This is a genomic window from Flavobacterium sp. (genome assembly GCF_036405015.1).
In the GTDB taxonomy this organism is placed as follows: domain Bacteria; phylum Bacteroidota; class Bacteroidia; order Flavobacteriales; family Flavobacteriaceae; genus Flavobacterium.
Genome location: NZ_DASWYK010000118.1, coordinates 1 through 57,671, shown reverse-complemented (window position 1 = coordinate 57,671; position 57,671 = coordinate 1). Strand labels below are relative to the sequence as shown.

Sequence of the window (57,671 nt, the reverse complement as noted above, 5' to 3'; positions counted from 1 at the left end):
TGAGGCAAAGCAGACTCAGATACTACCTGTGACAGTTAATGGTGTAAGTGCTGATAAAACAGGAAACATTGAAATTTCCGCAGAAGGAGGATCTCAGGATTTACAAAGTGTTGTCGATAATGGAAGTAAAGCAAGTAAAGAAGGAGGCTTTAACAACTTCATAGACATATTGGGAGGCTCCGAAGATGATAGGTACATTTGGGGAATGATTGGGACATCGGACAATACTAAAAATAGTTCTTTAGGTGTTTGGAAAGATCAAGCTTACTTAGCAAATTCACTGAATACGTTAAGCGGTAGTGTTGCTGTCAGAGGAGGAAAAGCACAACTAGAAAAAACAAGAAATAGTGGTGGCGGCTCTAGTACTGTATTATTGGAGTTTGCTGATAATTTGCCGTACGTAAGCTCAAATATTAAAATTCCCGTTCCAACAGTAGCTGGAGACTACACATTAGCAACCACCAATGATATTGAAGTTTCTGCAACCGCTCAAACTTTACAGAAAACACTGGAAAACGGTTCTGAAGCAGAAGTGACCAATAAGAATATAATTATAAAATCTAATAATACTGATCTCGGAATAGGTAGCGCTATATATATAGCGCCTAATACACTTACTGATTCTAGAATGGTTGGATTATACATTCATACAGATGCGGTATTAAGTATGCGAGGAATGAATGGTTTTTCATTGTCATCAGAGGGTTTGGGTGGTAATATAAGTGCTTCACCAAATCATGATTTTATACTAAACTCCCAAAGTAAAAAACTCATACTACAAGGAGGACATGGCAGTTCAGGGGGAGGAGAAGGTGTTATTATAAAAGGAATGAGTGGAACTATAGAATTAGTAGGTACTGCTTATTATAATGAGGAAGAGATTGCAACTAAAAATGATATTAATCTGCAACAATCATTACTTTCAAACAACAGAACCAATCAATCTATTAAAGTTCAGGATGAAGCCCCAGACACAGAGGCTTATATCAACTATGTTTCTTATACTTCTGAAGGAATAAATGGTCGAACTGAAACTGGTCATGCCTACTATTATAGTAGTGATGGAATGAGAGTTTCAGCAGTAGGTGGAGGAGAACTTACTTATACATCTGGAGACAGAAGTTTGAAGTGGAATGCAGATACTGAAAATCCAAAATCAAATAGATTATCTTTAGATAAAACGACTGACGGTGAAGCAGTGTTTAATCTTCCTGAAAAAGCAACAGGCAATTATACATTGGCTACAACTGATGACATATCACGTCAAGGCTTAGAGGATGCAACCATATTATACCATAAACTTCCATTCTTACAAGAAGGAACAATCTCAAATACAGGAACTTCTGTTACTGGAGTTGGAACCGATTTTGATGTTTGGGACATTGGAAGCAAGATTGTAAAAGCAAATGGAGAAACAGCCATTATTGCAACAGTTACCAATGGAATTAGTATTACTACAGTAGAACCTTTTGCAACAGATAGTTCATCAAGTACTTATAAAGTATATCACAAAGCTTATGAATTAATGGAAGATGGAGCAACCAACTTCTATCCTTATAACAGAGGCGTTTCTCCAACTATTAAAATAACAGCCGATAATACAGTTAGATTACATGACCAGGAGTTTAGACCTAATGGAAACGTTCAGGGTATAAACGAATGGAAATTTGGAAATACTGCTCTATACGAAGATGACATCAAATTATTCAAATGGGGTAGCTTACTTTCTTCTTCTGGTCCAAACGAACCCACTGATATCGGATTTAAAAGACATGAAGCAGGAATTTGGGAAATCAATAACGGTACCCCAGAAAACTATGCCGATTTAATGCTTAGAAAAGTAGTAATGACAGCAACAGACTATTCCAATGACACAGATGCAGATGCAGATACAACATTACCTTCTGGAGGGTTATACACCGTTAATGGAGACAGAACTGTCAGACGTAAACCTTAATTCAACAACTTATTAAACCTTAAAACAATGGCAATACAAACATTAAACACTATCAAAAACTGGTTCAGAACCACTTTAAAACCAACACAACAACAATTCTGGGACACTTGGGATTCGTTTAGACATAAACATGAAAAAATTCCGGTCAGAGACATTGAAGATATTGATCAACTAATTAGCGGGCAAAAAATTATTCCCTCCGGACAATTTCTAATTTTTAAAGTTTCTCCAAATAGAACTAATGAATTAGAAATTGGCGATAGCGTAATTGGTTATTGTGAAGGAAATTTCCTTGCAGAAGCAACATACTATGGTGGAGACACTAATTTGATGAGCAGTTTTACTAGACCGAATAATGTGGTGGGGAAAATCTTGTCATTTAATTCTGACAGAAATGGCGACACTATTACTTATGAACTTGATAATGAAATATTACTGAGAGCATATACCTGCGGAGCATATAATGGAATTTTTATTAAGTATAAAAAACCTGGGGAATTTGAATTTTCAAATGCATGGCCAATTGGAGAATATCCAAAATTACGAGTAACTTGGTTAGAATTTACTCCAGGTACAATTATAAAATTAGCAGATGACCTTGGAGATTTCGATGACTCAGAAGAATTTATAATCCCATAGAAAAAACATTTTTAAAGTTATTGCAAAAATTTCTAATGACTTAGAATTATTCATCAATAATGTTAACCAAAAATCTAAAGAAAAATGAAAAATAAAGTTCCTAAAGAACCTCAACAATATATCAACAAACCGCTAAAACTAAATTCTGTACCAAAAAGTGAGAATCCTTCAGACAATATTCTTGTTCAAGGAACTGACAAAACTGTAAAATTTATCACTAAAGACGAACTTAATAATGTCTTGCACGTTAATACAGACTGGAATAGTCAATCTGGCTTTAGTCAATTACTTAATAAACCTGACTTTAAAACAATTAACGGAGAATCTCTTCTTGGAAATGGTGATATAATCATTGAAAAAGGATTGCAGAATTTAGATCAGATTCTTACTCAAGGTAATTCAAGTTTTGACAATTCTATAAACATGCAAGGTACAGGATCCTCATATTTTACGGCTATTTCTAATTCAGGATTTCTTGCACGGAATAATAATGGATTAAACACAGGGGCTTATCAAGCAGATTTTTTAAACATTAACAGTCCGGCTCAAGATACTAGTATTGAATTAACTTCAGAAAGAACTACTTACGGAGATTTATCAACTGTCAGAAGAGGTATATTGGATACTTCTGAATTACGTGATGCTCCACCGTTTACTTACGTTACACTTAAATATCCATTTAATAAAGCATCTGGTACTTACACTCTAGCAACTTTAGATGATATATCGGGAGGAGAAAATCAAGATTTAAAGTCTGTGCTTGAGAATGGTAGTGTAGCAGAATTTGCGGATGGTAAAAGGGGAATATATTCTTTTGATGAAGATAGTGACACATTTGAAACCTATACCGAAAACAATTTTGGAATGTGGACTGACCTTGAAGTATCATCTAACTATTTAAGACTAAGTTCAGGTAATACTAATTTTGCAGATAAACAATCAAGCATATCTGTCGCTCCTGCATCAGAAGATCTTGACACTGCAAAGATCAATTTTAATCTTATGAATGGTGGTTTTCAAACCACAGTGGATTTTGATACAAATCTAACAGCTAATACAACATTAAAGTTCCCAGCACCTACAGTAGAAGGAAACTATACAATAGCAACTACAAAAAATATCGAGGATGCTGTATCAGGTCCAATTGCTAGAATAATACCATACGGTGAAGTGCTGGTATTTAAAACTAGTCCGGAAGGAAATCCCAAAATAAAAGAATCCGGTGATTTTTGCCTGGGCTATATTGATGGAGTTTTTATAAACGGTACTTATGCGGGCAATAATAGCTACGACATTAAATCAGGACTTGAATTATAAACTTAAAATATGTCCAAAAAACATATCCGAATTACAAATTTTGCAAGTGAAAACGAATCAATCACTTTATCATTTATTGATGCTGTGGTACAAATGAAAAAAATAATCAAATCTGAACAAAACTACATCTGAGGAAGCTTCAGAGATAACTTTTAATTAAAAAATATGGCTAAACAAACATTTAAAACACCTTTAAACTTTCAACAGGTTAATGTCGGTTCTTTAGAAGATAAAGTTCTTATGCGAACAGCTGGCGGAGATATTAAAGAGTTGCCGTCTGATTCTTTTGGCAGTGCAGGTGGCGAATTCACGTTAACGGGTCAGGGCGTAACGTCTACAGGAGCAAACAGTGCAAATATGCAAGTACATAATGTTTTTGGTTCTGGTGCTTACTTGAAATCAAGTGGAAATAATACAACACCAGCTACTGCGGGTTACTTGTCTGAAGATACAAACGTAGTTTACTCTGCCAGACCTGTCACAATAGACAGTCAAAAAGCTGGTATCATGGGCTTAAAATTCAATAAGAGTGATTTTTCTCCCAATATAGAAAAATCGTTTATGGGTAACGCTGACACTATAGCAAGTTCCGTAAAACCTGCAGTTTTAACCACAGTATCAGCAGTTTGGATGCTCTCCTTTTTTAAATGGAGTGAATCAGAATGTCGGGTCGGAATTTATGAAAAGCAAGAAATATCTCGAGGCGGTATGATTTGGACAGTACCAACAGGAGGAATGCAAGGCATACCAGTCCTGTACAACACCTCTATAGGTTTAATTTTTTATAAAGACTCTTCTGTAATAAATAAAATTGCATCTTTTAGAAATAGCTTTGGTTCAGGATTAACACCATACCCAGATTTAGCCATTCCAGACGGTTTATTTGCTACACATGCTTTTTTAGGTGCTGACAATAACGTCTATTTTGGGGCTACAAACTCCGATTATTCTATCAATAGAATTTACAAATTATTAGCCACAAACGATACTATAAGTTTAGTGATCGACTTAGGGGCAAGTCCAGTACTAGGACAACCACTTATAGGTAATCTTTTTACTTCAGCATTTAGATTATATATGTTTAGCGATCATGAAGGACATACCAAAAGAATTACTTATGCTGGAGTAGGAACTCCGTTTAATTCTCCTGTCCCATTAGGAAGAGAATTTGTTAATTATGGAACGGTTTACGCTTTAGCAAAAGATGAAGTAAACAATCCAGGAATTTACGTTTTGGCGATAACTTCTGGAGACGCTACTGCGATAAATTTAACTGGAGTTCCTAGCGCAAACTCAAACTGGAGAAGCTTAGGAATATCAGCTATAGGATTTGATGGAAACAGCTTATTAATATGCCCGAAGACAACAGGAACGACACCGCAATACGGAATACATAAATTTACAAACGCTTATGCATTTGAAGGAGAAATAAAGCAGGAATACGGAAATACTTTAATGTTTTGGAATGACAATTATCACGGTTGCGTTGGCTCAGTAGGAGCCAATAGTTATATAAGATATTACCCAAAATTTGGAGGCAATTTGTTAGCTTTTGATAAAGACGGAAATGTTATAAAAAACACTGAAGACGTTTCTCAATATTGGGTACAAAGAAATGATATAATGTACCTTAAGCCTGCACAATATGCTTACGATTTTTTCCTAACAATGGATACAAATAGCAGAATTTATAAAGTTCCTGCAATAGAATACAACAGAGCCGTAATTGTTCAAACAAATAGCTACACCGTTCCTACAACACAAAACAGTATGAGTTTTGTTTTTAATACAGCAGCAAACTGTAGTGTAACTTTCGACAACACACCGTTTTTTTTTAGAGGGCGAAGAATGACGTTTATTAACCGAATGACTGGAAACGTAACAATTTCAAGGACTAACGCAATAGACGTTAACGGAACAGTGGGAAATTCTGCAATTATTCCGCCAAACAGAACAGGAGTTTTAGAGTGCATCGGTAATATCTTTTACTTCTCACTTTTGGCAACTTCTTAAATTAACGTTTCAATATTTATAAGTTTACTAGTTACAAATGAAAATGAATTCATTATTAATTTCTGGTGCATACATACAGATTATACCTTTGGCAAAACATCAGGATTAGCAGCAGATTCAGAGAGTATTATTTTAGCTAATGGAACAGGAACTGTTGCCTTAAGAAAAAACACCAATAACGATTTATTAGCGCCCTCTCTGACTAATGCACTTATTACTTCAGAAGGAAATAAATCACTAATTACAAAAGAGTATATAGATTCTAAAATAGGAGTTTCTGCTCCTACTTCTTCGACTGATGCAGGAACTCTGGGGATATTAGATTTTCAGGCAGTTACATCTATTGGTACGTTTCAGGTACAGGATGGCTTCGTGCTGTAGGTGCAACTTTTTAAAATATGTAATCTTAAATAAACTATGAATAAATCAAAAATCACAGTAATCATTAGTGTATTAATTGTTTTAACAGGTCTAATTGATACAAAATTCGATCTTTTGCAAGATGCAGGATTTTCATTAGTAACAATCAACAGGATCAAATTGGTCGGCTTATTTTTAACAGCTGCATTATCTAGTGTAAGTTCATTCTTTTCTAAAGAAGAAATGTAAAAGAATCCTACATCGATAAAAAACAATTGAAGAAAGTATCCCAGGATCATTCGAGAAATAAAAAAACCTCGAATATTCCTGGGTATTTTTATGAAATTTTATATCCAAAAAACTGAAATATTCGAGTTATCACTTTCTACTGAAACTACTGAAAACCAAGGATTAATTATTCTTTTTTCTAGCTTCTGAGCCTTACTTTTACATTCTCTAATTCCTCTATTAGAAATCCTAAAACAAGCATAAATATTACATTTTCACTTTCAGATTATACCTGAAGGTCAGCACATCAATTGCATAAATCATTCAAATCATTATAGCAACAATTAAACAATTATTAATCATGGATTATACACCAAAAGATTTAGGTGAAGTACCTAAAGTGCCCGACATGACCAGTTTTAAAAATCCTTTGGAACAACAATCAAGCGGAAACATTTTTATAGAAAGCTTCAATATTACGACGCTAACAACAGCTGATAAAAGCGAGAGTCTGACTGAAATCATAAAAAAAGAAAGCAAAGACAGCTGCATTTAATCTTAAAAAACAAAAAAAATGACCGACGAAAAATCCATTTTAAACCTTAAAGAAAAACACGGCCAAATTCTAAAACTTACTTCTGAAGATCAGTTAATCACGGCTTATTGCAAAAAACCAACTTTTGAAATCTATCAGAAATATCAACACTTATACAAAGATAATCCACATGAAGCGATTCTATTTTTATTTAAAGAATGTTTACTTGAGAAAGAAAATTATAATGACGAGTTCATGCTTTCTTCAGGAAACTCAATCATCGAAGTAATCAAAAAAGATAGTGAATTCACAATTAATCCGACTCCACAAAAAGACGAATTCAAAAAATCGGCTGCCCTTATTCGATATGCTTTTCAGGTAGATCCTTATAAACTTCCGATGGATGAATTTTATAAACTTCTTGAAGAAGCGCTCTGGCTGCAAAAACATAATGACAACAGAACGGAAAACATTATGATGACAGCCTTTGCCAAAACATTTTCAAACTAAAAATAAAAAACAAAATCATTATGAAATTCAATTTTAATGTAAACGAAATTTTAGAAACCAAAGACATCGAATACAGTGGCATCAATTACAACGAATCAGAGTCAAAAGATTTTATTATTGATAAAACTGGAGGCGAATTTAACCTGCGAGTTTTCGCTCCATTGGTTTTTGAACCACTTTCCAAAAATGATCTTAACCTGCCAAGTTTAAGAGTCGATGCCGTTACCGTAAATCTAAGCCGTTCTAAGATTATCAGAAAAGAAGGAGTTGAAGGAAGAGATTCAACCATCAAAGAACATATCACAAATGGCGATTTTAGTATTTCTATTGAAGGATTGATTGCCAATGAAACTGGAGACGAATATCCGAAAGAAAAACTTTTCCTTTTAAAACAGTTCCTTAATGCTCCCTATTCTTTACGAGTTACACACGCTATTTTAAACCGATTCGGAATCTATGAAATTGTGATTGACTCCTACTCTATTCCATCTATTTCTGGAACAAAAAATATTCAAAAATTTACGGCTAGTGCCACATCAGATGAAACTGTCGAACTAATAATCAGAGACAATGTTTAAACTCAATGCCAAAATTAAAGTTTACGAAACAGTAAAACTGATTCCGACTCCTAAGTTTTATGAATTTAATTATGTTAAAAATGTAAACATAAACAGTTCATACAAATCGCTTACGGATACAGCAACTATCGTAATGCCACAAAAAGTATATACCAATACAAAAGGATTTGACCAAAACCTGTTTGAAAACGCCACTGGAGAAGAAAAAACTATTCATGACTTTTTTAAACTTGAAAGTTACATTGAAATCTTTTTAGGATATGATGACGATTACAAACCTGCTTTTAGAGGTTACATTACAGGAGTTCAATCTGATATAAATGCAGTAATAACCTGTGAAGATGCCATGTACGTTTTCAAAAAAATAAAAGCCGTAAAAGACAATGATATCCAGGATAAAAAAGATACTCTAAATATTGTTGCTGTCAATCCGGCCACAAATGTTGACAATTTTAATCCGAAGACTTTTTTTGAGAAGAGAATCAAAGAATTGCAACTTCCGTTTAAAGTAAATGCTCTCGATGAAAATTTAGGAAACATTGTCGTGAATCGAAATCATAGTTTAGCCCAGGTTTTTGAAATGCTAAAAGACAAAGGAATTTATACGTATTTTAAAACTGAAATAACTGGGCCTGTTCTTACCATTACCAATAATCCGCAGCAACATACAACCAACGAATTATCTGGTTTTATTGATCGTAATTTTATCAAAAGTCCATTAGCTGGAATCCTTGTAAAAAAACTGATTAACGAAGGACTAAATCTTTTAAGTTCCCAATTAAACAAGGTAGTTCAGTCTGTTGCCGGAGGATTTACCGGAAGAGTCAATTTCAGATTTCGTCATAATATTATCGAAGATAAATTGGTTGTTGTCAACGAATCAAGTAAAAATACACGAACACGAGTCGAAAAATACTTTAAGAATTCGAACAGTCCGATTTATATCGAGTTAGGAGATCCAAATGGCCAGCTATTAAAAACACACATTTTACATAGTGATACCGAAAATCTGCCAAATGATCCCGCTTTATTTGAAAAAACAACAACAGAAGTCGCTTCAGAATTGTATCAATACGGAGCTTTTAGAGCCATGCAATCCAAACCAAACGGATTTGAAGGTTACATCCTGACTTTTGGAGAACCATTTGTTCGTCCGACAGATAAGGTAATTCTAGAAAACGCAAAAGACAAAGAAAAAAACGGAACCTTTCAGGTAGAAAAAGTAGAACGTAGTTATGGCGAAAGCGGCTATAGACAAAAAATTTATTTAGGAAGAAGAGTCGAATCAGTATAGAAAAGAAAATGGGAAATATAAAAGATCTAATAAAAAATGTAGCCGCCAATAATCAGAATATTGAAACTTTTGCGGCAAAAGTCATAGAAATAAACAAAGAAGAAGAATCTCTCCATAATCCTGAAGATGCTTACTCTGTAAACATCATGCGAGCTGACGGTGCCATTATTAAAAATGTGCGCCTAAAAGCTTCTATTCAAGATGTAGAACAAGGAATTATTACTATTCCTAAAAAAGACAGCTGGGTTTTGGCTTCGATTATTGATGGAATTGAAACTAGAGCATTTATTTCGCAGTTTTCTGAAGTTGAAAGGCTTATGGGAAGAATACAAGGAATAACCGAACCTAAATTACTTTTTGATTATAGCAGTGATGGTGAGATCTTACAGATTCGTTATATAAAAACTGATTTAATAACAGAAAACGATGAAACTAAAATCATTGATGTTGCCAAAATTGAATTCAATAAAGATAGAAACTTTAAAATAAGCTATTTTGATGATGAAGAAAAATCATTAGCAACTACTCATTTTACACCTGATAGTTTATTAACTACTTTTAATTCTATTGATAACAAAGAAGTAAAAGAACGAATGACATTAGCTTTAAAAAAAGGAGACGTTTCTTTAAAATTAAATAGTCAGAAAGGTAAAAAACAAACTTTAATTGCAATTGACGAAAGTAAAATATCTTGTTCTACGTTTGATGAGCAAGAAGCTGAAAAATTAGTTTTTAAACTAGATAATGAAAGTGAAAATATTCAATTAAAGAGAAATGATAAAAATTTAATTGAATTGAAAGGAAAAGAAATCATCAATATTAAAACTGAAGGTGAGATTAATATTGAGGCAAAAAACATAAACATTAAATCTAATGAGAAAATAAATATTAATGCATTAGGAGATACCGTTATTAGTGGAAACAATGTAAAAATCAATTAATTATGGCAACAAAATATGTTTGCAATGGTGCCTTATGCGCCTGCAACCAAGGTTCTAAACCTGGCACTTTAATTGTCAACTCTCAAAACACAATTTTTATTCAGAAAAAATTAATGGCAACCGAAGATGATATAACTTTTGAAGGCCCTTTTTTTGGAAGTTGTGCAGCAAACCAAAACAAACCTTGTGCTCCAGCAATACCTACAAAATGGGAAGATCCTACAAATAATGTATATAATGTAAACAAAAAGGCTCTATTAAAAACCTCAATGTTAAAATGCACTATTGGAGGAAAGATTAATATTACAGATCCGCTTCAAACAGAACCTAAAATAGTTATATTTGATAATTATTCTCCTGCTGAAAATACTAAAACAAAACAAATTGTAAGTGCAGTCTGGATGACTGGTGATTTAAAAGATAGCATACAAAATGCATCTTACAATGAGAAAATCAGTCTATTAGTAAAAACTATAAATTATGAAACAGGAGAAAAAATAACAGTAGTTGTAGATGAGAAAGAGGGAAAAGATTTTAATAACTCTAAGGAAATTACTTTAACTGGAATTGTAGATGAAGATGGCTTTGCAGAATTGAAAGAAATTTTAGAAATCGAAACTACAAACCAAAATTAAATATGGACTTAACACTTAGAATCAAAGAAATTAATGGTGCAACAGATTTTCAAAATATTACATTAAAAATTAGTAAGCCTGTTGAAGGAGATTTTTTTGACATGTCGGGAAATTATTTGGGTTCAACTAAACAAAGTAAAAAAGAAATTTATATTTTAGGTAGGGATTTTTTACGAAATCCCTACTCCAGAACTAATCTCCCCAGAGGATTTTACGACAAACAAATTTCCTTTGATGGCAGAGGCAATATAATAAACAGCAAGATTGGCGGTCAATATGGAACTATAGTCACTAATCTAACAATTGATACTCGTTTAAGATTAGCTGAAAAAGTTTTTAATCATTATTACATTGAAGCTGGATATAATTTGGATGAATTAAAATATAAAACAATAACTGATGCGACAAATGATCCTTCAGGTACTGGCTATGCAGTAACAAAATTAGGAGGTATTACATCTAATTCAGAATATTTAAAAAATGGTGAAGCCGATATAAAAATAGTTTATGGTCATATTGGCTTAAACCTTGACACTGGATATGACATTATGAGTCTTTGTGCCCATGAACATAATCACTTGGAAGACCTTTTCAAATATGGAAAAAAATATCTCAATGATATGTTTCCCGAAACAAAAGCTTATACTTATCAAACTCTAGTTGATAAGAATTGGAAATTTGTTTCTTTTCGATTTAGAGCAAACTTACATTCAATTGGTTTAGCTGCCAGAACCATGTACAAAGAAGATTATAAAAAGGCATTTGGAGATTTGGAGCAATATAAAGGATTCGATCCTAACGAAAATATTAGTAAACAAACAATAACATTATGAAAAATCTAATCCTTTCGATATCTTTCGCTTTGGTTCTTTTTTCCTGCAACAAGGACAACAAAAAAGATTTAAAAATAGAACTATTAACCAATGAAATAATCTGCGTAGATAGTTTAAAAAGTCTTGATTATATCGAAACTCGTTACCAACCAAATAAAGAGTACGATAGTTTATCAAAAAATATCCTTCGATATAAGATAACTAACAATTCTGATAAAAAATATTTCATCATGTTTAATGAAAATTCTATTGGAACATTAGAACAAGATCTTTATCGTAGAGCTTTAGGAAGAAAAGATTTTTCTCCCTTAAATTCATTAGATTTTAGTTTGTATAAAAATGATTCTGTTTTAGATGGTCGTTCTACAAGAGCAGAAATGGGAAACTGTGTTTCTCCTGGTTTTGAAATCCAACAAAGAGAAGCCCTTATTGACAACTTTCTTAAACAGAATAAACTTGACAGAAATTACACTCTTAAAGAAATTGGTTTCCGAGATGAATCATTGCAAGGTTTCGTTCTCTATCCTCGACAAACTAAATATTTTACTTCAACAATTAATCTGCCTTATAGAGACGATCAAAGATGGTTTTCGAATATAGACAAGTTAAAACCAAATCAAGCATCAATTTCTTTAAGGAATGACTCCATCTTCACCAAATCTAAAATAACTGAAGATCAGAAAAAAGAAATCAAAGAAAATGGATATGTCTTATTTGATGGGAAAATATATTCCAATAGAGTTCCTGTAAAACTCGTTTATTTAAAAGAAAAAACGAGATAGAAAACATGTCAAAAATTTAGTAAACAAAAAAGAGAAAGCCTTTTACTTAAGACTTTCTCTTTTTTGTTTATAAAGGATATTAACTTTTACAATTTTAATTCAACTTCTTTTTCAAAGCTTCTTCCAATTCAAAATATTTACTTTCAAGAGCATGTAATTTTTCATAAATATTGATTGGATCGGGCATTTGTCTAGATGCGTACATACTGGCGTACCAAACTTCTAGAATATCTTCGGCATAAATAGAATACATCGGGTAATTTCCATCTCGGTTATCCGATTTTAGGATCAATTTTCCGCTTTCTCTAATTCTGTTTAAAACCCTTTTTACCACTACTCCATCATTCTTGCTGACAATTACATAAATTCTTCCGTCGAGTATATCATCAAAATTATCTACGTATTTTCCGAAAAGGTAATCGCCGTCATGTATTGTGGTTGACATCGAATTTCCTTTAATTTCAAAACATCTGTAAGTTCCGTTTTTAAGCATCGGCATACTGAAAGAAGGAAGACTTTCCATATATTCAGGATCAGCGTAACCGTCTAAATATCCTGCTCGGGCTTTTACTCCTACATAGTTGATGTTCTCATCTCCGTCTTCATTTACGGTTATAATTTTGGGTATATGCAAACTAACTGCATTACTTGATTTATTAGAAAAGATATCTTCACTGTCTCCAAAAAAATAATCGGGGTTTACATGACAATGGCTAATAATACTTTGGAGCAAATCGAAACCTGGTTTGGTTCTTTTTCTTTCTCCATCGGCTTGTAATCTTCCAATCGTAATACTATCTATAGTTGTACTTGTAACTCCAATTAGCTTTGCAAATGAGTTATTGTTCAACTTCATTTCGTCTATAATACGTTTTATTTTATCATGTACTTCCATGTTGCAACTCGTTTATTGTTTTATGTAATATGTTTTACTTAAAGCTAAACTTCAAGTATATGTTGCAAAGCTACACAATATATGAGTAATAATCACAATTTTAAATAAAATATTTTATAACTAACTGATTATCAGTGATTAAATTTTAACAAAAATAAGAACTATCATACACGTTAATAGTCAAATAGTTAAATCATATTACTGAAATTACTGCATATTTATATGTAATATGTTTGCAAAAACAAAACATATGTTTTATATTTGCTTCAAAATAATCCAACATATGATTTTAAAAGAATTTTATAACGAAAAGAAAAACGCAATCGAAACAGAATTTAATTCTGATGCGTTAACAGTTCATTTATATAGTGATGCTGTTTTTAAAACTCCTGTAGAAAAACCTACAATAATGTTTAAGTATGACAATATATTTTGGGAGACATCTTCTGAAAAAAATTACAAAGCAGATGTCTCTTTCTGTCTTTATGTTGTAATGCCAATTGGAACTGTTTCTTCAGCAAATTACGAAGAGGTTTTTGAAATTGCTCAACGTATTGATAAGTCTATATTATTAGTCAATAACAGTAATGCACTTATCGATACCAATTCGACTTTTAAAGTGAAGGAAAAACAATGTAATAATGAATATGATTACTGGAATAAAAACGATTATTTTATTTGGGAGATCACATACAAAACTACTTTGGTCGAAAACACTTTAAAAAAGAAATACATCCTTTTTAACAACGGATTAAGCAATGAAGAATTGGAAGAACTTGGATACAATCTGACTTCTGGAGTAATCGGAATAAATCCTAATCAGGTGGAAGGAAATGTAGATTTAAACATCAACACTTAGTCTGAAAGAACTGCAGCACAACAATACAAAGCCATTCGAAACAAAAAAACAAACATACATTCTAAACCGAAAAATCATGAAAAGAAGCAGAACATTATTAGACAAAAGGAGAGATTATGTTATGAACTATATTAACACTAATCAAGCCAAACAAATGAAAGTTGTAGTTGCAGAACTTTCAGACACTTTGTTCCTTACAGAACGCACTATTTACACCATTATTAATGAAGGACTTGCTACAGAAGCCCGAGCTTAAAACACTGAAACTACTGGCTTTGCCTCATTCAAAAATTGGAAAAACAAGCATTGAGCCTTAAATTTGTTCTCACAAACAAAAGATAAATTTACCGCATGGCCTAAGGTAAAATTGAACTAAAGAACCACTTATTAAAAATAGGTTCAAAACTAATAATCCAAAAAATTCGGATTAAGAATACTATCACATTTTCAAGTCATAAATATTCATATTAACAAGTTTAACTACTTGTTACAGCCACTCTTTTGCCCTTTTTGTGCAAAACCAAAATACATTTTAAACATTTAAAACAATTTATATTATGAGTACATTAAACGATGTAGTAATTAACAAATTATCAGGCGGATTAGGAAGAAGAAACCCTGAGCAGGATATGGTTTCAGGCTTGCTTTTTAGTGGTGAAGAAACTTCAAGTTTAAAATTTGACGAAATCAAACGCATTGCTTCAGTGGAAGACGCAGAAGCTCTTGGCATCACAGAAAACTACGACATTAACGGACAATCTGCTTATTACCAAATTCAGCAGTTTTTTAGAATGAATCCTTCTGGTGATTTATATGTTATGGTTGTAGATGCAGCATCTTACGCCGATACTGTAAAAAAAGCTATGGACATGCAGGAAAAAGCAAATGGAAACATTCGTCAAATGGCAATTATCTGTTCAACAGAAGCAACAACATTTGCACAAACTAAAGCTGCTGTAGATATTGCACAAGAACAAGCTGACCTGGCCTATACAGATTACATGCCATTTGAAATCATCTTAGAAGGTAAAGGTTTCAATACTGCAACAGAAGCTACTTCACCATCATTAGTTGGAGCAAATGAGAATGTCTCTGTTGTAGTTGCAATGGACGTTGAGAAAGCATCTGAACAAAAATTAATTCAAAAAGACACTAACAAAGCTTATACTTTAGCTTCGGGCGAGGAATTAGTTCCGGCGCAAAATGCTGCTGAAAACTATAATGTAAAAGATGCTGAAGGTTTAAAGAAAGAAGGTTCGGTTGTTCTTGAATTTGTTTTTAAAAAATCATACACCAACACTGCTGCCGTTGGATTAGCTTTAGGCGCTTTATCTAAAGCAAAAGTATCTGAAAACATCGCTTGGATCGAAAAATTTAATCTAACAGGAAATGGTTTTGCAAAACCAGGTTTTGTTGGTGGTAACGAAATTAAATCATTAGGAGAATTAAGAACTCTAAATGAAAAAAGATACATTTTTACACAAACTCACACTGGTCTAGCTGGAGTTTATTTTAACGACAGCCACACTTGTACAACAGGAACTTCAGACTTCGCTTATATCGAAAACAACCGTACTGTTAATAAAGCAACACGTTTATTACGTACCGCTTTGTTACCAAAATTAGCTTCTCCGGTTTTAGTAGATATTGATGGTAAATTACCTCAATCGGTCTCTAAAAGTTTCGAAGATTTATGCAGAAACGCATTAGAAGGAATGGTGGCTAATCAAGAAGTTTCTGCTTTTGATGTTTACGTAGATCCTAAACAAAACATTTTGGCAACTTCTGAATTAAAAGTAAAAGCTGAAATCACTCCAATCGGAACTGCCCGTAAAATTATGGTAGATTTAGGATTTAAAAATCCATTTGGAATCGATAAAGCCTAATTTTTCATCAATTACAATTCCTAAAACAAAAATTCAAAAACGATAGCGATATATGATAGTCATAAAACGTTATCAAAAACACTAAAACAAACATACGCTACATTATGAATAAATTGCCATTAATTAACGGACAACAACACAGTTGGTCATCAATCGAAGTAAGTATTGCAGGTAATATTGTTACTGGTATTACGGCTGTAAACTACAGCGACTCAGTTTCTAAAGAAAATCATTACGGAGCTGGCGATATGCCTGTACACAGAGGTAGAGGGAAATACGAAGCAAAAGCTTCGATTACTTTATACAATTACGAAGTTGAAGCTATTTTAGCCGCTTTACCAAAAGGACAAAGATTACAGGATATCAATCCTTTCAGCATCATTGTAAGTTATTTAGATGACAGCAACGAAGTAATTACACATACAGTAAGAAACTGCGAATTCAATTCAAACAGCAGAGGAATCAGCCAGGGAGATACTAAAATTGCTGTTTCTTTTGACTTGATCTGTTCTCACATTGAGTGGAACTAATCTGCTAAAAAAACACTTCCTTAAACCATAAAACGGTTTAAAAACCGACTCAAAAGAGAAAACCAATCTCAAGCGTTACGCAAAAAAGAAGTTCAGAGCAACATGATTTTTGCAAGCAATCTATTTTATCTGCTCTTTTAGCAGTCCGTTTTTAAACCGTTTACCTACTTCAGAAGGCTGCCTTGAGCATTTCGCCCTGAAATACAGTTTAGGCAGCCTTATTCTTTAAAAAAAATCATTTTCAACATGAAAAAAACAGCAACAGAGAAAACCGAAATTCTGGACGGCAATATTACTCAGGCACAATTTAATCAGTGGAAATACAAACACAACAAAGTGGTCAAACTTACTATTCAGGATGATGATGACACTACCCTTTTTGCTTATTTCAAAAAACCGGACATGAGTATTCGTGCCGCAGTTTTACAAGCATCAAAAATGGATGAATTTAAAGCACTTGAAGTTCTTTTTAAAAATTGTTATCTCGGTGGCGATGGCAAAATCGAACAAGAAGACGATTTACGACTTAACATTACCACAGCATTTTCAGACCACATCCAACCAAAACCTGTAAAAGTAGAAATTCTTTAAAAAAGCATTTTTTATCCCTTTCTGTAAAACCCAAAATCATGATTATTAAAAACCATAACATCGAACTAAATGACACCAGCGCTTCTGAAATGGCACGGTTTAGACAAATTATGCTCAACATTTGGCGACAGCAGATTGAGGATGATAGAAATGCTAAAGAAATGCATAATGCTTTAAAAAACTCATTAATTAATACTAACGCATATTCTATTTTTATAACAGATGTTATAGAATGCATTAAAAAAAATTTAGGGCAAGTCTATACAAAAATGCTTTTCAGTGATTTTATAGGACTTCCAAATAGCACTCCTGAAAAAACTGGAATTATGAATTATAATGACAGTCAGGGAGCACAAAAAACAGGGGCAATAGATTTAGAATGGAATTATTTTTTAGGACTAAATCTAATTGCAAAAACTTTTAAACCCAACATAAAAATTGGAAAATATCATACTGAATTTACTTTAGCAATTTTTGATCATAATCTTGAAAAAATTGCTTTCAAATTTACAGTTTTCGATTTTGACCTCTTCCTTACCTTATTAAATTCATTAGGGGTTGAAATTACAAGTAATGATCAAATCATTATTAATTTGTATCGTAAAAAGATAAAAGAGGCCAAAAACAATCCAAATAAATTAGATGTAATTTATGAATCGCTGCCAAAGATTTTATTTGGACAAATGGATAGTGATGATGAGTTATACAATCATCTTAATCTTATTTTAAAAAGCAATTCTCTAATTGAAGGAATTGTAACACCTACAGACTTTGATACAAATGAAGACAAAGCTATTTTACAAATTCTGTATGCAATAAAAGATAGACAGCGTTTATATATAAAACTTCGAGATACTAATTTATTATATGAAATTTATTCTACGCTTCATGGCGAAGAAGTACAGGATTTACTGCGTTTCTTAACGCGTTTAGTTGAAGAATTTGACAGTACAAAACCAACAGATACTGTATATTTTGACAACAGCTATTATTTATTCAGAGATACTCATCTAAAAACATTCTGGTCGGGAGAGAACATTCTAATTGATAATTGCAGAAAGACAGATAAGACTGAAAAAATTGGAAAAGCAAGACCCTCAATAAGCTCAAAAGAACTTGATAGAATAACCCCTCCCGGAGTCTACGAAGTACCGATTTTTGATCATTATATTGACTGGAAACCTTTTAATCCATTAGCAAAACTAAATTTCGGAACAAAGATGGGTGAATTAGGCGCACAAACAGGAGATGAAAACACTTTTGTTCTTGCTTTAAAACTGCACGATATGGCAACTAAACAATCAAATTGGGATCTGTTTAATATTGCTACAGATTTATTGAGTTTTATATCTGCGGTTGGAGCTTTACGCGTTGTATTGGCAAAAGGAGCCCCAATAGCTTTTAGAGGTTTAGCTGGACTTACTTTAGCAAAAGATGCAGCACATTACGCCATATTAAGTAACGGAACTTTAGAAAAATGGCATAAAAACGGGTATGGATGGCTAGCTAATCTTTGGATTGTTTTCAGTGTAACAGTAGATCTTGCTTCTTTAGGTTTACCTAATTTATCTAAAATAGCAAAAGAAGGAAACACCGCCGCTGAATTTGCTGAAACCCCAAAAGATGCAAAAGAAATAAGAAAAATTGCCGATGAAGCGAATGAAATTGTAAAAGCAGAAACAGGGAAAGATGTTTCTAAAATGAGTGACGCTGAATTTGATGAATTTGTTAAAAATAATCCTGTTCTACTAGAAACACAGCAAAAAGTAGAAAGAATTGCAGCACATAAAAAATATAACGATAAATTTGAAGATAAATTTCATGATCATTTTGATGGAGAGCTAAAGTTAGAACGAGCGAGTAGACGAGATGGCACACAAGTTCTAGCTGGCACAGGAGGACATAACCATTCTGTAATAGGTGAAAATGTAATAATAAGAAGATATTTAACACAACCAGTGGATGACATGCCTTTTGATGCTTTAATAAGTGTTCGCTATGGTAATGGGCAATGGATCGAAAAAACCGCAAAATCAACAATGTTCCCGAAAAACTGGAACATTGCCAGAGTAAAAGAAGAAATTTCTTTAATTTATGAGAAAATGATAAAAAGTGGAAAAGAATTAAGATATGAAAATGATTTTTTTATTGAAAACAATTCTTCAGGAACATTTAAAATAAAAATTGAATTTGATAAATTTGGAAATATAACCAATTCTTACCCACTTTAAAATTTAGACAAATGAAATATAAATTTAAAAAAAACGAATACCTTCTTGAAAGTGGAGAAATATTTTATGAAATTGGAGTTGACAGAGAATCTCTAGATAAAAATATTTTCTCTCTTTCATATATAAATTGGCATGGATGGACAGTTGGAGAAGCTCAAATGATAATTGATGAGTCACTAAAGCTAACAGATAAGGAGATATATGATTATGTGGTTCCCGGGACCGAACTAACAATTTCAGTAGACAAAGATTACGTGTATTTTTTTGATTGGAGAACACCTCAAGAAGAGGAAGATTTTAGCTGGACTTTTAACGAATTTATTGACTTTATGGAAGCATTCAAAGTTTTTATTTCTAAAAACACTTCAACAAACTAATTAATATTAAAGATCAAATAATTTAAAAATTTGAAATCTACATACAGAATATTATAGAAGTCGATAGTTCTTATTAATTAAGCATAATATCTCTTAATCATAAACCCGTTTTTCAAAACTAGAAAAGCGGGTTCTTTTTTACATTACTTTTTGATTTCAAATCACAAAAAAACTTTCTACGAAGTCATTTTCCATCTACTGAAACTACTGTTTTACAAAGCCATAATATTTTAAAAACATTGCATTTAGGCGTATTTTTACAGTCTAAATAAAACCAGATTAAATCTCGAAAAAGAGATTCTAAAAAAGAGTTTTTCCATTCTTAAAAAACTCAAAACCACGCAAAAATCTTATTGTCAATCTACTGCCGTGATTGTTTTTTAAACAATCGGGAAAGGCTTTTTATTCTTAAATCATTAATACACATAATATGGATCAAACGACAAAAAAACACATTGATTTGCTTCATCCTTCTGTCAGGGAAGAAGTTACAAAAATTATCGAAGAATGCGATTTGGCATTGACTGGAAGAGCCAAAGTACGCATTACACAAGGGCTCAGAACTTTTCAGGAACAGGAAGATCTCTATGCTTTTGGCAGAACCAAACCAGGAAAAAAAGTAACCAATGCCAAAGGTGGACAATCGATTCACAATTACGGTTTTGCGGTAGATATCTGCTTAATTATCGACGGAAAAACTGCTTCTTGGGATACTGCAAAAGACTGGGACGGCGATCAAATTTCGGACTGGCAGGAATGTGTCGATATTTTCAAAAAGAATGGTTGGAACTGGGGCGGAGATTGGAAAACCTTTAAAGATCTTCCGCACTTTGACAAAAAAGGATACGACGATTGGAAACTGCTCAGCAGATTAAAACGTGACAAGAAAAACTATGTAATCTTATACAAATAACCATATGAAACATTTTAAACTAATTGCTTTTTTACTTGCTTTTTCTTTTATCACAACTTCTTGTGATTCAACCAGAACTGCTTTATTCGATCCTTATTCTTATCAAAAAACAACAGAGATAAAAGTGCAGGCAATCAAAATCATGGATAAAGCACTTACTCCTTATCAGAATCAGAAACCAGAAGTGGAAGCACTTCTTTTAGAAATTGAAAAACTGGTAGAATACGAAAAAAACAAACCCAATAACGAAATCACTTTTGCCATGTGGAAGGTGCTTAGCGATAAAGAAAAAAATCTTTTAACCGGTTTCTTTAAACGTTGGGAGAGTAAAGAAATTTTGTCGCCCTCTTTTGTTGATGAATCTAAAAAACAAATTCTAAATGCTTTCGATTTGCTTATTCAATATGAAATCAATAAAGACAAAGAATCGAAAGCACAGCTTTTGGAACTCATTAATCTTAATTCTTAAAAAATGAACAATAATAATCTCATAGAAGAAATAAAAGAAAAAGTAAAAAATCTAATTGCCGAAAATTATAAAGATTTAAAACCTCAATTAGAAAAAGACTTAAAAACTTTTCTGGAAACCTCTTCAGAAAAACTCGAGCGATGGGCTATTCTTTATGCCAATGAAGGAATTAACGAAGAAGAATTACAATGGCTGTTAAAAAGTCAATTGGACCTGGTTTCACTTCAGGTGTTACAAGCTGCCGGAATATCAAAAATTAAATTAAACAATCTTAAAAACAACATCATAAAGTTAATTTTTGAAATCATAATTGGTCTGATCTCAAAACGCTCTTAACACACTGAAATTCAACAAAAACAACTTACTGAAACTACAGAATCACAAGCCTTAAAATCTTGATTAAAGCGAAAGCATGATGTATTTTTACAGTATCAAAATCTGATGGATATGGCGCGCAGATCCTGAGGAAAAACCCACATTTTTTTAATAAATCATCCCTTAAACAGTAACAATATATGAAAGATTTTATCATAGATGAAGATCTACTAATACAAGGCGGAGACTTCGCTATTAAAGATTCAGATCAGCAAAACATAGAACATTTACTGCTAAGTCAAAAAGGAAGTTACAAAGAATTTCCAATTCTTGGTGTAGGAATCAAAAAATACATCAACAGCCCAGATGCGACTTCAAGGCTACGACTAGAAAACGAAATAGACAAACAATTATCGTATGACAACTTTCATGTAAAAACGCTAGATGTCAACGATTTGCAAAACATTAAAATCGATGGAAACTATTAAACCACAAGAAAATCAAAACATTTTTGATTTATCACTACAAGAATACGGAAGTATTGAAAAAGTATTCGACATTTTAGAAGACAATGACAAATTTGACCTTACAGAAGATCTTTCTGTTTATAAAGAATTAAAAACGGGTAGAGATGCTTTTAAAAAAGATATTGTCGAATATTACAATTCTAGAAATCTAAAGCCTGCAACTGATCTTACTGACGAAGAACAATTTTTGATGGACAATTTCTCCGGAATTGACTATATGATTATCGAGGATGATTTTATCATTTACTAAAAATCTCCAAATGTAAATTCTGAATTTAAATTCATTCACCTTTACATTACTTACAATTCCGATTTATAGGAATCTCTAAAGAAAGCTACGCTTCTGTAGTATTACCAAAATTCATAAACAATTATCTATAAGCATATTAAACATGTCTTACAGGCTAAACTATATCTAAAATTAAAATATGGCACGTACAATTGCTGAAATTCAGAACGAAATTCTGATTGAAAAAGGGAAACAAAGTTCCCTCAATGGCCTAGACAACAACTCCAAAGCAAGTATTTGGAAATTATGGGTCAACATCATGGCTACCGCTATTTGGGTTCATGAAAAAATAGTAGAAAAAAACGCCTTAATCTCAAGGCCACATACCTTAAACTGGTATCGTGAACAATCTTTAAATTTTCTTTACGGAGCGCCATTGACATCTGACGCAAGCAAGGATGTTGTTCCTATTATCTGGAAAGACGGTTCTTATCAATTTGACACTACTGGTCTTGATGATGATCTTGAAAAATACAAAATCATAAAATACTGTGCTGTAAGTGAAATTGATTTGGAAACCGTTATAAATCCAAGCAAAGATGTAGAAGAAATATTTTCTGATTACTTCCACAATAAAGTGGGTGTTGTTTTTATAAAAGTGGCAACTCAAAAAGGAGATTCTATTGCAAGAATTGATGTTCCAAATGAACTTTTTGCTTTCAAGGAATATATTGCAAAAATTAAAGATGCAGGAAATCAGGTTTATATCACTTCTGATGATGGAGATATTTTAAAATTAAATTTAAATATCTATGTAGATCCTTTGAGTATTTACGTTGACCCACAGGATATCGAATACTATCAACTAAAAAGCTTAAGTAGAGAACTAACTGCTACAGAAGTTGACAAAATAAACAATCACGGATCGGTTTCAGATTTGAATGGTTCATTAATCACAAAACCAGATACATTCCCAGTTTTGGACGCGATAAAAAATCATTTAAAAAACATTGAATTCAATGGTGCTTTTGTCAAAACTTATCTTGTTGATGACATTCAAAAGGCCGAAGGTGTCAAAATTCCAGTATTGAAAAATGTAAAAACTTCAATAGCTAAAAATCCTAGCGACTTGGAAAATCCTCTAATAAATGATGTGAGTAATATCGAATATTTTATTCCAAGAGCAGGTTACTTTGATCTTGATGCTCTTGAAGTTGAGGTCAATTATATTCCGTATACATTTTATAGAGATAAACAATAAATAGTCTAATATATTTACAATGAATCAATACACCATTTTAAAATGGGAAAAGCTTTTGTTATGGCTCATCCCTCCTATTCTCAGGAAAAAAACTCATTTTGACTGGCTTGATGTGCTGCTGACGCCACTTCATACCATTTACGAAGAGACACTTTACAAAATGCAGCATACCGGTCAGGTTATTTATCTTGAAAAAGTGCTCAACGAAGCTTTTAATGTTGATAAAAACTACAATCCGAATTTCAGCATTGACCAAAAACAAAAACAAGGATTAATTTATATTGACGAATCTGTAAAACCATCATTACAATATCTCTATCTCCATAAAGAATATTACGAACCGGATAAAACCGACGAAGATGGAAAAAAAGTCCAAGGAGATATCAGAATTCCGTTAATGAAAATTTTCACTAATGATGAATATAAGAAAAACAAGGACAACAAACCTGTCTATCTGGCTCATCGCAAAGATTACACTAAGGTAAATTATGCCAACTTCAGAGTATTTATACCTCAAAATCTAATAACAAACGGAACTTTTCGAATAGAATCTAAAGAAGGTAGTTACAAAACAACAGAAGCTATAAATGTGGCGACTAGAGAATACCATAATCTTCTCAATTTCTACAAGTTAGCAGGAAAGAGCTACGAAACCTATTGCTACTCTGTACAAAATTATTTGGAATAAAAATAACACTTACAACAAATTAATAAAAATGAAACAAGTAAATTTTAGTCATCCTGGAGGTTTTCCTCTTGAACAGGAAACTTTAGAGAGACTTCAGACCGCTTACAGGTCTGAATTATATGAGGCATTTAAAAGTCATTTGGGTCTTAAAACAGATACCAATTATCTAATAGCTCACGCAACTGACAAATCAAAAGGCTGGGCCGTAATTCATCAAGATGAAGAAGATGCAACAGGAGTAACAAAACTTCAGGGAATTTTGTATCCAATTAATAATTCCTCAGTAGATGATTATTTAAGAACTACCAGAACCAGAACCAATTTAATCTTTGGAGCAGGTACATCGCAAACGGCTTATTATGATTATGATGCAGTATATATTAATCAGTCCGATTACAATAACAAAACAATCGAAAATTCAGAAGACGAAAAGGTAAAAATATATAATTTTTATAATTTAAGAGATTTTTCGATAGTACCAGATATCGATACTCTAAGCAAAACTTATCTTCCTTTGGATGGTTCAAAGGCTATGGAGGGTGATTTGGATCTAGGAGAATATCATCTATCAAAATTAGACACACTTGAAAATTTTTACGCAAATATAAGAGCTGCTGACTTGAAATTTGGATCTGAAGAAAGACGAGGAATATTACATCCAGATGACCATTTAGGAAGGGCACTGGTAGATAGTAGTGATGAGACAAAAACAAATCTTACTTTAAATCATGCTTCAGATTGGCAGAACACCACTATTGGAGGAAAATTATATCTAGACAACTTAAATACAAACACTACAGATTTTACAACCTCTGCTAGTTCTGCAAATTCTTTATTACTAATAGATGATGCAAAACAAGTTACTAAAAGCACTAATTTATTAAACTCATTACTTAGTCGAATTACCAAATTAGAAACAGAAAAATCGTCAGCAATACCTATTGGAATGATTGCTATTTGGGGCAAACCAGCACCTTTCCCTGAAGGTTGGGAAGAGTATGTTCCTTTGAAAGGAAGAATGCCAGTAGGGTTTGATACGGGAGAAGATGAATTTAATGTTTTAGGCAAAGCAAGTGGGACAAAATCTTCTGCTGGCTCTGTTCCCGTTCCTGCAACTGGATACACTTCTTCTCAAAACACATCAAAAGGAACTTCTGGAAAATTAGTAATTTCAACTGGTAAGGAAGAATTAGGAGAAAATTTAGAATCTGTAGCTATAGTTTCAAGTACACCAAACATTTATTTTTCTTTAAACACTCTTAACCCATATAGAGTTGTCAATTTTATTGAATACACAGGTAAGCCAAGCGATAAAACAGCTCCAACAACTCCAACTAATTTAACCTTGTTAAACGTTACAACTTCAACCGCATATTTCAGCTGGGCAGCATCAACTGATGACGTTGGAGTTGATAAATATCTAATTTACGAAAATGGGCAGCTTTTTGCCGAGGTGTCTGGAACTACTCTTTTTTACACTACTTACAATTTAAATGCAAACACTTTGTATCGTTTCACCGTCCTTGCAAAAGATATTGCAGGAAATGTTTCATCTCCAAGCCAAACTTTAGAGGTAACCACTGCAGATATAAGTACAATTAAACCTGAAAACCTTTTTATTGAATTACAAAATAATCAAATATATCTTAACTGGGATCTTCCCGTTGATCCCGCTGTAATCTCCTATGATATCTGGCGAAGAACTCCAGGTGGAACTTCTAGTTCAAGAGGTACCTCTCCAAGAATAAAACCTTACTATTATGATAATGGGACAAATAATACTACCTATTTATACAAAGTAAGATCATTGCATGCTTCAGGAAATTATTCAGGATTTACTGAAGAAGTCATAATAACAACAGGAACTCCATCATGTTTTGATATAGAATCCCCAGTAACAATGGCAACAGGACATTCTAAAAAATTGAAAAATGTTGTAGTTGGAGATAAATTGCAAGGATTTGCTTTCCCAAATGAAATTGACGAATCTGACGGAGATTACATGTTGTGGAACGGACTTTTAAACGAAGCCACAAAAACAGAAGTAACTGTCGTAGCTAAACATACAAGCACACAACCTGCTTATTACGAAATTAAAACAGTAGACAATACTCTAAAAGTTACAGGAGAACATCCACTGTTAATTACGCAAGATGGTGAAAATGTAAAATGGTTAAATGTGAAAAACATTTCAGAAAACATGCTTTTAATTGATAAATCAGGAAATCCAAAACCTATTGAATCAATTGTGTTTAAAGAAGAACCACTTGAAGTAGCAGTATTGGATGTTGAAACTGTAGATAATTATATTATTTCTGGCATTGTTGCTCACAACAAAGAAGTAGAACCTTTTAATCCTGAAGAACCTTTTTAATAAGATTTTCATTTAAAATTAATTGATCTTTTGGGGAAATTAATCCCCAAAAGATTTTTTTATCTCCTCTTATTAACCTTCAAAAAACATAAAAATGATACAGAAAATTTCAGAATATGCAAACGAACTAAAATTGCTTCTCTATGCAATTTTTATATACTTAGAAATGGATACAGGAATTGTCAAAGTATTGTTTTACTTAATGATAATGGATACATTTTTAGGCGTTACTAAAACCATTGTATTAAATAATCATTTTACTTTTAAAAAATTAGCTGTTGGATTTGTTTCTAAACTAGCTGTTTTATTAATTCCAACCGCATTAGCACTTATGAGCAAAGGTTTGAATTATAACTTTAACTGGTTTGTAACTGTTGTAATGGATCTACTTATTGTAAGTGACGGAATTTCAATAATCAGTAATATTATTGCCATAAAAACAAAAAAAGAAGTTGAAAATTTTGATGCCATGACACTAATTCTAAAATCCGTTCGAAATGGATTGATACAGATTTTCAAAAAACTCCTAATTACTATTGACCCCAAGTTTCACATTGAGAAATAAATTCAACTAAAAAAAAGAACTTGATTAATCCAAAACATAAATAAATTTGGTGAATTATTTTCACCAAATTTATTAAGGATTAAATGCAATTTTAATTGTGCACATGAGAACTTTTATACTCAGTCGGCGAAAGATTATAGAACTTCTTAAACTCTTTACTAAAGTGTTTTCGATCACTAAAACCAACCATATACGTTACTTCAGAAACAGAATAACTGGTGTTGGCTAAAAGACTTGCAGCTTTCTTTAAACGCATGTTTTTGATGAAACCAGCAACCGAATGATTCGTTAGTGTTTGGACTTTTTTATAAAGAACCGTTCGGCTCATTCCGATTTCGTTGACTAAATCATTTACATCAAAATCTGTATTGTCTAGATTGGCTTCAATAATTTGAGTCAGTTTTTTTACGAATAAACCTTCTGGCGTGTTTACATTTTCTTGTTCGGCATCGCCAATAAAACCTTCACCATATTTTTGACGCATGATTTCTTTGGCTGATAAAAGATTAGCAATCGTCAGTTTTAATTCTTCAATGCTGAAAGGTTTTGAAATGTAAGCATCTGCGCCCGTTGAAAGTCCTTCGATTCTATTTAAAGTAGATGATTTTGCAGTCAATAAAATAACAGGAATATGATTGGTGTTTTGGCTTGTTTTTAAAATTCGGCACAATTCAAAACCGTCCATTTCAGGCATCATAACATCGGTTACAATTAAATCTGGAATTTCTTTTTCCATATATTCCAACGCTTTTATACCATCTGTAAATTTCAAAACTTTATAATCAGCGTATAAAATATCATACACAAACGAAAGCACTTCTTCATTGTCTTCAATCACTAAAACCGTCTTTTTTGAAGTGTTTTCATCCTCCAGATATTCTGGTTCGTAAAGGTCGATTTCTGTTTTAACATCAGAAATTGGATTGGCATTTTCTTCAATCTTAACAGCACTTTCTACAATTTGAGACTTTTTAAAATGCTCTTTCCCTTTTTTTAATGTAATCGTAAAAATGGTATTAAAATTAGGATCTTCTTCAGTCTGTACTTTGATTTCTCCGTGATGCAGCTCCACAATACTTTTACTGAGCGCCAGACCAATTCCGCTGCCTAAATTAGCGCTTCCTCTTTCGTCTAACTGGAAAAAGTTCTTAAAGATTTTCTTTTTCCTGTTTTCTGGAATTCCTATTCCGTTGTCTTTTACCTTGATTTCGATAGCATCAGCATCTTCTTTTTGTTCTACTGCCAAAGTAATTTTACCGCCTTTGCTCGTAAATTTAAAAGCATTTGAAAGCAGATTATAAATTACTTTTTCCATCTGATTTTTATCAAAATAAACCAAAGCTGTATTGATATTAAGTACAAACTTATAATCGATTTTTTTCTCTACAGAAAACCCGCGGAACGATTCGTAAATATCAAAACAGAACGACACAATATCCTGCTGTTCGCAATAGATTTTCATGCTTCCTTTTTCGGCTTTTCTAAAATCCATCAGTTCGTTGACCAATTTCAGTAATCGATCCGAATTGCTTTTTATGACTTTTAGTTTATGTTCGAGATTCGAATTCTTTTCGGCACCGCTCAAAAGTTCTTCTACCGGTCCGCTTATGAGCGTTAAAGGCGTTCTAATTTCGTGCGAAACATTCGTAAAGAAATCCAATTTCATTTTATACAATTCTTCTTGTCTTTCCTTTTCAACTTGTTCCAGATAATAGGCCTGTTTCAATAATTCACGATTTCTAAAAAAACGGAATAATAAAACCGTAGCCCCAGCCAATAAGGCAATGTAAAACAAATACGCCCACCACGTTTTCCACCAAGGCGGTAACATGATAATTTTTAAAGTTTTAATCGTCGGATTCCATTCTCCTCCTCCATTTGACGTTTTGATTTTCAGCGTATAAGTTCCCGAATTCAAATTTGTCAAATTGATATAATGCTGCGAACCTATCACATGCCATTCGTCTTTGTTGAACGAACTTTCTAATTTATAAGCATATTCACTTTTTTCTGGCGAAATAAAATTCATCGCACTAAACTCCAAACCAATATAACCTTGATCATGTTTCAAAGTGATTTCTGTAGTTTCGCTGATTCGTTTTTCTAAAGAAACCTCTTTATTTCCGGGTTTAATTTCTTCGTTATTGACGATCAATTTCGTTAAAACAATTGGCGATTTGTCTTCGGTTTTAATCAATTTTGAAGGATTGAAAACGATTAAACCATTCGAACAGCCAAAAACAAGTTCTTTTGCATTGAGATTTGAACTGCAATTGGTTGAAAATTGTTTTACCTTCAAACCATCTTTTGAAGAAAAAGAAGTGATCTCAAAATCCTTGATATTAAAAACCGCATTGATCTTTTTAGTTTCAATTTTATAAAGCAGATTATTGTCACTGATCCAAATATTTCCCTGTGCATCTTCTGAAATGCTTTTAATGGTTTCATCTGTAAACCCCATCGAGCGGTTGATTTCGAAGAATCGTCCTTTCTTTTCATCAAAAATATTCACGCCTCCACTTTCTGCACCTACCCAAAATCGGTTTTTCGAATCGGTAAACATGACCGTTAAACTATTATTGGACAAACCACTTTTTGGTCCGGCTTTAAAAACTCTGGTAACTTGTTTTAGTTTTTTATCGAAATAATTTAGACCGTATTGTGTGGCAATCCAAAGTCCGTCTTTTCGGTTTACTATATCGGTAATAAAATTATCGCTGAGGGAATTAGAACTTCCGTCAGCCATGTAAATTTCTACCGTTCCATCGGGCATTACTTTCTTTAAACCGTTTCCATTGGTTCCCACCCACAAATCTTCATTATCCATTAATAAAGAAGTAATCGGGCGTTCTCGTTCTTTGGAATCCTTCCGCGAAAGCGAGATAAATTGAAACGATTTACTGTTTTTATTGAATTTGAACAAACCATTGAAAGTCCCACAAAATAAATTCTGCTCGTTCTGATTGACCAAAGCCGTAATCATATTAATGCTTTTGTCAAAATCATAACCCTCAATAAAATACGAAGCGCTTTTATTGTTTCTAAAATCAAGATAATTTAAACCGCCACCGTTTGTTCCGACCCAAATTGAACCGTCATTTTCTCTTGCAACTGCATTTACTGTGGCATTGTTTAATCCGAAATTGGGTTTTACCACTTCTCGTACATTAGTGAAATTGGTATTTGTTTTTTGAAAAAAATTGACTCCTCCCCCATTTGTTCCGACCCAAATATCATTATGACGGTCTTTTAAAAAACATTTTACATCATCGTCTGAAAGGCTGTAACTCTGCAACGGATTATGTCCGTATTTGGTGAATTCATTTCGGTCTTTTTTGTAAACACACAACCCATTTTTTGTAGCAAACCAAATCGTATTATTGTCAACCGCAACAATATCGTTTACCCAATTGGAAGACAGACTTTTTCTGTTGCTCGTATTCAGCAGAAAATTGGTGACCAAATTCTTATCGACATCATAACGGAAAACGCCATTTGCCTCGGTTGCAAACCATAAATCGCCATTTTTTTCTTTAATGATTTTCCAGATTTTGGATTTTAGTAAAAATTCATTTTCCGTTAATGTTTTTGGTAAAACTTTCTTTGAACCATTTTTAGGATCAAAACATTCTAAACCTTTAGAAGTTCCAACCAAAACACCATAATTTTTATCATAAAACAAAGACAAAACCCTGCTTTTTCTAAAGGGCGAATTATGATCGTTGGAGATTTCTTCTAATACATACTTTTGTTTGTTTAGTTTTTTAATTCCGCCAAAAGTTCCAATCCAGATTTGGTTTTGATCGTCTTGAATGATGGATGAAATATAGTTTCGTCCGCCTTTTATTTTCTGAACATCAACTCTTAGAAAGCTTCTTTCGTTTTTATTATAGAGATTTAAACCGTTATTGGTTCCGATCCAGATTTGTCTTTCGTTATCTTCTAAAATCACATTCACATGATTGTTGCTGATACTGTTGAGAATGTCTTTGTTGTAAACATATCGCAAGAAATCATAACCATCGTAACTAATCAAACCATTTGCAGTTCCAATCCAGATAAATCCTTTTTTGGTTTGATGAATACTCGAAATCATACTCTGCGAAAAACTCGTATCGTAATTGATATGATCAAAATACAAATCGGATTCCTGCGCCTTTGAGCCAAAAGGAAGAGAAAGAAATAAAATAAAACTTAAAAAGTAGATTCTAATGTACTGCATAAACGAAATTTAATAAAATCCGAATCATTTAATTGCAATAAACCTATGAAAAAAATCAATCGAATGTGTTGCAAAATAGCGCTTATAAGAAAAAAAGAGGTGGGAGATTTTTCTTTTTAAGGGGGGTAGATGTACTTTTTTATATCTATTTTAAATTCAAGTAGGCATGAGCGGGACGCTCGCGCTAGCAGAAACAGTATCTCTAAACGCTAGCGCGAGCGTCCCGCTCGTGCTCGCAAAGTGGCATCTTATTAAACTGATCAATATTTTAAAATCAAAAAAGCCACTTCAATTAAGAAATGGCTTCTGTCTCTTCAATCAACCCTAAGATTTTACCGTAAGCAATTGCCGCTTTATGAACTTGAACGGTCCAATCTTCTGCGGCATTATCATCGGCTCCGTCTGAAATGTATTTTAAACTTAAAAACGGAATATTTTCTTTCATTGCTATCATCGCTAAAGCGTAGGCTTCCATATCAACCACATTGTAGGCATCCGAGCAATGTCCCATTTCGAAATTATCGCCAGTTCCACAGATTCCTTCTTGAAGATTGTCCATTAATAAACCATATTCTAAAACTGGAGGCAAACCAGAAAGTGGTGTTTCAAATTGTGCAAATCCTAAACCACGAACATCCATATCTCTTTGTACAAATTTAGTACAGCAAATAACATCACCTTTTTGAAAACAACTACTTCCTGCTGATCCAAGATTTATAATTAAAGAAGGCTTTTTCTTTAGAATCGCTTTGGACAATTCGTAAGCTGCGTTTACTTTTCCAATCCCTGTAATTAAAACATTATGTCCTTTAAAAACTTCTGCTGCTTCAGATTCTAAAGCAAAACAGAACAATATATCTTCAACGGCAAAAGATGCCGTTTGGTTAATTTGTATCATGCGTAATTTATTTTCGGTTTACAAAAATACGCTTTAAAGTTTACGTGGCTCTAACCTAAATTTAAAATCTAAAAAACACGTTAAAGTCTGCTATATATGGTGGATTTTGTTTCAGAAAAAATACTTTTGTTAGAACCCGTAAAACATTTTTAATCTTTAAAAACCAGAAAGAGAAACTGCATGGATAATGAAAAATTTATTTTCTGCCTTGAAGGTGTCCGAGATATAGACGATCATAACCCGACTCATGTGGTAAAATGTCTGGAAGAACTGGCTATTGACCAAGGGATTTCGAGCATTCACAAAACCTGCGACACGATTGAAGGTCTGGAAGAAAGTTTGAACATTCTGTTGTATGAAGATCATAATTTTAAAGATTATGAAATCATTTATCTGGCCATGCCAGGACAACAAAACAATATCTGCCTTCACGATTATTACTACAGTATTGAAGAAATTGCCGAACTTTTTGAAGGAAAAATGAAAGGAAAAATTATTCATTTTGCGAATCTTAAAGTTTTAGACTTAAACGAAGAAGAAGCGCAATATTTCTTAGATATCACGGGAGCAAGAGCCATTTCTGGTTATGGTTCTACTTATAATAAAATTGCGAGTTGCAGTACAATTGACAAAGCTTTTTTTAGTCTGTATCAGGAAAACGACAATCTGTTTGAAGTGGTTGAAGATCTTTACAGTAAACATTACAATCTCTGCAAATTGCTTGATTTTAGATTATATTATTGAAGATGAAAACAAAGCCAGCAGAAAAAATAAAAACGTACGAAGCGAAAGGTTTCCGAGAAAAATTTCTGGGAGAAGACAATCCGATTCATTTACTTTTCAAATCCAATTCGGATCATTTTTTCTGTCTTGAAATTGAGGAAATTATGCACATGCAGCATCCTGTTCCGCCTTCTAAACATTCCTGCCATACTTTAATTTTTATTTCATCTGGACAACATGTAATGAAATTAGGTTATCAGGAATATACAACTACTGATAACGAAATAATAATGGTTCCCGCAGGTCAGATTTTTTCTCTGGATAATGTCAATAATATACATAGCGGTTACATCTGTCAGTTTCATCCTGATGTTTTAATTCGGAAATACGGAAGCCGTGAACTGCTTAATGAGTTTGATTTCTTGAAAATTTCGGGAAGTCCAAAAATAAAATTGGCTCCAGAAGATATTGTTTCTATTACAAATATTTTAGAACGATTGAAAAAGGAATATTCAGAAACTACTATTACAGATTTGAATATTGTACAATCGTACTTGATTACCTTGTTTTATGAAATGAATAAAAATGCCGAAAAAACGGCTAAAAGTATTTCGGCTGCGGAAGTGATTACTGCAAAATTCAAAGAGTTGATTCACGATCAAATTAAAACACAGCATCAGGTTAATTATTATTCTTCTTTACTCAATGTCACTCCAAACCATTTAAACAAATGCGTAAAGACAGTTACCGGAAAATCTGCCGTAAAATGGATTGATGACAGCATATTATTAGAAGCTAAATATTTACTATTCCAAACTACACTTTCTATTGGCGAAATTGCAACGCAAGTAGGCTTTGAAGATCAATCTTACTTTAGTCGTTTTTTTAAAAAACTAGAAGGAATTTCACCTATTAGATACAGAAAATTGATTGATAAGTCCTAATTATTGATTACAGAATCCTAACAAATATGTTGAGGTTTTTCAGAAATTTGCTTGCTCAAAAATGCAAATTATGATTTATGTTTTTAAAACTTCCGTTGACAGCCAGGCTAAATTTGAGTCGGCTTCTATCCTTTTAGATCAATTATTACCTCAATCTCAGTGGAATTTTGATCTTGAAGATTGTGACAATATCCTTCGAGTTGACAGCGAATTAAATGTTGCTGAATTACTTCAAAACAATACTATTTTCGATTGTATCGAATTAGAATAAAACTTTTATACGCCTTTTTTATTTTTTTATGGAATCAAAATTATATCAAAACCGAACTTTTGAAACGATTGATTATTCAGAACAAAGTTTAGCCAATACCGAATTTGTAAACTGCGAATTCATTAATTGCAACTTTTCTAAAAGCGATTTAAGTCATAACGATTTTCTGGATTGTACTTTCAAAAATTGTAACCTTTCTTTGGCAACTTTACGAAATACTGGACTAAAGAACATCAAATTCATTGGTTGTAAATTGATGGGATTGGACTTTAGTGCCTGCAACAGCTTTTTATTTTCGATGAATTTTGAAGATTGTATTTTAGATTATTCGACTTTCATTTATAAAAAATTAAAGAAAACCAACTTCTCCGATTGTTCTCTAAAAGAAACCGATTTCTCGAATACTGATTTATCTTTAGCTGTTTTTAAAAACTGCGATCTTTCTAGTGCTACTTTCGTGGAAAGTATTCTAGAGAAAGCTGATTTTAGAACTTCGAGAAATTATGCTTTCGATCCATCTGAAAATAAAATTAAAGGAACCAAAGTTTCTCATGCAGCACTCGCAGGGCTATTACAAAAATTTGATTTCGTTATTGAATGAAAAATTAGTTTTCAGTAGCAGTCACGGTTTTTAGTTTGTTGAGACTGAGACTGAGACTGAGACTGAGACTGAGACTGAAAACTGAGACTGAAAACTGGAACTAAGACTAACAAAAAAGCGGTACACAAACTAATGCATACCGCTTTTTCTATTTATTAACCATGAATTCTTATTTTATCCAACGAGGATCTCCCACTTTTCTATCAATTAATGTTTGATTTTTAATTGTGAAATCACCATTTGGTGCATTTGTAAATTGAGGATCTAGTACAGTTGCAGAAGCATCTGGTCTATTGTTGCTTGTTGTAACCTGTAAATTAGGCGAATTGAAATTATTATTATTTGAGAACGTTGGTGCAGCTGTTGCTGTAGTATTTGTATAAACTGCCGATCCCACATTTAATATTGTATTACGTACCGCTAATACATTTGAAACAAAACGCACATACAAGATTCTACTTGCTGCTGGAAGTGTAGGCGCATAAATTGTACATGCATCAATTGTCACATTGCTTGTCAAGCCTGTTCCTGATAATCCTGTAGCTGCATCTAAACGTATGAAATCACGAGAAGAACAAGTATCGAATGTACTTTTTGTTAAAGAAACACTTGCCACATAAGTAGTTCTGAAGTCGATAAAATCAGCACCTGCATTAGTGTTTACATTTTCAACAATACTATTATCTACAGTGAACGATTTTAATCTTGCTGAGGTATTTCCATAAATTAATTGAGATGGGAAATCATGAACATAACTGCCGCTAATTAAAACATCTCCTAAATTTGTAGTGCCTGTTGTACCAATTGTAATTGCACCACCCGTTGTTCCTACTCCACTCAAATCTACGTCTATTAAAGAGAAACTAACCAACTCACCTGCATTACTAGGATTGTTACCAAGTGTGAAATTAAATTTAAGTTTTGGTTTATCACCAGGTCTTAAACCTCTTAGCGTTAAAGTTTTATTTACTGCGATAGTTCCTGTTTGAGCTGTATAATCACCAGGCATGAAAACTAAAACAGATCCAGAAGGTGCGCTAGCAATTTTTTGAAGAATATCATCTCCTAATTTTACTAATATTCCTGTTCCAATGTCTATTCCTGTTGTAAATGTTGCATCACCTCTTTTCTTCGTACCGTTTAATAAAGTTGCTGTATAAGCAGTTTCTGGTGTTAAGCCTGTTAAAGTAGCCGCCCCAGCTGTTTTTTCAGCTGCTGTAACAGTGTGTACGATATTTCCAGGCATAGCCGTAATTTGTGTTACCGTGCTATTTGGAATCCATCTTAATGTAACTTGAGTTGCTTCAATATCTGCATCTTGAACTGGGAACATTATTTGTTCTGATAATGTAGTTGCAGTTATAACATACCATTTAGAATCTTCTAATCCTGAAGTAACAGATTTTACTCTAATAGAATACGTTGTTTCTCCTTCTAGTGCCACTTGAATAGGAAGTTGCGTTGGTGCGACATTTATAGTTTTATAAATTGTACCAAAATTAGGATCATCTGCACTAAATTCTACTACAAAATGATCTGCATTTTCACCTTTTTTAACTGTCCAATCCAATTCAACTATCGTTTTATTTCTAATAGTAGCTTTAAGTCCAATTGGAGAAAATTCTCTTGTATTTCCTATACCATCTAATAACTCTTCATTATAACTTTCACAGCTAGAAACAGCAATCGAAAGAAGTAATACGGTTATTAATCCTTTAAATATATTTATTGTTTTCATCATAATAACTTCTAATTGATTATTAATTTCTAAAGATTTTCATAACCGTAATCATTTTTTAATTGACCATTACTTGCACTAATAAACACTTGCCATATTGGCCAAAATTGTCTATTGTCAGGATTAACCCCTGGTTTATACAATGAAGCTATCTTAGTATCTGCAGCTGTTCCTGTCCAAGTCCATGAAGTTGATGAATACAATACTCCCGGATTTGTAGTTTCTCCTTTATTAAGTCCGTAAATATCTAAACTTACATTATCCGCTTTATATTTATAATACAAAGTTGTAGGCACATCGGCATATTGTCCCGTGCGAGCTGATAATTCTGCCATTTTTTGTTTTGCTTCGTCTAATTTTACTTTAAGCAAATTCCAACGAATAAGCGCTTGCTTACGCTCCATTTCTCCTGTAAATTCATATTTATTCTCCAAAACAAGAGCATTAAACATTGCATCCTTACTAGTTAAACCATCTACATAAGCGTCAACTTTTACAGCCTGATTAGCTGCCGCAAATGATCTTCTGCGGATTTCTTTTAAATAAGGTGCTGCTGCACTTGGTCCTTCTAATTCGTTTGCCGTTTCAGCAGCAATAAGAAGCACCTCTGCATAACGCATGTACATTTTATTAACTCCGTCATCATTTGTCGATGTCACATAACGTTTCATCCATTCGTAACGGTATTTACCAAAATACCACGTATCTAATGAACCTAATTCTTGTTTTGCAATTCCATTAACTGCTGCACCATATTTATAAGGTACACAAGTAACATCCCTACGAGTATCTGCTTGATCGTAATCGTAGAAAACAAATGGTAATGGTCCAGCTACACCTCCACGGTTAGCACCATTAGCTTGAAATTGATCTGCAGCAGCGGTATGTTTTACAGCGAACGTGAACAACATTCTACCACGTCCGTCAGAAAAAGGAAGTTCCCATAGAGATTCTCCTCCTGCTGTAGTAACTTCTTCGTTGTATTTTCTCCATAATCCTTCAAAAGTAGATTCTAAACGAGCTGAACCACTTTGAATTACTTCACGAGATTCTTTTAATGCCAATGCATACATAGCACCAACTGAAAGATCTGGATCATTACTTCTTCTTACTCCATCAGGATATTGCTGGTAACCACTTGCTGCTAAAGCCAAACGTGCTCTAAATCCTTTTACAAAAGCTTTATTAACGTGTTCTACTGTACTTGTATATGAAGTTTGATTAGGCCAAGCAACCAATGTAGAAGCTTCTCCTAAATCTGCAATTATTTGTTTATAAATAACATCTCTACTTGATTTAGGCAAATATAAAGTTGCTGTAGATATTGGTTCAAAACGAGCTGGAACATCTCCCCAAGTTTTAAGTAAATCAGCATAATAAATTGCTCTAAGAGTTAAAGCCTCTCCTAATAACTGTCCCATTTCGCTACCAGCCACAGGGTTTCCATATTGACGTAAACCTACAATACAAATATTGGCACGCTCAATACCTTGATACATCATTGCAAAAGCATTATTGGTAGTATTCATTTCGGTATTGGTTGGTTTAGGATCATAAACGCAAAGATCTGCTTTGTCTCCTGCCGTTTGTGAAGCAGCAAACCATTCTACGTCAGTATTAAGTCCGTAATATGGTAAAAATCTCCCTCTATAAGAGTTTGTTTCAGCAAATGGTACTTTAATCCCATCAACAGCTCCTTTTGCAAGTGCTACTTCAGAAAAGATCAAAGATGGCTCTAATGTTGATTTTGCAGGTGTATCTAGGTAATCATCTTCAAATTGCTGGCAAGAACTAAATAAACCCGAAATTATCAATCCCGCTATTATTATTTTATGTTTCATTTTTGTAATCGTTTAAATTAGAAATTAAGATTCATACCAAAAATCATTTGTCTGCTTCTTGGATAAGGACTCGAATCAACCCCAGGAGTAAGTGGAGTTTTTCTTTTTGTTGAAACTTCTGGGTCAGAACCAGAATAGTTAGTCCAAACAAAAATATTGCTTCCTGTCAAGTAAAATCTCAATTTAGAAACTCCAAGTTTAGATGTAAACATCTCAGGCATTGTATACCCTAATGTCAACGTATTCAATCTTAAGAAAGATCCATCTTCAACCGCCCAATCAGTAAAGATAGCTTGTCTCATATATGGAGACCACATCGTTGTATTAGCATTTAAATCTGCCAATGCTGTAGGATCTGTTACTAATTGGCCTGTTGCAGGATCTAAGTTAGTCCATCTTTTTCCATCAGCCATTGTAGAATTTAAGTTCTTATATTTTCCAGAAGCTGTAGCTGTAGAAAACTCAATTTTATCAGCATTGTATACATCATTACCAATACTCCAGTTAAAAGCCGCCATTAAGTCAAAACCATAAGCATTACCGTTTATGACAAAACCTCCTGAACTTTTAGGATTAACATTACCAATAACTGTTTTATCCTTACCATCTACTACTTTATCACCATTAACATCTTTTAGTTTCATGTCTCCAGGTTTAAGAGAACTTCCGTCGCCAACCAAAGAAGTAGAAGTACTAACTACACCAGTTTTTAAAACATATTTTCCTCCAATATAATCAAAGTCTGAAACTTCATATCTTCCATCATTTTTGTAGCCGTACATACTTCCTAACGAAGAGCCAACCGCTATAAGATAATCATCTCCAATTTGTGAAGAAGCCCAATTAGTAGCTGCACCAAAATCATTCATAATACCTAATGAGTTAATACGGTTTTTGTTTACTGCCATATTGAATGAAAAATTCAATCCATATTTCGCTTTTTCAATTGCAACTACATTTATAGTAGCCTCGAAACCTTTATTTTGGTTTTGTCCCATGTTACGGTATTGAAAATCATATCCAACTCCTGAAACTGGGAAATTAAGCAATAAGTCGTTTGTTAGATTTTTATAGATATCAAAATTACCACTTAAGCGATTTTTGAAAAATGAAAAATCTAAACCAATGTTCTGAGTAACTGTTGTTTCCCATTTCAAGTCAGGATTAGGCATTGTTTTAGAAGGTGCCCAAACGCTAGTAACTCCATTAAGCCATGTTGTGGGTGTCGATTGAAAAATTTGAATTTGCTGTCCAACAGGAATATTATTATTACCTGCTTCACCATAACTCGCTCTTAATTTTAAAAGACTTAGCCAAGTTTTATTTTTTAGCCAGTTTTCTTCAGATATTTTCCATCCTGCTGCAAAAGCTGGGAAATATCCCCAACGGTTTGCTCCTAAAAATTTACTAGATCCATCTGCACGGAATGTAGCTGAAAGTAAATAACGATTTTTGTAATCATAATTTGCACGTCCGAAGAAAGATAATAATCTATCATCAGGGCTGTAATAATTATCTACTGCTTGAGGAACACCTTGTGTTGTAAGTGTTTTTGCTTTTTCAAAATCAAAGAAACGTGGATACCCATGTATTGTATTTGTTAATGTATTTGTAGTATAGGTAATACTTTCTTCTCCAACAAGAGCCGTCAAATGATGATCCTCTCCCATTATTTTTTTGAAGTCGTAATTTAGCGTATTAGCATTTCTAAAACGTTTTTGTTTACCGTCTGACATAATCATTGCAGGCAAACCTTGCAAAGTAGCTGCTGGTGAATTATTTACGTAATAAGTTGATCTTCCATAAAAACGATAATCTGTAATGTTAGAATTATCTAAACCTAAATCTACTTTCAATTTCAAATTATCAACAATCTCCCATCCAAAACTTCCTAACATATTAAAGTTTTTACGAAACTGCTGTGCGTTATTATCTGATATTGCTGTAAAAGGATTTATTAAAACATCTGTTCCGTCTCCAGTAGTATCATCTGATGTCAAACCTTGTACAGGAAGCGGTGCGTAACCTACAATAGTACGCATACGAGAATCAGAAGAAGATTTTTCATTTTGCTCATTTACACCACCACCGTCAATTTCTGTATCTGAATAACGCATTGTAAAAGCTACATCAATCTTATCATTTAATTTGCTTTTTAAAGCTAATGCTAAGTTATTTCTTCTGTAATCTGAACCTACCATGATTGCTTTTTCATCGTAATGAGCATAATTAAAGTTATAATTAAGCTTATCCGTTCCACCTCTAATTCCTAAATCACGGCTTTGCACCTCGCCTGTACGTCCAAAGATCTGCTTTTGCCAATTATCTCCTTTTAGACCATTGTACATGTCGTGATCTTCCCAATTTCCAAAATATTTAGTGTATGAATCTGGATTAGTAGGCACTTTTGTACCGCTTTGAGAAAGTAAAGCATACTCATATTGCCATTTAGTATAATCTTCTGGTGCCAAAACATCAATTTGTTTAGCCATTGTTTTCATACCGTAGAACATATTGAAGTTCACCGCCATTTTTCCATCTTTACCACTTTTTGTAGTAATCAAAATTACTCCATTTGCACCACGTGATCCGTAGATTGCAGTTGAAGCAGCATCTTTTAAAACAGTCATGGAATCGATATCTGATGAAGAAATATCATTCATACTATTAATAGGAAATCCATCCACAATAATCAATGGTGAAGAATCTTGAGTAAGTGAACCACCTCCACGAACTCTAATTTTAATCTCTGCATCTGGAGACCCCTCTGCTGCAGTTACCTGTACCCCAGCAATTCTACCTGTTAAAGCTTCAGCAACATTGGCTACTGGTACTTTTTTAAGATCAGCTCCTGAAATGGTAGAAACAGCTCCTGTTAAGTCAGATTTTTTAGAAGTTCCATATCCAATTACAACAACTTCATTTAAGTTGTTAGAATCTTCGGACATCGTTACATTTACTTTAGATTTCCCATCTGTAGAAGCGTCTATGCTTTTAAATCCAATGAAGGAAAAGCTTAGCACTGCTTTTGGGTTCGTTAGTTTTAACTTGAAATGCCCATCGAAATCGGTAGAAGTTCCGTTTTTGGTTCCTTTCTCTAAGACATTTACACCCGGTAAAGAAAGTCCCGCAGCATCTTTCACGGTTCCCTCTATCGTTGTGGTCTGCGCATGTACTTGACTTCCGATCAATAAGCACAGTAAGAAAACAAGTTTAAAGCAAAAATCTGCTCCTTTGTTTAATAGTTCTTTAAAGTTCATGGTTGATTGTTTAAGTTATTAAAGTTTTAAATTCTGTTTAAGTGGTTTTTTGTGGTTACTTCAATTCATTTATTCTAATTTTTACAGGTATTGTTGTTTCATACTAATTCCTTTTAATTCTTACTAAAATTGGTTAATTTTTATCTCTGTTGAATTCTTATTACTTAATCGATTTCGAACAATGAAAAAATAGTTGTAATCGATTACACAAACATAGATATTTTTTTAAACGAAAAATAATTTTTCATAAAAAAGTCATAAAAAAAATTATATATCAAAAAATTTATTGATTTTTTATGTGAGATATACAATTTTAATCAATATAAAATATTAAATATATTATTATTAATCGTTCATTTGATTCGATTATTGCAAAAAAAACAATCGATTACATGAATATTAATTACGATATTATTAGGTGTAATTTTCACACTTAAAAAGTTAAAATCATCCTAAAAAAAATACTTTTATAGTCAAAAAAAGCGCAAATTTTAAAGTGAATTTTCGCACGCAACGTATCTTTTATAGCTGTTTAAGGAAATAAACGTTCAATAAAGACACAAAAAAAGCCCTTAAACAAATGTTAAGGGCTATAAAAAGAATATATTTTTAAAGTTATGCAGTTTGCACTTGCACTTGTTTTTGATGTAACCTCATCAATATAAATGTAATAACCATTCCAATAATAGACATTGCAACTCCAATAAGATTTGGAGATGAATAACTAAAGCCAGCTGCTAATGGCAACCCGCCAAGAAAAGCTCCTAATGCGTTACCAATATTAAAACTACCTTGAAGAGATGCAGAAGCAATCATCTCTGCTCCTTTTGCAGTACGAATCATAAGCATCTGAATTGGCGCAATAACCGAAAATGAAATAGCTCCCGTTAAGAAAGTTAAAAACAATGAAACATATTGATTAAATGAGAAGAAGTAAACTAAAACCAAATCTAAAGACATTACCATTAATAATGCTAAAGTAGTTGGAGCAGGCGAAAAACGATCTGCCAGTTTTCCTCCCACAAAATTTCCGACAACCATTCCTAATCCTGCGAGAATTAAAATCGAAGAAACATCTTCTGGTGCAAACTTAGAAACATTAATTAATAAAGGAGCAATATAACTAATCCACGCAAAAAGACCTCCAAAACCAATTGCCGTAATTCCGATAATTAACCAAGCTTCTGTTTTCTTGAAGAACTGAAGCTGTGTTTTCATATTAACACTTTCGCCTTTTTCCAGATTTGGCATCCATAAATAAATAGCCAAAAAGGTCAATAATCCCACAAAAGCAATTAATACAAAAGTATAACGCCAAATAAAATGATGACCTATATAAGTACCAATTGGCACACCTATTAAGTTTGCAATCGTTAATCCGGCAAACATGATCGAAATTGCTTGTGCTTCTTTTCCTTTGTCTGCCAAACGGCTTGCGACTACCGCTCCCACTCCAAAGAATGCACCATGTGGTAATCCCGAAAGAAAACGAGAGGCAAATAAAACATTATAATCGGGAGCAATAATAGATAGCGCATTAAAAACCGCCAACATTAAAGCTAAAATTAAAAGCATTTTTTTAGGCGCATAATTTCTTCCTGCGATTACTAATAAAGGCGCTCCAATAACAACTCCAAGCGCATAAGACGAAATTAAATATCCCGCAACCGGAATCGAAACTTTCATATCTGAAGCAATATCTGGGAGTAATCCCATCATTACAAATTCTGTAATACCAATAGTTAACCCTCCTAGAGAGAGTGCAATAAGACTTTTTTTCATTTTGATTAACTGTAGAAAGGAATAGATTTCTACGTGGCAAAATTAACACCGTTAAGCGAGAAATAAATTGTAAATTTGCGATATAAAATTGTACATTTAGGTTATGCCAAAATTAAATCAGTTTAAAACGCTTGTTCTTGATGAATTTGAAGAAGAGAAATTCCATCTTCCTCCACATACTCATACTTATTATGAAATCATTTATATAAAGAAAGGAAGCGGCATTCATCATTTAAACAATAATCTTCTGCCTTACAAAGCTGGGGATTTATTTGTGATTTCGCCAGACGACGAACATTATTTTGACATCAAGAAAAGTACCGGATTCATCTTTATAAAATTTACAGATAATTATTTCGACTCCAAGCAAAGCCTTACTTGCGATGAATTTCTTGTGAATACTCCAGAAAGTTTCATGCGAGACAAAATCTTAAAGGAAACGGTTCTAAAGTTTGACGAACCTTGCAAAACGATTTTAAAAAACACTGTCGAAAACATTGTTACCTACGATAAATATATTGATGTTACTTCTTCGCCAATTGTTTTCTATCAGATTCTTTCCATTTTTGGTTTAATTAAAGAAACTATTCGTGGTATGAATCTGCAGATGAAATCGACTCATTTGGATAGCGAACAAATTGCTAATTATATTCATCAGAATATTTATCAGCCAAAATTGGTTCAGGTAAAAGTGATTGCAGAACATTTTAATATCGCTCAAACTTATTTTAGCGCTTATTTCAAAAGAACATTCAGTATCAGCTATCGCGAATACATTCATAATTTGAGAACGACTTTAATCGAAAAAAGATTTCACAACAATCAATTGCCCATTAAACAAATTGCCTACGAATTCGGTTTTACGGATGAAAGTCACTTAACGAATTATTTCAAGAAACGGAAAAACATGAAACCGACAGATTTTAAGAAACTCTAGTTAGCGAAATCTTAAAAAGTAATTTCCTCGAACATTTTTAACTAAATTTGTACTTCAAAAACAATTTCTTTGAAAAAGAAAATCCACATTATACTGCTTTTTACAACACTTAGTTTCTTTTTGAATCCGAGTTATACTTACGCATGCAATATGGAACATCACAAAGAAATGACTTCTAAAGAAGAAAACAGCTGTTCTAAAAAATGCTGCAAAAAGAAAACTACTAAAGAGGAAAAACATTCATGCGATGGGAAATGTCGTCATTCGGGATGCACAACTTCAGCGTTGCAATTTGTTATTTTGACTTCAAATGATCTTGATTTACAAAACGATGTTTTCAATTTTTCTTTAAAAAACACAATTTCATCTTACAGTAATTCTACTATTTCTTCGGGATTTACTTCTATTTGGTTAAAGCCGAAAATATAATTATCGTACTTATGACAGCCCATATTGGGTCTTTTTGAAATCAACTTTTTTAATTAATTTTAAAGGAAATTAAATCCTTTACTCAAATATTATACACAATGAAAAAATCAATCATAGCTTTAGCAACAGTACTAACAGTAGTTTTTAGTGCAACCAATATTCAGGCGAATACGGTAAAATCAGAATCAGGAACAACAGAAATCGTTGATGCTAGTCAGCTTCAATCGGTTTATGATGCTTATTTTAATGTAAAAGATGCGCTTATTAAAAGTGACAGCAAATTGACTTCCGCAAAAGCCGCGGCTTTACTGACAGCAATTACTGCAGTAAAAATGGACAAACTAAAAAGCAATGAACATACAGTTTGGATGAAAGTGGTGAAAAAATTAACTGCCGATGCTAAAAGTATTTCGAGTACAACAGATCTTAAAAAACAACGCGAAACTTTTAAATCTTTATCTAAAAACACTTACGACTTAATAAAAGTTTCTAATCCAGAACAACCAATCTACAAACAATATTGCCCAATGGCAGATGCTGATTGGTTAAGCAAAGAAAAAGCAGTTAAGAATCCTTATTATGGTTCTTCAATGTTGACTTGTGGAAACGTGGTAGAAACGATCAAATAAAGATGAAGCTCTACATCAAAAACATGGTGTGCGCGAGATGCAAAATGGTTGTGGAGTCTGAGTTGGAAAAACTCGGACTTCCTACTGTTGCTGTTGAATTGGGTGAAGTTGAATTGGAACAAGAAATCAGCGACGAGCAAAAAGAAGTTTTATTAAAAAATCTTCAAACTCTAGGTTTTGATTTAATCGATGATAAAAAAACAAAAACCGTCGAAAGAATAAAAAACCTGATTGTCGATTTGGTGCATCATAAAAACAATGATCTCAAAATCAACTTGTCCGATTATTTGGCTGAAAACCTGAATCAAGATTATAATTCGTTGAGTAATTTGTTTTCGGAAATTGAAAACACTACGATTGAAAAGTATTTCATCAGTCAGAAAATTGAAAAAGTAAAAGAGTTATTGATTTACAATGAGCTTTCGTTAAGCGAAATTGCCGATATTCTAAACTATAGCAATGTGGCTCATTTGAGTAATCAATTCAAGAAAATCACAGGTTTTACTCCTACTTCTTTCAAACAATCAAAAGATAAAAAACGTATTCAGATTGAGAATATATAGTTTTTGATTTAACCACAAAGAGTGCAAAGAGTTACGCAAAGTTCGCAAAGGTTTTATTTAGCCACAGATTATAAGGATTAAAAGGATTTTAAAAATCTGTGATAATCCTTTAATCTGTGGCTAACTTTTTACATAACGACTTCACAATTTATTCAGAATATAGCCCAAGTTTCAACCTTGGGTACGTATAGTGTTTCAATCTTTGTGTATTCAAGATTGAAACGTTGAAAGTGCATCTTTTCCCAATCTTTGTGTACCCAAGGTTGAAACCTTGGACTATGTTTTATGTAGAATTCGCAAACCTATTTTAACACAAAGCTTTGCGAACTTTTTAATCTCAAAAACAGAAAAAAAACTTAGCGTCCTTTGCGTAACTCTTTGCGCTCTTTGCGGTTAAACAAAACTTTAGTAAATCTTACAAATCATTCCCAAAATTATACAAATCGAACTCAACCATAGTTCAGAAATTTGCATTGTAATACTTAAAAACCAATACAATGACTCATCAATATATAATTTCAGGAATGTCGTGCAACGGATGCCGAACAAAAGTCGAAAAAACTTTAAACGAAGTTGAAGGCGTTCAGGCAGAAGTAACTTTAAATCCGCCAACGGCTACGATTACAATGGAGAAACATGTTCCGACAGAAAAATTCCAAGAAGTTTTAGGTGCGGCTGGAAATTATACTATTGAAATGGATTCTCCTAAAAATCATGGTGAAGCTAAATCTTGCTGTTCTAGTCATAAAAAAGAGAATCATGAGCATCATAAAACAGAAACTAAAAAAGTGCATCAGCACAGTGCAAATGGCGTTTATTATTGCCCAATGCATTGCGAAGGCGACAAAACCTACAACAAACCCGGAGATTGCCCCGTTTGCGGAATGGATTTAGTACCCCAAGTCGCCATAACAGCAACACAATTTACATGTCCAATGCATCCAGAAATTGTTTCTAACGAACCAGGCGATTGTCCGATTTGCGGAATGGATCTGGTTCCGATGCAAGCTTCAGAAAGTGAAGAAAACAAAACCTATTCTGATTTATTGAAGAAAATGAAAATCGCGATTTTGTTTACGCTTCCAATTTTCATTATTTCAATGTCGGAAATGATTCCGAATAATCCACTCTATAATATAATGTCGATTGAAAAATGGAATTGGATTCAGTTTCTATTTTCAATTCCGGTTTTATTTTATGCAGGTTGGATGTTTTTCGTTCGCGCTTACAAATCAATTGTTACTTGGAATTTGAATATGTTCACGCTAATCGGAATTGGAACCAGCGTTGCTTTTCTATTTAGTATCGTTGGAATGTTTTTTCCAGATATTTTCCCTTCCGAGTTCAAATCGCATCATGGAACAATCCATTTATATTTTGAAGCTGCGACTGTAATTATCACTTTGGTTTTATTAGGACAATTATTAGAAGCAAAAGCGCATGGACAAACCAATGGCGCAATCAAAGAATTATTAAAATTAGCACCAACCGAAGCAACTTTAGTAGAAAAAGGAATTGACAAAGTAATATCCATTCACAATATCAAAAAAGACGATTTACTACGCGTAAAACCAGGAGAGAAAATTCCTGTTGATGGAAAAATCTATTTTGGAGAAAGCAGTATCGACGAATCTATGATTACGGGAGAACCAATTCCTGTAGACAAAAAAGTGGGAGATTCAGTAATTTCTGGGACAATAAACGGAACAAAATCATTTGTAATGATTGCCGAAAAAGTAGGTTCAGAAACCATGCTTTCTCAAATTATTGAAATGGTAAATAATGCCAGCAGATCTCGCGCTCCAATTCAGAAATTAGCTGATCGCGTTTCTAAATATTTTGTGCCGACGGTTGTTTTTATTTCAATTTTGACATTCATTCTTTGGGCGAAATTCGGTCCAGAACCTGCTTACGTTTACGGATTAATTAATGCCATTGCGGTTCTAATTATAGTTTGTCCTTGCGCACTTGGATTAGCAACTCCAATGTCAGTAATGGTTGGTGTTGGAAAAGGCGCTCAAAACGGAATTTTAATAAAAAATGCCGAAGCCCTAGAAAACATGAACAAAATCGATGTTTTAATTACGGACAAAACAGGAACCATTACCGAAGGAAAACCATCTGTAGAAAAAATATTTGCCATAAATAATGATGAAGACTTTCTGCTTCAGAACATTGCTTCTTTAAATCAGCATAGCGAACATCCTTTGGCGCAAGCTGTAGTCAATTTTGCGAAAGCAAAAAACAGTGGACTAAAAGAAGTTCAAGGTTTTGAAACTATTGCTGGAAAAGGAGTTTTTGGAACTATCGAAAGCAAAAAAGTCGCTTTAGGAAATAAAAAACTAATGGATGAAATCGGAGTTTCGATTAATTCAGATTTAGAAAACAAAGTAACTGCAGAACAAAATTTAGGAAAAACTATTTCGTATATTTCTATTGAAAAAGAAGTTTTGGGTTTTATTGCCATTACCGATGCGATTAAAGAAAACAGCGCAAAAGCGATCAAAGAATTAATCGATCAAGGTGTTGAGGTTATTATGCTGACTGGAGATAATCAAAATACCGCAAAAGCTGTAGCCGATCATTTGCATTTGAGTTCTTTTAAAGCCGATTGTCTTCCTGAAGATAAATTGAAAGAAATCGAACGTCTTCAAGCGCAAGGAAAAGTAGTAGCAATGGCCGGAGACGGAATCAACGATGCGCCTGCTTTGGCTCAATCAAATATTGGAATTGCAATGGGAACAGGAACTGATGTTGCGATAGAAAGTGCTAAAATCACTTTGGTAAAAGGCGATTTAAACGGAATTGTAAAAGCAAAAAATCTGAGCCAAGCTGTAATGTCAAACATCAAACAAAACCTGTTTTTTGCCTTTATTTATAACACATTAGGTGTACCAATTGCAGCAGGAATTTTATTTCCGTTTTTAGGAATCTTGCTTTCGCCAATGTTAGCAGCGGTTGCTATGAGTTTGAGTTCTGTTTCGGTAATCTTAAATGCTTTGCGATTGCGAAATCTAAAATTGTAGGTTGGGGCTTAGTTATTTAAACACATAGAAACATAGTTTGCATTGTGCGTAAAGGCGTTTCACTTGCATTAACAAACATAGCTATGCGTGGAAACTAGTTTCTTTTATTCTCTTTTTTAGATACAAAAATCTATGTTTCTATGTGTTAAAAATAAATTGTGTTCAATGTAAACCAACGATTTAAAATTATAATTTATCATGAAAATCAAATACCTCTTTATACTTTTCTTAATCGCTTTTCAGCTGAAAGCCCAAAAAGTGGTCCGTTACGATTTGTACGTTCGTGATACGATTGTCAATTTTTCGGGTAAAGAAAAACGGGCGATTGCTGTAAACGGACAAATTCCGATGCCGAATTTGACTTTTACCGAAGGCGATATTGCAGAAATTTATGTGCACAACGAATTAAAAAAAGAAACGACTTCGATGCACTGGCATGGATTGTTTCTACCAAATAAAGAAGATGGAGTTCCATATTTGACTCAAATGCCGATTGAACCTGGAACGACTCACAAATATACTTTCCCGATTATTCAAAACGGAACCTATTGGTATCACAGCCATTCTGGTTTGCAGGAACAAATTGGTTTGTATGGACTTTTTATTATCAACAAGAAAAAAGACGATCCGACTATCAGAAAAGGAATTGACGATTTGCCGACAATTCCAGTTATTTTGAGCGAATGGTCGGATTTGAAACCAGAGAATATTCAGCGAATGCTACACAATGCCAACGATTGGTTTGCGATTAAAAAAGGAACAACACAAAGTTATGCTGAAGCCATAAAACAAGGGCATTTTTCTACGAAAGTAACAAACGAATGGAAACGAATGAACGCGATGGACGTCAGCGATGTTTATTATGAAAAGTTTCTGCTTAACGGTAAAAACGAACAACAGCTTTCTGATTTTAAACCTGGTTCGAAAGTTCGATTACGAATTGCAAACGGAGGCGCTTCAAGTTATTTCTGGCTGACGTATGGTGGAGGAAAAATCACCGTTGTTGCCAGCGATGGCAATGATGTCGAACCCGTAGAAGTCGATCGTTTGATTATTGCCGTTTCTGAAACTTATGATGTCGTGGTTACAATTCCGGAAGACCATAAATCTTTTGCTTTTTTGGCTACAGCCGAAGATAGAACTGGATCGGCATCTCTGTTTTTAGGAAATGGCGAAAAACAACCTGTTCATCATCTTTCGAAATTAAAATATTTTGAAGGAATGAAAATGATGAACGACATGATGAAAATGAACGGCGAAATGAACGATATGGGAATGAATATGTCTTTGAATAAAATGGACATGAATGCTGTAATGTATCCTGAAATTTCGGGCGAAGATGAAAATACAAAACCTGCAATGGATCATTCAAACCACAATATGGAAGACATGAAAATGAAAATGGAAAGTGACAGTACTGAAACTTCTGAAATTGTGACTTTAAATTATGGAATGCTGAAATCTCCATTTAAAACTAATCTTCCAAAAGACGCCCCAGTAAAGGAATTACGTTTCAATTTATCTGGAAATATGAATCGATACGTTTGGAGTTTAGACAACAAAGTAGTTTCTGAAACGGATAAGATTTTAATTAAAAAAGGAGAAATTGTTCGTATTACATTGTACAACGGCTCAATGATGCGCCATCCTATGCATTTGCACGGACATGATTTTAGGGTTTTAAACGAACACGGCGATTATTCTCCTTTAAAAAATGTTTTGGATATTATGCCAATGGAAACCGATACGATTGAATTTGAAGCCAATGCAGATGGCGACTGGTTTTTTCATTGTCATATTTTATATCACATGATGGCGGGAATGGGACGTATTTTTACTTATGAAAACTCAGCTCCAAATCCGTTGATTCATCATCCTGAAATGGCTTATAAAATGCTGAAAATGGACGACAGAATGTTTCATTTTATGGCTGAAAATGATTTTGCTTCCAATGGAAATGATGGTGAAGCGATGTTCAGCAACACCAGATGGAGCATCGGAACAGAATGGAGATTGGGTTATAATAATGAACACGGTTACGAAACTGAAACCCATATTGGACGATACATCGGAAAAAATCAATGGTTGATGCCTTTTATTGGTTTTGACTGGCGATACCGAAGAATGGGAATGGACGAACAAGAACAAAATCTTTTTGGGCAGAAAAACACCAAAGACAATCGTTCGGTTTTTAGCGCTGGTTTAGAATATACTTTGCCAATGCTCATAAAAGCTCAGGTTGAGGTTTATACAGATGGAAATGTTCGTGTTCAGTTTGAGCGAAAAGATATTCCGCTTGCGAAACGTTTGCGAATGAATTTAATGTGGAATACCGATAAAGAATACATGGCGGGTTTGAAATATATCGTAGCAAGAAATTTCGGAATCACGACACATTATGATAGCGATATGGGAATTGGATTTGGGGTTAATTTGAATTATTGATTATTTTTTTGACCATATAAGTGATATAAGTTCATTGAAAAAGAATTAATTCTAAGTAACGAAATAAATTATATCTTAGTTTTTTTTAAATCAATTATATGAGAAAAACATCATTTTTATTTCTTCTAATTCTCGCAATAACTTTAACAAGCTGCGATCCATCGCAAGGTATTTTATTTACGAATAAAGGGGAAAGCAATGCCAAAGTAAAACTCATTATCAATTCGGAAGTTAAGAATAATCAGCTGGACAAAATGAAGAAAGGAGATTCTATCGTTTTCAATTTAGTTCCTCATAATCCAGAAGAAAAAAAAGGCCATATTTACTTTGGAAGAGGAAGATGGAATGATGAAAATATTAATGAAATCAGCAAATCTATCAAAAGCATTGAAATTGAAAATGATAATTATAAAATTGTGTATAAGTCACAAAAAGCAATACAAAATTTATTAAAAGATAATTACAAAGGCATAATTATGAAGTCGTTAAACATTAAGATTGACGATTCATTTTTTCAAAAAAATTAGAAACAACTTTATAAAAACATTAACAAGAGAATTATTCTTACAAGTACAAATTCAGTTTATATTTGATTCGATCAATTATACTTCTAACAAAAAACAATTAAACAAAATGACAAAAGTAATTACAATCGTTACAGTTGCTCTATTTTCAATCGGTGTTAATGCACAAGACACAAAACCTGCAACAAAAGAAAAAGCTAAAAAAGAATCTTGCTGTAAAAAAACAACTGACAAAAAAGATAAAAAATCTTGTTGTGTTAAAAAATAAATGAAATGCTACACTAGCAAAAAGGCCTCAAAATTTGAGGCCTTTTTTATATACTGTTTCGAAACTTTGTCAAAGTTCTTGAAATGCTATTTCACACGAATACTCCATTCAAAATCCATTTCAGAAACTTGAACACCTTCTTCGTTAGTTCCTACCGATTTCATCCAGAATGTCTGTCCTTCTCCAGTTTCTATAGTTTTCTTAATCGCATCTGCAATCAAATGACCGTCATTGCAAACAAAAGTAATTCTTCCTGTTGCTTTTTTTGTGAAGTTTCCTTTGTTGTTGGCTACTAACATCGAGATCTTTTTACCACTTTGTTGAATTTGAGAAATTACCAAAGCACCAGTTGTAAGCTCTGCCGCCATAGCTTGAACGGCAAAATACATTGAGTTAAACGGATTCTGATTGATCCAACGATGTTTGACACTTACAATGCAACTATCATTGTCAATTGCTTTTACACGTACACCGCAAAAGTATGCAGAAGGCAATTTGAATAAGACGAATTTGTTAAGTTTTGATACCGAAAGTGCCATAGGATATATTTTTTATGTAAAAATACAAAAAAACTATGCATGCACAATAAATTATTAAACTATCAGAAGAACCTCAATAAACACAGCACTTTCGAATGATTTTCAACAACTTAAACAGCTTTTTACAGTTTTAAATTTGTTAAATTTTTGTTAATAATTAGTACTATGTAAAACAAGATACTGTTTTTTAGACATATATTTGCATAAGAAATTACTATATACTTTTAATCATGGAAACATCAACACCACTCATCATGGAAAAAACATCAGAAAAGAATACAGCAGCATTTACTCATTTGAGTACTTTAAGCCAATACATAATTCCGTTTGGGAACTATATTTTTCCGCTAATCATTTGGACGAATTATAAAGACAGATCCGAATTTGTAGATCATCACGGAAAACAGACCTTGAATTTTCAGTTAAGTTTATTGCTTTATACTTTGATTTTGGCACTTATTGCGATTCCGATTTTCTTAACTGTTTTTCTACAAAATATTCCAGTAGAAGCTGTTTTTAATGATCGTGATTTTGTTATCAGAAATTTCAATTTTCAAGCAAACATTGGAATGTTAAGTATAGGAATTACAGCTGTCGTTCTTTTTGCAGTATTAAAATTTGTTGAGTTCTTTTTAGTGATTTATGCTTCAATAAAAGCTTCAAACGGAGAATTATACAAATATCCGATTACGATTCCTTTTATAAAGTAATCATTAAAAGGTTAAAAGTTATACGACATATGAACTAATTCCCAAAGAATTAATTCGAAAACAATCAATCATCAATCAATCATCATCAATCAAAAAACGAATTGTTCAATCAAAAAAAAACAAAATGAAATTATGAACATTGAAAACACAAAAGCACAGATGCGCAAAGGTGTTCTTGAGTTTTGCATCTTATCAGTTCTAAAAGAAAAAGACGCATATACATCTGAAATATTAGACACTTTAAAAAACGCAAAATTACTAGTTGTAGAAGGAACCGTTTATCCGTTGTTAACCAGATTAAAAAATGACGGTTTACTAAATTATCGCTGGGAAGAATCGACCTCTGGTCCGCCACGAAAATATTATGGACTAACCGAAATAGGACAAACTTTTTTAAACGAACTTAGCGGCACCTGGACAGAATTATCTGACGCCGTAAATCTAATCACCAATCAAAATCAATAAGTCATGAACAAAACAGTAAATATTAACTTAGGCGGGATGTTTTTTCACATCGATGAAGATGCATACCTAAAATTAACACGCTACTTTGATGCTATTAAAAGATCTCTTAACAACTCATCTGGTCAGGATGAAATTATTAAAGACATCGAAATGCGCGTTTCTGAATTGTTGACAGAAAAACAAAAAAGTGACAAACATGTTGTTGGACTGAAAGATGTTGACGAAGTGATTGCGGTAATGGGACAACCAGAAGATTACCGAATTGAAGACGAAGAAAACACAAATAAATCTTTTAATGATTACGGAGCCAGAAAACACAAAAAATTGTACCGTGATAAAGAAAAAGGCATGATTGGTGGTGTAGCAACAGGGTTAGGTCATTATTTTGGAATTGATGCTGTATGGATTAAAATCATATTTTTAATCTTCGTTTTTGCAGGTTTTGGAACTGGAATCTTGGCGTATTTCGTTCTTTGGATTGTAACTCCTGAAGCAGTTACAACTTCAGAAAAATTGGAAATGACTGGAGAACCAGTAACAATTTCGAACATCGAAAAAAAAGTTCGCGAAGAAATTGATTCACTTTCTGATAAATTTAAAAATGCAGATTATGATAAAATGGGAAACCAGGTAAAGTCGGGAGCTGGGAGAATAAGTAGTTCATTTGGAGACTTTGTTATGACAATTTTTAAAATCTTTGCTAAGTTTTTGGGAGTAATTCTAATTATATCAGGGATCTCAACATTGATTATGTTATTGATAGGTGTTTTTACATTAGGAACTAACATTTTTATCGATTTCCCTTGGCAAAATTTTGTTGAAGCAGGAAACTTTACAGAATATCCGCTTTGGTCATTTGGATTATTAATGTTCTTTGCTGTTGGAATTCCATTTTTCTTCTTAACACTTTTAGGATTTAAATTATTATCTCCAAACTTAAAATCGATTGGAAACATTACAAAATATACACTTTTAGCCGTTTGGATTATTTCTATCGCAATTTTAGCTAGCATCGGAATCAAACAAGCAACTGAAGTATCTTATGATAATAAAGTAATAGAGAAAAAAGGTTTTGCAATCAAACAAACCGACACCTTATTTGTAAAATTAAAATACAGTGATTATTATACAAAAAGCTTAAATCATTACAGAGATTTTGAATTCGTACAAGATTCAGCAAACAATGAAATGATTTATTCAAACGATGTTCGTTTACATGTTTTACATACAGACGAAGCTGCTCCATTTATTCAGATCGAAAAAAGTGCAAGAGGAAATTCTTTTACTAACGCGAAAAAAAGAGCAGAAAAAATTGATTATAAGTTTCAACTTAACGGAAATCATTTAATTTTGGATAACTATTTCCTGACAGATGTAAAAAACAAATTCAGAGGACAAGAAGTAGACATTTATCTTTATTTACCAGAAGGACAATTAATTAAACCAGATTCTTCCGTAAGAGATTACTATAATTCAGATGACAATTTTCTTGAATTAAATTACAAAGGAAATTACAATTATAAAGTTATAGGTTCTAAAGTAAGATGTTTAAACTGCCCTACTGATGAGGATGATGAAAATGACTACGAGAATATCAACACAGAAATTAATGATGTTAACATCAATACTGCCGATACTATAAAAGAAGTTTCTGTTAAAATTAATGGAAAAGAAGTTTTAAACGGAAAAAAAACCAAAGGAAGACTAACCACTGACAAAAACGGAGTTGTAATCAAAATAAACTAAGCCATGGTAAAAATAATCATTCATATTACAAAATTTGTTGTAGCAACTATAACAGCATTACTATTTGCTTCATGTAATTTCAACATGAATGCAGTTGAGGGAAGTGGAAACGTTACTACTGAAAAAAGAACTGTTCAAGGCGATTTTAAAAATATAAAAGTAAGTAACGCTATTGATGTAATTGTTGAACAATCTGATTCTGTAGGAATTACAGTCGAAGCTGATGATAATCTTCAAAAAGAAATTATAACAAAAGTAGAAAACGGAACACTTATTATTGAATGCAAATACAGTTCTTTCCGTAACATTACCTCAAAAAGCGTAACTGTAAAAATGCCGGTTCTTCATAAAATAGAAGCTTCTAGTGCTTCTAGTGTCGAAACTCATGGACTTGTTCTAAGTGAAGATGTAATTTTAGAAGCTTCAAGTGCCGCATCTATGGATTTAAAAATTGAATCTGACAGAATCTCGATAAACGCTGGAAGCGGAAGTTCTGTAGATATAGAAGGAAAAGCTTTAAGTCTTAGTACTTCGGTATCGAGTGGCGGAAGTATTGATGCAGAAAAATTAACAGCAAATGAGGTTCATGCAGATGCATCAAGCGGCGGAACAATATCTGTACGCCCAATCTTAAATTTAAAAGCTGAAGCATCAAGCGGAGGAAACATCAATTATAGCGGCGATCCGAAAAAGATTGAAAAATCGGCAAGCTCTGGCGGAAGTATTAGCAAAAGCTAAAACAAAGTAACTGTTAAATATAAAAGAAATCATTCATCAAAAGTGGATGATTTTTTTATATTTGTCAAAATCAAATCTAGAATTAATGAAAAAAAGTACAGCGCTGCTCCTATTATTATTTGTTACAACATTGACTTTCGCTCAAAAGAGAGAAAAAATCAGAGGTTCTAAAGTTGTAACGACTTCAGTAAAAGAAGTTGGCAGTTTTGATGCCATTGAAGTCGATGACAATCTGGAAGTTTATTTGGAACAAGGAGAAAAAAACGAAATCAAAATTGAAGCCGATGACAATCTTCACGATATTATCGGAATGGATTTAAGAGAAAAAACACTTCGATTATACACTAATAAAGAAACTGCAATTTTTAAAAAATTAGCAGTCAAAGTAACCTATACCAAATCATTAAATAAAGTGATTAGTAAAAATGACGCGGTTGTTTATGCTATTCAGGAATTGCAACTAGACGATATAACAATGAATTGTCTAGATTTCTCTAAATTATTTCTGAATGTAAATGCAAAAAAATTCAACTTAATTGCTGACGATAAAACCAGAACGGAGTTAAATCTAAAAGCCGAAGACGCAAATCTGCAATTGAGTAAAAATGCAGTTGTTAAAACCTTAGTTTCTGCTGTAAAATTCAAATGTGATTTGTATCAAAAAGGAAATGCAGCAATTGAAGGAATTGCAGAAAAAGCGACTATCAGACTAGACAATAATTCTGTTTTTACTGGAACAAAATTCACGTTGAAAGATGCAACCGTTACGGCAGAGAATTTTGCCGTTGGAAGTATTTTGGCAGAAACAACACTTTCTTTAGCTATTGGAGATAAAGCTGAAATTTCTCTTCTAGGAAATCCAGCAATACAACTGACTCGTTTTTCTGAAGAAGCTAAATTACTTAAGAAGATTAAATAGTCGCAGTTTTCTGTCGCAGTTCACAGATTTAAAGCATATATAAAATAAGAGTCCCAATCATTTTATGATTGGGACTCTTATTTTATAACGTTTTCAATATAAACCGAGAACTGTGACTGTA

Annotated in this window: 54 protein-coding genes (1 of these 54 running past the window's edge); 46 read left to right on the top strand and 8 right to left on the bottom strand. The window is 33.0% G+C overall.

Annotated elements, in window-relative coordinates; all coding sequences use genetic code 11:
• The 13 genes from VGE71_RS09145 to VGE71_RS09085 all read left to right on the top strand — a co-directional run.
• Positions 1 to 1,957, top strand: the 3' portion of a protein-coding gene (locus VGE71_RS09145; RefSeq protein ID WP_331138049.1) for a hypothetical protein. Its footprint begins 971 nt before the window's first position; 1,957 of the gene's 2,928 nt are visible here — the last part of the coding sequence; the start codon falls outside the window, past its left edge; its stop codon occupies positions 1,955 to 1,957.
• 27 nt (positions 1,958 to 1,984) lie between these two features.
• Complete coding sequence (locus tag VGE71_RS09140) at positions 1,985 to 2,596, top strand: hypothetical protein (RefSeq protein WP_331138048.1); 612 nt, start codon at positions 1,985 to 1,987, stop codon at positions 2,594 to 2,596.
• Between the two features lie 84 nt (positions 2,597 to 2,680).
• Entirely contained in the window at positions 2,681 to 3,913 is a 1,233-nt protein-coding gene (locus VGE71_RS09135) for a hypothetical protein (RefSeq protein ID WP_331138047.1), read from the top strand.
• A gap of 165 nt (positions 3,914 to 4,078) precedes the next feature.
• Positions 4,079 to 5,926, top strand: coding sequence for a hypothetical protein (locus VGE71_RS09130; RefSeq protein ID WP_331138046.1), 1,848 nt, complete (start codon positions 4,079 to 4,081; stop codon positions 5,924 to 5,926).
• Between the two features lie 417 nt (positions 5,927 to 6,343).
• Positions 6,344 to 6,535: a hypothetical protein gene (locus tag VGE71_RS09125; RefSeq protein WP_331138045.1), complete on the top strand. Its 192-nt coding sequence runs from the start codon at positions 6,344 to 6,346 to the stop codon at positions 6,533 to 6,535.
• Positions 6,536 to 6,875: 340 nt separating this feature from the next.
• Entirely contained in the window at positions 6,876 to 7,070 is a 195-nt protein-coding gene (locus VGE71_RS09120; protein WP_331138044.1) for a hypothetical protein, read from the top strand.
• A gap of 18 nt (positions 7,071 to 7,088) precedes the next feature.
• Positions 7,089 to 7,559, top strand: coding sequence for a hypothetical protein (locus tag VGE71_RS09115; RefSeq protein WP_331138043.1), 471 nt, complete (start codon positions 7,089 to 7,091; stop codon positions 7,557 to 7,559).
• A 20-nt stretch (positions 7,560 to 7,579) separates the two neighbouring features.
• On the top strand, positions 7,580 to 8,137 hold the full coding sequence (locus VGE71_RS09110; RefSeq protein WP_331138042.1) for a DUF6046 domain-containing protein: 558 nt from the start codon (positions 7,580 to 7,582) through the stop codon (positions 8,135 to 8,137).
• Complete coding sequence (locus VGE71_RS09105) at positions 8,130 to 9,431, top strand: hypothetical protein (RefSeq protein WP_331138041.1); 1,302 nt, start codon at positions 8,130 to 8,132, stop codon at positions 9,429 to 9,431. The genes VGE71_RS09110 and VGE71_RS09105 overlap by 8 nt, the downstream gene beginning before the upstream one ends.
• A gap of 8 nt (positions 9,432 to 9,439) precedes the next feature.
• Positions 9,440 to 10,372, top strand: coding sequence for a hypothetical protein (locus tag VGE71_RS09100; RefSeq protein WP_331138040.1), 933 nt, complete (start codon positions 9,440 to 9,442; stop codon positions 10,370 to 10,372).
• Positions 10,373 to 10,374: 2 nt separating this feature from the next.
• Positions 10,375 to 11,007 (top strand): DUF4280 domain-containing protein, encoded by a 633-nt coding sequence (locus VGE71_RS09095; RefSeq protein WP_331138039.1) that lies wholly within the window; start codon positions 10,375 to 10,377, stop codon positions 11,005 to 11,007.
• Positions 11,008 to 11,009: 2 nt separating this feature from the next.
• Positions 11,010 to 11,840: a hypothetical protein gene (locus VGE71_RS09090; RefSeq protein WP_331138038.1), complete on the top strand. Its 831-nt coding sequence runs from the start codon at positions 11,010 to 11,012 to the stop codon at positions 11,838 to 11,840.
• Positions 11,837 to 12,622: a hypothetical protein gene (locus VGE71_RS09085; protein WP_331138037.1), complete on the top strand. Its 786-nt coding sequence runs from the start codon at positions 11,837 to 11,839 to the stop codon at positions 12,620 to 12,622. Before VGE71_RS09090 ends, VGE71_RS09085 begins: the two co-directional genes overlap by 4 nt.
• 94 nt (positions 12,623 to 12,716) lie before the next feature.
• On the opposite strand, the gene VGE71_RS09080 is transcribed toward VGE71_RS09085, so the two are convergent.
• Positions 12,717 to 13,517: an XRE family transcriptional regulator gene (locus VGE71_RS09080; RefSeq protein WP_331138036.1), complete on the bottom strand. Its 801-nt coding sequence runs from the start codon at positions 13,515 to 13,517 to the stop codon at positions 12,717 to 12,719.
• A 283-nt stretch (positions 13,518 to 13,800) separates the two neighbouring features.
• Between VGE71_RS09080 and VGE71_RS09075 the strand changes: the two genes are divergently transcribed.
• The 16 genes from VGE71_RS09075 to VGE71_RS09000 all read left to right on the top strand — a co-directional run bounded on the left by VGE71_RS09075 (position 13,801) and on the right by VGE71_RS09000 (position 27,332).
• Positions 13,801 to 14,376, top strand: coding sequence for a hypothetical protein (locus VGE71_RS09075; RefSeq protein ID WP_331138035.1), 576 nt, complete (start codon positions 13,801 to 13,803; stop codon positions 14,374 to 14,376).
• Between the two features lie 76 nt (positions 14,377 to 14,452).
• Positions 14,453 to 14,632, top strand: a complete 180-nt coding sequence (locus VGE71_RS09070; RefSeq protein WP_331138034.1) for a hypothetical protein — start codon at positions 14,453 to 14,455, stop codon at positions 14,630 to 14,632.
• A 301-nt stretch (positions 14,633 to 14,933) separates the two neighbouring features.
• Positions 14,934 to 16,262 carry a DUF2586 domain-containing protein gene (locus VGE71_RS09065; RefSeq protein ID WP_331138033.1) on the top strand — a complete coding sequence of 443 codons (1,329 nt, stop codon included), beginning with the start codon at positions 14,934 to 14,936 and terminating at the stop codon, positions 16,260 to 16,262.
• A 104-nt stretch (positions 16,263 to 16,366) separates the two neighbouring features.
• Positions 16,367 to 16,792 (top strand): hypothetical protein, encoded by a 426-nt coding sequence (locus tag VGE71_RS09060; protein WP_008461938.1) that lies wholly within the window; start codon positions 16,367 to 16,369, stop codon positions 16,790 to 16,792.
• A 246-nt stretch (positions 16,793 to 17,038) separates the two neighbouring features.
• The gene (locus VGE71_RS09055) at positions 17,039 to 17,383 is read left to right on the top strand and encodes a hypothetical protein (protein ID WP_331138032.1); all 345 of its coding nucleotides are present in this window, start codon (positions 17,039 to 17,041) and stop codon (positions 17,381 to 17,383) included.
• A 38-nt stretch (positions 17,384 to 17,421) separates the two neighbouring features.
• Positions 17,422 to 19,614, top strand: coding sequence for a hypothetical protein (locus tag VGE71_RS09050; RefSeq protein WP_331138031.1), 2,193 nt, complete (start codon positions 17,422 to 17,424; stop codon positions 19,612 to 19,614).
• An 11-nt stretch (positions 19,615 to 19,625) separates the two neighbouring features.
• The gene (locus tag VGE71_RS09045) at positions 19,626 to 19,991 is read left to right on the top strand and encodes a hypothetical protein (protein WP_331138030.1); all 366 of its coding nucleotides are present in this window, start codon (positions 19,626 to 19,628) and stop codon (positions 19,989 to 19,991) included.
• A gap of 430 nt (positions 19,992 to 20,421) precedes the next feature.
• Positions 20,422 to 20,904, top strand: a complete 483-nt coding sequence (locus VGE71_RS09040; protein WP_331138029.1) for a M15 family metallopeptidase — start codon at positions 20,422 to 20,424, stop codon at positions 20,902 to 20,904.
• A gap of 4 nt (positions 20,905 to 20,908) precedes the next feature.
• On the top strand, positions 20,909 to 21,373 hold the full coding sequence (locus tag VGE71_RS09035) for a hypothetical protein (protein WP_331138028.1): 465 nt from the start codon (positions 20,909 to 20,911) through the stop codon (positions 21,371 to 21,373).
• A gap of 3 nt (positions 21,374 to 21,376) precedes the next feature.
• Complete coding sequence (locus tag VGE71_RS09030; RefSeq protein WP_331138027.1) at positions 21,377 to 21,709, top strand: hypothetical protein; 333 nt, start codon at positions 21,377 to 21,379, stop codon at positions 21,707 to 21,709.
• Between the two features lie 179 nt (positions 21,710 to 21,888).
• Positions 21,889 to 22,176 (top strand): hypothetical protein, encoded by a 288-nt coding sequence (locus tag VGE71_RS09025; protein WP_331138026.1) that lies wholly within the window; start codon positions 21,889 to 21,891, stop codon positions 22,174 to 22,176.
• Positions 22,163 to 22,465: a hypothetical protein gene (locus tag VGE71_RS09020; RefSeq protein WP_331138025.1), complete on the top strand. Its 303-nt coding sequence runs from the start codon at positions 22,163 to 22,165 to the stop codon at positions 22,463 to 22,465. The genes VGE71_RS09025 and VGE71_RS09020 overlap by 14 nt, the downstream gene beginning before the upstream one ends.
• 178 nt (positions 22,466 to 22,643) lie before the next feature.
• Positions 22,644 to 23,705 carry a hypothetical protein gene (locus VGE71_RS09015; RefSeq protein WP_331138024.1) on the top strand — a complete coding sequence of 354 codons (1,062 nt, stop codon included), beginning with the start codon at positions 22,644 to 22,646 and terminating at the stop codon, positions 23,703 to 23,705.
• 19 nt (positions 23,706 to 23,724) lie between these two features.
• Positions 23,725 to 24,393 (top strand): hypothetical protein, encoded by a 669-nt coding sequence (locus VGE71_RS09010; protein WP_331138023.1) that lies wholly within the window; start codon positions 23,725 to 23,727, stop codon positions 24,391 to 24,393.
• 28 nt (positions 24,394 to 24,421) lie between these two features.
• Complete coding sequence (locus VGE71_RS09005; protein WP_331138022.1) at positions 24,422 to 26,767, top strand: fibronectin type III domain-containing protein; 2,346 nt, start codon at positions 24,422 to 24,424, stop codon at positions 26,765 to 26,767.
• 94 nt (positions 26,768 to 26,861) lie between these two features.
• The gene (locus tag VGE71_RS09000; RefSeq protein WP_331138021.1) at positions 26,862 to 27,332 is read left to right on the top strand and encodes a phage holin family protein; all 471 of its coding nucleotides are present in this window, start codon (positions 26,862 to 26,864) and stop codon (positions 27,330 to 27,332) included.
• A gap of 91 nt (positions 27,333 to 27,423) precedes the next feature.
• Here the strand turns inward: VGE71_RS09000 and VGE71_RS08995 are convergent, their stop codons facing one another.
• Both VGE71_RS08995 and VGE71_RS08990 read right to left on the bottom strand, forming a co-directional pair.
• Entirely contained in the window at positions 27,424 to 31,554 is a 4,131-nt protein-coding gene (locus VGE71_RS08995; RefSeq protein ID WP_331138020.1) for a hybrid sensor histidine kinase/response regulator transcription factor, read from the bottom strand.
• 292 nt (positions 31,555 to 31,846) lie between these two features.
• The gene (locus tag VGE71_RS08990) at positions 31,847 to 32,452 is read right to left on the bottom strand and encodes a nucleosidase (protein WP_331138019.1); all 606 of its coding nucleotides are present in this window, start codon (positions 32,450 to 32,452) and stop codon (positions 31,847 to 31,849) included.
• 180 nt (positions 32,453 to 32,632) lie between these two features.
• Between VGE71_RS08990 and VGE71_RS08985 the strand changes: the two genes are divergently transcribed.
• The 4 genes from VGE71_RS08985 (at position 32,633) to VGE71_RS08970 (ending at position 34,991) form a co-directional block, all read left to right on the top strand.
• Positions 32,633 to 33,196 carry a DUF6642 family protein gene (locus tag VGE71_RS08985; protein ID WP_331138018.1) on the top strand — a complete coding sequence of 188 codons (564 nt, stop codon included), beginning with the start codon at positions 32,633 to 32,635 and terminating at the stop codon, positions 33,194 to 33,196.
• A 2-nt stretch (positions 33,197 to 33,198) separates the two neighbouring features.
• Entirely contained in the window at positions 33,199 to 34,119 is a 921-nt protein-coding gene (locus VGE71_RS08980) for a helix-turn-helix domain-containing protein (protein ID WP_331138017.1), read from the top strand.
• A 70-nt stretch (positions 34,120 to 34,189) separates the two neighbouring features.
• Positions 34,190 to 34,390, top strand: coding sequence for a hypothetical protein (locus tag VGE71_RS08975; RefSeq protein WP_331138016.1), 201 nt, complete (start codon positions 34,190 to 34,192; stop codon positions 34,388 to 34,390).
• Positions 34,391 to 34,418: 28 nt separating this feature from the next.
• A complete protein-coding gene (locus tag VGE71_RS08970) occupies positions 34,419 to 34,991 on the top strand; it encodes a pentapeptide repeat-containing protein (protein ID WP_331138015.1) in 573 nt (190 codons plus the stop codon).
• A gap of 169 nt (positions 34,992 to 35,160) precedes the next feature.
• Here the strand turns inward: VGE71_RS08970 and VGE71_RS08965 are convergent, their stop codons facing one another.
• The 4 genes from VGE71_RS08965 to VGE71_RS08950 form a co-directional block, all read right to left on the bottom strand.
• The gene (locus VGE71_RS08965) at positions 35,161 to 36,732 is read right to left on the bottom strand and encodes a DUF5123 domain-containing protein (protein WP_331138014.1); all 1,572 of its coding nucleotides are present in this window, start codon (positions 36,730 to 36,732) and stop codon (positions 35,161 to 35,163) included.
• Positions 36,733 to 36,758: 26 nt separating this feature from the next.
• Complete coding sequence (locus VGE71_RS08960; RefSeq protein ID WP_331138013.1) at positions 36,759 to 38,570, bottom strand: RagB/SusD family nutrient uptake outer membrane protein; 1,812 nt, start codon at positions 38,568 to 38,570, stop codon at positions 36,759 to 36,761.
• A gap of 17 nt (positions 38,571 to 38,587) precedes the next feature.
• Positions 38,588 to 41,830: a TonB-dependent receptor gene (locus VGE71_RS08955; RefSeq protein ID WP_331138012.1), complete on the bottom strand. Its 3,243-nt coding sequence runs from the start codon at positions 41,828 to 41,830 to the stop codon at positions 38,588 to 38,590.
• 615 nt (positions 41,831 to 42,445) lie between these two features.
• Complete coding sequence (locus VGE71_RS08950; RefSeq protein ID WP_331138011.1) at positions 42,446 to 43,612, bottom strand: MFS transporter; 1,167 nt, start codon at positions 43,610 to 43,612, stop codon at positions 42,446 to 42,448.
• A gap of 103 nt (positions 43,613 to 43,715) precedes the next feature.
• On the opposite strand from VGE71_RS08950, the gene VGE71_RS08945 reads away from it, so the two are divergent.
• The 8 genes from VGE71_RS08945 to VGE71_RS08910 all read left to right on the top strand — a co-directional run bounded on the left by VGE71_RS08945 (position 43,716) and on the right by VGE71_RS08910 (position 52,433).
• The gene (locus VGE71_RS08945; protein WP_331138010.1) at positions 43,716 to 44,549 is read left to right on the top strand and encodes an AraC family transcriptional regulator; all 834 of its coding nucleotides are present in this window, start codon (positions 43,716 to 43,718) and stop codon (positions 44,547 to 44,549) included.
• Positions 44,550 to 44,618: 69 nt separating this feature from the next.
• Positions 44,619 to 44,978 (top strand): hypothetical protein, encoded by a 360-nt coding sequence (locus VGE71_RS08940; protein WP_331138009.1) that lies wholly within the window; start codon positions 44,619 to 44,621, stop codon positions 44,976 to 44,978.
• A gap of 98 nt (positions 44,979 to 45,076) precedes the next feature.
• Positions 45,077 to 45,607, top strand: a complete 531-nt coding sequence (locus tag VGE71_RS08935; RefSeq protein ID WP_331138008.1) for a DUF3347 domain-containing protein — start codon at positions 45,077 to 45,079, stop codon at positions 45,605 to 45,607.
• A 2-nt stretch (positions 45,608 to 45,609) separates the two neighbouring features.
• On the top strand, positions 45,610 to 46,170 hold the full coding sequence (locus VGE71_RS08930; RefSeq protein WP_331138007.1) for an AraC family transcriptional regulator: 561 nt from the start codon (positions 45,610 to 45,612) through the stop codon (positions 46,168 to 46,170).
• Between the two features lie 497 nt (positions 46,171 to 46,667).
• Positions 46,668 to 49,196, top strand: coding sequence for a heavy metal translocating P-type ATPase (locus VGE71_RS08925; RefSeq protein ID WP_331138006.1), 2,529 nt, complete (start codon positions 46,668 to 46,670; stop codon positions 49,194 to 49,196).
• Between the two features lie 198 nt (positions 49,197 to 49,394).
• A complete protein-coding gene (locus tag VGE71_RS08920) occupies positions 49,395 to 51,641 on the top strand; it encodes a multicopper oxidase family protein (protein ID WP_331138005.1) in 2,247 nt (748 codons plus the stop codon).
• 98 nt (positions 51,642 to 51,739) lie between these two features.
• Positions 51,740 to 52,168 (top strand): hypothetical protein, encoded by a 429-nt coding sequence (locus VGE71_RS08915; RefSeq protein WP_331138004.1) that lies wholly within the window; start codon positions 51,740 to 51,742, stop codon positions 52,166 to 52,168.
• 106 nt (positions 52,169 to 52,274) lie between these two features.
• Positions 52,275 to 52,433: a hypothetical protein gene (locus VGE71_RS08910; RefSeq protein WP_331138003.1), complete on the top strand. Its 159-nt coding sequence runs from the start codon at positions 52,275 to 52,277 to the stop codon at positions 52,431 to 52,433.
• Positions 52,434 to 52,519: 86 nt separating this feature from the next.
• On the opposite strand, the gene VGE71_RS08905 is transcribed toward VGE71_RS08910, so the two are convergent.
• Entirely contained in the window at positions 52,520 to 52,972 is a 453-nt protein-coding gene (locus VGE71_RS08905; protein WP_331138002.1) for a DUF4442 domain-containing protein, read from the bottom strand.
• 230 nt (positions 52,973 to 53,202) lie between these two features.
• On the opposite strand from VGE71_RS08905, the gene VGE71_RS08900 reads away from it, so the two are divergent.
• The 5 genes from VGE71_RS08900 to VGE71_RS08880 all read left to right on the top strand — a co-directional run bounded on the left by VGE71_RS08900 (position 53,203) and on the right by VGE71_RS08880 (position 57,550).
• The gene (locus tag VGE71_RS08900) at positions 53,203 to 53,682 is read left to right on the top strand and encodes a DUF4870 domain-containing protein (protein ID WP_331138001.1); all 480 of its coding nucleotides are present in this window, start codon (positions 53,203 to 53,205) and stop codon (positions 53,680 to 53,682) included.
• Between the two features lie 132 nt (positions 53,683 to 53,814).
• Positions 53,815 to 54,147, top strand: a complete 333-nt coding sequence (locus tag VGE71_RS08895) for a PadR family transcriptional regulator (protein ID WP_008464689.1) — start codon at positions 53,815 to 53,817, stop codon at positions 54,145 to 54,147.
• 3 nt (positions 54,148 to 54,150) lie between these two features.
• Positions 54,151 to 55,893 (top strand): PspC domain-containing protein, encoded by a 1,743-nt coding sequence (locus tag VGE71_RS08890; protein WP_331138000.1) that lies wholly within the window; start codon positions 54,151 to 54,153, stop codon positions 55,891 to 55,893.
• Positions 55,894 to 55,896: 3 nt separating this feature from the next.
• A complete protein-coding gene (locus tag VGE71_RS08885; protein WP_331137999.1) occupies positions 55,897 to 56,631 on the top strand; it encodes a head GIN domain-containing protein in 735 nt (244 codons plus the stop codon).
• A gap of 85 nt (positions 56,632 to 56,716) precedes the next feature.
• The gene (locus VGE71_RS08880; protein WP_331137998.1) at positions 56,717 to 57,550 is read left to right on the top strand and encodes a GIN domain-containing protein; all 834 of its coding nucleotides are present in this window, start codon (positions 56,717 to 56,719) and stop codon (positions 57,548 to 57,550) included.
• Positions 57,551 to 57,671 lie beyond the last annotated feature (121 nt).

What these genes read in the sequence shown, in the direction of transcription:
- VGE71_RS09140 (WP_331138048.1), top strand. Translation starts at nt 1,985, where the DNA reads ATGGCAATACAAACATTAAACACTATCAAAAACTGGTTCAGAACCACT.
- VGE71_RS09135 (WP_331138047.1), top strand. Translation starts at nt 2,681, where the DNA reads ATGAAAAATAAAGTTCCTAAAGAACCTCAACAATATATCAACAAACCG.
- VGE71_RS09130 (WP_331138046.1), top strand. Translation starts at nt 4,079, where the DNA reads ATGGCTAAACAAACATTTAAAACACCTTTAAACTTTCAACAGGTTAAT.
- VGE71_RS09125 (WP_331138045.1), top strand. Translation starts at nt 6,344, where the DNA reads ATGAATAAATCAAAAATCACAGTAATCATTAGTGTATTAATTGTTTTA.
- VGE71_RS09120 (WP_331138044.1), top strand. Translation starts at nt 6,876, where the DNA reads ATGGATTATACACCAAAAGATTTAGGTGAAGTACCTAAAGTGCCCGAC.
- VGE71_RS09115 (WP_331138043.1), top strand. Translation starts at nt 7,089, where the DNA reads ATGACCGACGAAAAATCCATTTTAAACCTTAAAGAAAAACACGGCCAA.
- VGE71_RS09110 (WP_331138042.1), top strand. Translation starts at nt 7,580, where the DNA reads ATGAAATTCAATTTTAATGTAAACGAAATTTTAGAAACCAAAGACATC.
- VGE71_RS09105 (WP_331138041.1), top strand. Translation starts at nt 8,130, where the DNA reads ATGTTTAAACTCAATGCCAAAATTAAAGTTTACGAAACAGTAAAACTG.
- VGE71_RS09100 (WP_331138040.1), top strand. Translation starts at nt 9,440, where the DNA reads ATGGGAAATATAAAAGATCTAATAAAAAATGTAGCCGCCAATAATCAG.
- VGE71_RS09095 (WP_331138039.1), top strand. Translation starts at nt 10,375, where the DNA reads ATGGCAACAAAATATGTTTGCAATGGTGCCTTATGCGCCTGCAACCAA.
- VGE71_RS09090 (WP_331138038.1), top strand. Translation starts at nt 11,010, where the DNA reads ATGGACTTAACACTTAGAATCAAAGAAATTAATGGTGCAACAGATTTT.
- VGE71_RS09085 (WP_331138037.1), top strand. Translation starts at nt 11,837, where the DNA reads ATGAAAAATCTAATCCTTTCGATATCTTTCGCTTTGGTTCTTTTTTCC.
- VGE71_RS09080 (WP_331138036.1), bottom strand. Translation starts at nt 13,517, where the DNA reads ATGGAAGTACATGATAAAATAAAACGTATTATAGACGAAATGAAGTTG.
- VGE71_RS09075 (WP_331138035.1), top strand. Translation starts at nt 13,801, where the DNA reads ATGATTTTAAAAGAATTTTATAACGAAAAGAAAAACGCAATCGAAACA.
- VGE71_RS09070 (WP_331138034.1), top strand. Translation starts at nt 14,453, where the DNA reads ATGAAAAGAAGCAGAACATTATTAGACAAAAGGAGAGATTATGTTATG.
- VGE71_RS09065 (WP_331138033.1), top strand. Translation starts at nt 14,934, where the DNA reads ATGAGTACATTAAACGATGTAGTAATTAACAAATTATCAGGCGGATTA.
- VGE71_RS09060 (WP_008461938.1), top strand. Translation starts at nt 16,367, where the DNA reads ATGAATAAATTGCCATTAATTAACGGACAACAACACAGTTGGTCATCA.
- VGE71_RS09055 (WP_331138032.1), top strand. Translation starts at nt 17,039, where the DNA reads ATGAAAAAAACAGCAACAGAGAAAACCGAAATTCTGGACGGCAATATT.
- VGE71_RS09050 (WP_331138031.1), top strand. Translation starts at nt 17,422, where the DNA reads ATGATTATTAAAAACCATAACATCGAACTAAATGACACCAGCGCTTCT.
- VGE71_RS09045 (WP_331138030.1), top strand. Translation starts at nt 19,626, where the DNA reads ATGAAATATAAATTTAAAAAAAACGAATACCTTCTTGAAAGTGGAGAA.
- VGE71_RS09040 (WP_331138029.1), top strand. Translation starts at nt 20,422, where the DNA reads ATGGATCAAACGACAAAAAAACACATTGATTTGCTTCATCCTTCTGTC.
- VGE71_RS09035 (WP_331138028.1), top strand. Translation starts at nt 20,909, where the DNA reads ATGAAACATTTTAAACTAATTGCTTTTTTACTTGCTTTTTCTTTTATC.
- VGE71_RS09030 (WP_331138027.1), top strand. Translation starts at nt 21,377, where the DNA reads ATGAACAATAATAATCTCATAGAAGAAATAAAAGAAAAAGTAAAAAAT.
- VGE71_RS09025 (WP_331138026.1), top strand. Translation starts at nt 21,889, where the DNA reads ATGAAAGATTTTATCATAGATGAAGATCTACTAATACAAGGCGGAGAC.
- VGE71_RS09020 (WP_331138025.1), top strand. Translation starts at nt 22,163, where the DNA reads ATGGAAACTATTAAACCACAAGAAAATCAAAACATTTTTGATTTATCA.
- VGE71_RS09015 (WP_331138024.1), top strand. Translation starts at nt 22,644, where the DNA reads ATGGCACGTACAATTGCTGAAATTCAGAACGAAATTCTGATTGAAAAA.
- VGE71_RS09010 (WP_331138023.1), top strand. Translation starts at nt 23,725, where the DNA reads ATGAATCAATACACCATTTTAAAATGGGAAAAGCTTTTGTTATGGCTC.
- VGE71_RS09005 (WP_331138022.1), top strand. Translation starts at nt 24,422, where the DNA reads ATGAAACAAGTAAATTTTAGTCATCCTGGAGGTTTTCCTCTTGAACAG.
- VGE71_RS09000 (WP_331138021.1), top strand. Translation starts at nt 26,862, where the DNA reads ATGATACAGAAAATTTCAGAATATGCAAACGAACTAAAATTGCTTCTC.
- VGE71_RS08995 (WP_331138020.1), bottom strand. Translation starts at nt 31,554, where the DNA reads ATGCAGTACATTAGAATCTACTTTTTAAGTTTTATTTTATTTCTTTCT.
- VGE71_RS08990 (WP_331138019.1), bottom strand. Translation starts at nt 32,452, where the DNA reads ATGATACAAATTAACCAAACGGCATCTTTTGCCGTTGAAGATATATTG.
- VGE71_RS08985 (WP_331138018.1), top strand. Translation starts at nt 32,633, where the DNA reads ATGGATAATGAAAAATTTATTTTCTGCCTTGAAGGTGTCCGAGATATA.
- VGE71_RS08980 (WP_331138017.1), top strand. Translation starts at nt 33,199, where the DNA reads ATGAAAACAAAGCCAGCAGAAAAAATAAAAACGTACGAAGCGAAAGGT.
- VGE71_RS08975 (WP_331138016.1), top strand. Translation starts at nt 34,190, where the DNA reads ATGATTTATGTTTTTAAAACTTCCGTTGACAGCCAGGCTAAATTTGAG.
- VGE71_RS08970 (WP_331138015.1), top strand. Translation starts at nt 34,419, where the DNA reads ATGGAATCAAAATTATATCAAAACCGAACTTTTGAAACGATTGATTAT.
- VGE71_RS08965 (WP_331138014.1), bottom strand. Translation starts at nt 36,732, where the DNA reads ATGATGAAAACAATAAATATATTTAAAGGATTAATAACCGTATTACTT.
- VGE71_RS08960 (WP_331138013.1), bottom strand. Translation starts at nt 38,570, where the DNA reads ATGAAACATAAAATAATAATAGCGGGATTGATAATTTCGGGTTTATTT.
- VGE71_RS08955 (WP_331138012.1), bottom strand. Translation starts at nt 41,830, where the DNA reads ATGAACTTTAAAGAACTATTAAACAAAGGAGCAGATTTTTGCTTTAAA.
- VGE71_RS08950 (WP_331138011.1), bottom strand. Translation starts at nt 43,612, where the DNA reads ATGAAAAAAAGTCTTATTGCACTCTCTCTAGGAGGGTTAACTATTGGT.
- VGE71_RS08945 (WP_331138010.1), top strand. Translation starts at nt 43,716, where the DNA reads ATGCCAAAATTAAATCAGTTTAAAACGCTTGTTCTTGATGAATTTGAA.
- VGE71_RS08935 (WP_331138008.1), top strand. Translation starts at nt 45,077, where the DNA reads ATGAAAAAATCAATCATAGCTTTAGCAACAGTACTAACAGTAGTTTTT.
- VGE71_RS08930 (WP_331138007.1), top strand. Translation starts at nt 45,610, where the DNA reads ATGAAGCTCTACATCAAAAACATGGTGTGCGCGAGATGCAAAATGGTT.
- VGE71_RS08925 (WP_331138006.1), top strand. Translation starts at nt 46,668, where the DNA reads ATGACTCATCAATATATAATTTCAGGAATGTCGTGCAACGGATGCCGA.
- VGE71_RS08920 (WP_331138005.1), top strand. Translation starts at nt 49,395, where the DNA reads ATGAAAATCAAATACCTCTTTATACTTTTCTTAATCGCTTTTCAGCTG.
- VGE71_RS08915 (WP_331138004.1), top strand. Translation starts at nt 51,740, where the DNA reads ATGAGAAAAACATCATTTTTATTTCTTCTAATTCTCGCAATAACTTTA.
- VGE71_RS08910 (WP_331138003.1), top strand. Translation starts at nt 52,275, where the DNA reads ATGACAAAAGTAATTACAATCGTTACAGTTGCTCTATTTTCAATCGGT.
- VGE71_RS08905 (WP_331138002.1), bottom strand. Translation starts at nt 52,972, where the DNA reads ATGGCACTTTCGGTATCAAAACTTAACAAATTCGTCTTATTCAAATTG.
- VGE71_RS08900 (WP_331138001.1), top strand. Translation starts at nt 53,203, where the DNA reads ATGGAAACATCAACACCACTCATCATGGAAAAAACATCAGAAAAGAAT.
- VGE71_RS08895 (WP_008464689.1), top strand. Translation starts at nt 53,815, where the DNA reads ATGAACATTGAAAACACAAAAGCACAGATGCGCAAAGGTGTTCTTGAG.
- VGE71_RS08890 (WP_331138000.1), top strand. Translation starts at nt 54,151, where the DNA reads ATGAACAAAACAGTAAATATTAACTTAGGCGGGATGTTTTTTCACATC.
- VGE71_RS08885 (WP_331137999.1), top strand. Translation starts at nt 55,897, where the DNA reads ATGGTAAAAATAATCATTCATATTACAAAATTTGTTGTAGCAACTATA.
- VGE71_RS08880 (WP_331137998.1), top strand. Translation starts at nt 56,717, where the DNA reads ATGAAAAAAAGTACAGCGCTGCTCCTATTATTATTTGTTACAACATTG.